The following is a 57,671-nucleotide window of genomic DNA, read 5'->3' as shown; positions in this document are numbered from 1 at the left end:
GACCGCAATTGCCACCATTTTCCACGCCGATATGGGTAAAACCCTGCTGTTTGGTACGATTCTGGCGATCCCGACCGTTATTCTGGCGGGTCCGGTGTATGCGCGTTTCCTGAAGGGCATTGATAAGCCAATCCCGGAAGGTCTGTACAGCGCAAAAACCTTCACTGAAGAAGAAATGCCAGGCTTTGGCGTCAGCGTCTGGACCTCTCTGGTTCCGGTCGTGCTGATGGCGATGCGTGCTATCGCGGAGATGATCCTGCCGAAAGGCCATGCCTTCCTGCCGGTTGCAGAGTTCCTCGGTGACCCGGTTATGGCAACGCTGATTGCCGTTCTGATTGCGATGTTCACCTTTGGTCTGAACCGTGGACGTTCGATGGATCAGATTAACGACACGCTGGTGTCCTCCATCAAGATCATCGCAATGATGCTGCTGATTATCGGCGGTGGCGGTGCGTTCAAACAGGTACTGGTGGATAGCGGCGTCGACAAATACATCGCCTCTATGATGCATGAAACCAACGTCTCTCCGCTGCTGATGGCATGGTCAATTGCCGCTGTACTGCGTATCGCACTGGGTTCTGCTACCGTGGCAGCCATCACCGCAGGTGGGATTGTGGCACCGCTGATTGCAACGACCGGCGTGAGCCCTGAGCTGATGGTTATTGCAGTAGGCTCCGGCTCCGTCATCTTCTCCCACGTGAACGATCCGGGCTTCTGGCTGTTCAAGGAATACTTCAACCTGACCATCGGCGAGACCATCAAGTCATGGTCAATGCTGGAAACCATTATTTCGGTATGCGGTCTGGTAGGATGCCTGCTGCTAAATATGGCTATCTGATGTAAAAAAGCCGGGATTTTCCCGGCTTTTTTTACTTCTTCTTCGCGGCAGCTTTTCGCCGTTTGTCCAAATCCTTAATCAGCTTGTTCACCCCACCATCGGCAAACATCGCCTCAAGCGTCGTCGTCAGCTTACGCCGCCAGTTTTTGTACTGGTCGCTGGTCCCCGGAATATTGACCGGCTCCGCCATATCCAGCCAGTCCTCCGGCTGCAGGCCCAGTAGGGCGCTGTTGCTGTCGGCGATATAGCGCTGCATACCCCGGTTGAGGATCGGCTTCATCGACATCAACGACGCCTTGTGTCCGGCGCGTTTTGGCAGACAGCCGTATTTGTGCAGCGCATCCAACAGGCCCTGCTTCGCCAGTTCACGGTCCTGATACAACCCGCGCAGCACAACTTCATCCGGGTACAGCCCCAGCGTTTTACCGAGCGTCAGATCACCGCTGTCCCAATAGCCTTTAAGCGTAGGAAGGTCATGCGTCGCCGCGACTGCCATTGATTGTTCCGGGTACGCCTGCGGCGCGCGGAAGTTCTTCTCATGGTCATTCTCAAAATAGAGCACTTTGTAGGAATACACGCCGCTGTCACGCAGCTTGCTGACAATTTCTACCGGTACAGTACCCAGGTCTTCACCAATCACCATACAGTGATGACGTTGACTTTCCAGCGCCAGAATAGAAAGCAGGTCGTCGACCGGATAATGCACGTAGGCGCCGTGATCGGCGGTTTCGCCGTAGGGGATCCACCACAAACGCAGCATCGACATTACATGGTCAATACGCAGCGCCCCGCAGTTCTGCATATTGGCACGCAGCAGCTCGATAAACGGCTCATAGGCGCGCGCGGTGATGATATGCGGATCCATCGGCGGCAGGCCCCAGTTCTGACCGAGCGGACCAAGAATATCCGGCGGTGCACCAACGGACGCTTTCAGGCAGTACAGCTCACGGTCACACCAGGTTTCCGCCCCACCTTCTGCTACGCCGACCGCCAGATCGCGGTACAACCCGATAGGCATTGCAAAGCCCTGACTGGTTTCCCAACAGGCAGCAAACTGGGTATACGCCAGCCACTGTAGCCAGAGGTAGAAATCCACTTCATCGCGGTGCTCTGCGCAGAACTGTTTCACCGCCGGTGAGTCCACCGTCCGGAAGTCTTCCGGCCACGCAGGCCAACCCCAGCGCGACTCATCTTCTTTCACCTGATATGCATGCAGCGCGTCGAACGCCGCCTGCCAGTAAAGACTTTCACCTTCCTGAGCCACAAAACGACGGAATGCCGCCATCTGCTCATCATCACGCACGGAGAACCCTTTCCATGCCAGACGTAGCGCGGTCATCTTCAGCGTGGTCACTGTGGTGTAATCCACCCACTCGGCATCGCGGGCCTGTTGCAGAGCTTGCTGCGTGGCTGGCTTCTGCCACCAGCTCTGCGCCGCTTTGCTCAGACGGAAGTCCTCTACCGCATTCACATCAATGTAGATCACGTTCAACCAACGGCGCGAAGACGGGCTATACGGGCTGGCGCTCTCCGGGTTCGCCGGATACAGCGCGTGGATCGGGTTGAGGCCAATAAACGCCCCGCCGCGTTTAGCCACTTCCGGCAGCATCGCCTTCAGATCGCCAAAATCACCAATCCCCCAATTGTTCTCTGAACGCAGGGTATAAAGCTGGACGCAGGCACCCCACAGCTTTTGCCCGGCCAGCAGCGCCTGCGGCTCATAGCAACGTTTTGGCGCGACGATGATGCGGCAATGGCTGCGCGCTTCGTCCTGAGTCAGGGTGAGCGTGTGATACCCCTCCGGCAACTTCGCCGGAAGCTGAAAAGATTTACCGCCAGTGACATGCCCTTTGTGCTGCACACCGTCTTCGGTGGTCAGCAGCCAGCTAAATTCACCACTCCCTTCAACCGTCAGCGGCATTTTTTTGCCGACGGTATACACCATCACGTTTGGCACCGGAGTCACCGCCACTTTCGTGGCGGCGGTAGTACGATGCATGGCGTCAAGCAAACGCCGTTTGGTATCGGCGCCAATAGACTGCGGTTTACCGTGGGCATTAATGTAATTGGGGCTGATCCCCGCCGCCAGCGCGGCATTATCCAGACGTTTGCCTTCCATCGCGGTTCCTTATTAGCGTTTTGCCTGCCAGATACGAGCCTGATAATCGCGGATGGAGCGATCCGAGCTGAACATGCCACAGCGTGCGGTATTCAGGATCGCCGCCCGGGTCCAGGCCTCCTGGTCACGGTACAACACATCAACCTGCTTCTGGGCTTCAACGTAGGCGGCGAAGTCGGCCATCACCAGATACGGGTCACCACCCTGCTTACCGATGCTGTGCAACATCTGATCAAAGGCGTGTTTATCACCGTTGCTGTATTTGCCGCTTTCCAGCTCTTTCAGTACCGCATCCAGCACTTTGTCTTTCTTGCGCCATTTCACCGGGTCATAGCCTTTCGCCTTCAGCGCCTTCACCTCTTCCACGGTGTGGCCAAAGATAAAGATGTTTTCATCACCCACTTTCTCGGCGATTTCGACGTTAGCCCCGTCCAGCGTGCCCACCGTTAACGCTCCGTTCAGCGCCAGCTTCATGTTGCCGGTACCAGACGCTTCTTTGCCCGCCGTCGAGATCTGCTCAGAGATATCCGCCGCCGGGATCAGCATTTCCGCCGCTGAGACACAGTAATCCGGCAGGAATACCACCTTCAACTTGTCGCCGACGTGCGGATCGTTATTAATGGTTTCCGCCACTTTGTTGATAGCAAAGATGATGTTCTTCGCCAGGTAGTAACCCGGTGCCGCTTTCGCGCCAAACAGGAATACGCGCGGGACGCGATCTGCCTGCGGGTTCTCACGAATTTCTTTGTACAACGCCAGAATATGCAGCAGATTCAGGTGCTGGCGTTTGTACTCATGCAGACGTTTGATCTGAATATCAAAGATGGCGTCGGTAGTTATCTCAATACCGGTACGCGCTTTAATAAACGCCACCAGGCGCTGTTTGTTCGCCAGCTTGATGTCGCGATACTGCTGACGGAACTTAGCGTCGTCGGCGTATTTTTCCAGGTTGATCAACTGGTCAAGATCGTTGGCCCACTCTTTCTTCAGCGATTTATCCAACAACGCAGCAAGTGCCGGGTTGCACTGTTTAATCCAGCGGCGCGGCGTAATACCGTTAGTCACGTTATGGAATTTGTTCGGCCACAGCTGGTGATATTCCGGGAACAAGTCTTTCACGACCAGATCAGAGTGCAGCGCCGCTACGCCGTTAACAGCAAAGCCGCTAACCACGCACAGGTTCGCCATGCGTACCTGCTTGTTGTGCACGACTGCCAGCTTCGCCCAAACCGCATCGTCGCCAGGCCAGGTTTTATCCACCAGCGTCTTAAAGCGGTCGTTAATCTCTTTGATGATTTGCATATGGCGCGGCAGCAGCGCTTTTATCAGTTTCTCATCCCAGCACTCCAGCGCTTCCGGCATCAGCGTATGGTTGGTATATGCGAACGTTTTGCTGGTAATCGCCCACGCGTCGTCCCAGCTCATCTGATGCTCGTCAATCAGCACGCGCAGCAGCTCAGGAATGGCGATGGTCGGGTGGGTGTCGTTCAGCTGAATGACTTCGAAATCAGCCAGTTGATGCAGCTTACGCCCTGCCAGGTGATGGCGGCGCAGAATATCGGCTACCGAACAAGCACACTGGAAGTACTGCTGCATCAGGCGCAGCTTCTTGCCCGCCGTGTGGTTATCGTTCGGGTAGAGCACTTTAGTCAGTTTTTCAGCGTCGATACCTTGCTGCTCTGCACGCAGGAAATCGCCGTCGTTGAATTTGGTCAGGTTAAACGGATGCGCGTGGCTGGCCTGCCACAGACGCAGCGGTTGCGCCACGCCGTTACGATAACCGAGCACCGGCAGATCCCAGGCCTGGCCGGTGATGATAAACCCGGGCGTCCAGTGACCTTCTTTGCTGACTTTGCCGCCAATACCGACCTGCACATCCAGCGCCTCGTTATGACGGAACCACGGATAGCTTCCGCGATGCCAGTCGTCCGGCGCTTCCATCTGTTGGCCATCAGCAAACGACTGACGGAACAGACCGTACTGGTAATTCAGGCCGTAGCCCGTCGCGGACTGGCCGACCGTTGCCATTGAGTCGAGGAAGCAGGCCGCCAGGCGTCCCAGCCCACCGTTACCCAGCGCCGGGTCGGTTTCTTCTTCCAGCAGGTCGGTCAGATTGATGTCGTGCGCTTTCAGCTCATCGCTCACTCCCTGATACCAGCCCAGGTTTAGCAGGTTGTTGCCCGTCAGGCGACCGATCAAAAACTCCATCGAAATGTAGTTAACATGGCGCTGGTTTTTAGCGGGTTTCACCGCAGGCTGGGCGCTGAGCAATTCAGCCAACGCCCCACTCACGGCCTGCCACCACTGACGTGACGTCATTTCGTGAGCCGACAGTAAACCAAAGCGCTGCCACTGACGAGTCAGGGCCGCCTGAAAGAGATCTTTGTTGAAGGTTGGCTGTGACATAGAGGTTCCAGATCCTTTAGGTAATAAACAACGTTATCGCTAGTTTGCCAGGCTCAATGTTGACCTTCCTCATCCTGGTGAGGATTAGGGAGGGAGGAGGTGCGGGGATGAGCATAAAAATGTGATCGCCGCCACTTAAAGGAGAGGGTATTGCCCGTCGTTACGCAGAATACCCACATAAAATACCTGCCAATGCGACAGGTTTTTCGCATTAACCAAACGGGACTCAGCAGACAATATCAAATAGCGGGATACGGTTGAGAAAAAATATGTAAACAGAGAAACAGTTTCTAACCTGAAATACATATAGTGATTAAGATATTTCACACGAAAGTTTTAAGTCGATCGCGAATACCCATGACAACATTACGGACAATACACGAGTCATAAAAAACGAGTGGGTATTTTCGCGACCATCAGAATAACGCCAAACCCAGTCGCCACGGCCTTTGTGGCCCCTAAGAGCAATTATTGCAATAGATGTATAGAATTGTGACATAGTGCAAATTCAGACACACAAAAAACCCGCTTAGCTTGCATAAAATGACTTTCTGGCCGACCTTATAGCTATTAATTACGAAGCGCAAAAAAAATCATTTTCCCCATTTTCACACAGTGAAGTGACTAACATATGTTGATTCCGTCTAAATTAAGTCGTCCGGTTCGTCTCGACCATACGGTGGTTCGTGAGCGCCTGTTGGCTAAACTTTCCGGCGCGAACAATTTCAGGCTCGCCCTGGTAACAAGTCCTGCTGGTTATGGAAAAACGACGCTGGTTTCACAGTGGGCGGCGGGGAAAAATGAACTGGGCTGGTTCTCACTGGATGAGGGTGATAACCAGCAGGAACGCTTTGCCAGCTATTTGATTGCCGCTATTCAACAGGCGACCGGTGGACACTGTACGACCAGTGAAGCCATGGTACAAAAACGCCAGTACGCCAGCCTGACCTCACTGTTTGCTCAGCTCTTCATTGAACTGGCAGAATGGCATCGTCCGCTGTACCTGGTGGTGGATGATTATCACTTAATCTCTAATCCGGCCATCCACGAAGCCATGCGTTTTTTCCTGCGCCACCAACCTGAGAATCTCACGCTGGTGGTGCTGTCACGTAACCTACCGCAGCTGGGTATTGCCAACCTGCGGGTACGCGATCAGCTATTGGAAATCGGCAGCCAACAGCTGGCCTTCAACCATCAGGAAGCGAAACAGTTCTTCGATCGACGTTTATCCTCCCCCATTGAAGCGGCGGAAAGCAGCCGCATGTGCGATGACGTCGCCGGGTGGGCTACCGCATTACAGCTGATCGCCCTTTCCGCACGCCAGAACAATCATTCCGCGCACCAGTCGGCACGACGCCTGGCCGGGATCAATGCCAGCCATTTATCAGATTATCTGGTCGATGAAGTGCTGGACAGCGTGGATCTCAGTACCCGCCACTTCCTGTTGAAAAGCGCCATATTACGCTCCATGAACGATGCGCTGATTGTCCGGGTGACCGGGGAAGAGAACGGCCAAATGCGGCTGGAAGAGATTGAGCGTCAGGGACTATTCCTGCAGCGGATGGACGACATCGGCGAATGGTTTAGCTATCACCCGCTGTTTGGTAACTTCTTACGCCAGCGCTGTCAGTGGGAACTGGCGGCCGAACTTCCCGAGATCCATCGCGCCGCTGCAGAAAGCTGGATGGAGCAAGGTTTCCCCAGCGAAGCCATTCACCATGCGCTGGCGGCAGGCGACGCCCATATGCTGCGAGATATCCTGCTCAATCATGCGTGGGGGTTGTTTAACCACAGCGAGCTGGCGCTGCTGGAAGAGTCATTAAAAGCGCTGCCGTGGGAAAGCCTGCTGGAAAATCCACGCCTGGTGCTGCTACAGGCCTGGCTGATGCAGAGCCAGCACCGCTACAGTGAAGTGAATACCCTGCTGGCGCGCGCTGAGCAGGAAATGAAAGGTGATATGGAGCCAACGCTGCATGCCGAATTTAATGCACTGCGTGCTCAGGTAGCAATTAACGACGGTAATCCTGACGAAGCTGAGCGTCTGGCAAAACTGGCGCTGGATGAGTTACCGATCGCCTGGTTCTACAGCCGTATCGTCGCCACCTCGGTGCACGGCGAAGTCCTGCACTGTAAGGGCGACCTGACGCGCTCGCTGTCATTAATGCAGCAAACAGAGCAAATGGCGCGTCATCATGACGTCTGGCATTACGCGTTGTGGAGTTTGATCCAACAAAGCGAAATTTTATTTGCCCAGGGCTTTTTGCAAGCCGCCTGGGAAACCCAGGAAAAAGCCTTCCAGCTGGTGAAAGAGCAGCATCTGGAACAGCTGCCTATGCATGAATTCCTGGTACGCATCCGCGCGCAGCTCCTGTGGGCCTGGGCGCGGCTGGACGAATCCGAAGCGTCTGCCCGCAGCGGCATTGAACTGCTTTCCACCTTTCAGCCGCAGCAGCAGCTACAGTGTCTGGCACTGCTGGTACAGTGTTCGCTGGCGCGAGGCGATCTGGACAATGCCCGCAGCTTGCTCAACCGTCTGGAAAACCTGCTGGGCAACGGACATTATCACAGCGACTGGATCTCCAATGCCGATAAGGTCCGCGTGATTTACTGGCAAATGGTCGGTGACAAAAATTCGGCCGCCAACTGGCTGCGTCATACGCCGAAACCGGAGTTTGCCAACAACCACTTCCTGCAAGGTCAGTGGCGTAACATTGCCCGTGCGCAGATCCTGCTCGGTGAATTTGAACCGGCAGAAATTGTGCTGGAAGAACTCAATGAAAATGCGCGCAACCTGCGCCTGATGAGCGATCTCAACCGCAACCTGTTGTTGCTGAATCAGCTGTACTGGCAGGCTGGACGCAAAAATGATGCACAGCGCGTGTTACTTGATGCACTGCAGCTGGCGAATCGTACCGGGTTTATCAGCCATTTTGTGATTGAAGGCGAAGCGATGGCGCAGCAGTTACGCCAGCTAATCCAGCTTAATACGTTACCGGAACTCGATCAGCATCGCGCCCAGCGCATTCTGCGTGAAATTAACCAACATCACCGCCACAAATTCGCCCACTTTGATGAAGGGTTCGTGGAGCGTCTGCTGACCCATCCCGAAGTCCCGGAGCTTATCCGCACCAGTCCGCTGACCCAGCGCGAATGGCAGGTGTTAGGACTGATTTATTCCGGCTACAGCAACGAGCAAATCGCCGGTGAGCTGGCCGTTGCCGCGACGACCATCAAAACGCACATCCGCAATTTGTACCAAAAACTCGGCGTGGCTCACCGCCAGGACGCGGTACAGCATGCGCAAAAACTGTTGAAGATGATGGGGTACGGGGTGTAATTAGCCCGGAGGCGTTAACGCTTACCGGGCCTGTCGCTGGCTTAGCACAACTCCAGCTGAATATGGTGGTCGGCAATCACCTGCATCACGCCCGCGGGCGGCAGGGTGTCGGTATACACGGCGTCCACCATGCTGATGCTGCCCATATTCACCATTGCATTTCGACCAAACTTCGAATGATCCACCACCAGCATTACATGCCGTGAATTCTCAATAATGGCGCGTTTGGTGCGGACTTCGTGGTAATCAAATTCCAGCAATGAACCATCGCTGTCGATACCGCTGATCCCCAAAATACCGAAATCCAGACGAAACTGTGAAATAAAGTCGAGGGTGGCTTCGCCCATAATGCCGCCATCGCGGCTACGCAGTTCGCCCCCGGCCAGAATAATGCGGAAATCTTCTTTCACCATCAGCGTATTGGCCACGTTGAGGTTGTTGGTCACAATACGCAAGTTGCTATGGTTCAGCAGCGCGTGAGCGACGGCTTCCGGCGTGGTACCAATGTCAATAAACAGCGTGGAGCCGTTCGGGATCTGCGTGGCGACCTTACGGGCAATGCGCTCTTTTTCTGCCGTCTGCGTGGCCTTACGATCATGCCAGGGGGTATTCACCGAGCTGGATGGCAACGCCGCGCCGCCGTGGTGGCGCAAAATCATGTTCTGATCGGCCAGGTCGTTAAGGTCCCGGCGAATCGTTTGTGGGCTGACGGAGAAATGCTCCACCAACTCCTCAGTGCTGACGTATCCCTGTTTTTTTACCAGTTCAATGATCGCGTCATGTCGTTGTGTTTGTTTCATTATTGTTCCCTGGAATTTTGCCGGATGGCGCTAGCGCTTATCCGGCCTACAGTTTGCTATCACAACACTCTCATTCAAGTTCGTTTTCGCACATTGAGCGTGTCTGCCAATGCCATAGCCAGACCAACGGCCAGGCCAGCCATATGTGCGCCGTTCGCCATCGACATACCAAACAGATCGAACCAACCGGCAACAATCCAAATCAAGGCAAAGAGAATCAAACCACGCTGCAGGAAAATACCGCTTTGCGGATCGCGTTCGCCGCGTAGCCACACATAGCCCATCAACGCATACACCACGCCAGACAACCCACCAAACCACGGGCCGCTGAATTTCTGCTGCACATAGCCGCTCAGCAGGGCGCTGATAACGGTAATAACGATCAGTTTTCCGCTGCCCAACCGCTTTTCTACCGCCCCGCCGAGATACCACCACCACAGCAGGTTGAAGAGGATGTGCATCAGCGAGAAGTGCATAAAAGCGTGGGTGAAATAACGCCAGAATTCAAATTTCAGCGAGGGATCGAACGGCCACGCTAACCACAGCATCACCGTTTGATCGCCCACCACATTCATGGCGATAAACACCAGCACACACGCGGCCATCACCACCCAGGTGACCGGGCCGGCGCGTTCGCGCAGCGTGGCAAGAAACGGAAAACGTTGATAGTGCAGGCCACTGTCGGTTTGGCCGGACTGCCAGCTGGCCGCCAGGTAACGCGGGTCGCCTGGGTTTTCCAGAAAACGCGCCAGCTCAGCGCGCACGCGTTCAGCCTGGGACTCATCCGCCAGCCAGACATCCGTTTGACTATGTTGCTGAATCGTCAGGATAACGCCCTGTGTCGCCATATAATCAACAAAGGCCTGCGCCACGCGGGGGTTAGCAAAAGAGGTAATCATCAACATCGTTGCTGTCGCTTCATCCACACAAAAGAGGACAGTATATCGACACTACCCGTTTCAGGCTGCATCTTTGTTATATCCGTCATACTTCACTGTCGCGTCGGGCTTACGCACCAAACGTCACTTCCGCAGGAAAATGTCGATGCCAGGCATCGAATCCACCGTCGATGCTGTACACCGCATCGTACCCCTGCTGAAGCAGATATTGTGCCGCACCTTTACTGCTGTTGCCGTGGTAACACATCACCAGCACAACGGTATCAAAATCATGGTCACGCATAAAGGAACCCAGCGTGTCGTTAGTCAGGTGAAACGCCTGTGGCGCATGGCCCATGGCATAGCTTTGCGGATCGCGGATATCCACCAGCACTGCCGTTCCGTGCAGCAGCTTCTGATGGGCTTCTTCGACATTGATACATTCAAACTGATCCATGATGTTCTCTTATTATTTCTGTGCAGGTAACCAATATTACCTGGCAGTGTACGTCGCCTGCACAGGTAAACGCCATAATGTTATATGTATCACTGTAAATTGTTTATCCGATGTTACCAATGGCGCGATTCTTTGCTATTATGCTCGATAACGAACATTAATGAGCTATAACGAAAGTGCGAGAGGCCAGCATGGAAACCAAAGATCTGATTGTGATAGGTGGAGGCATCAACGGTGCCGGTATCGCGGCAGATGCCGCTGGACGCGGTTTATCCGTGCTGATGCTGGAAGCGCAGGATTTAGCCTGTGCAACCTCCTCCGCCAGCTCCAAACTCATCCACGGTGGCCTGCGCTACCTGGAACACTACGAATTTCGTCTGGTCAGCGAAGCGCTGGCTGAACGTGAAGTCCTGTTGAAGATGGCACCGCATATCGCCTTCCCGATGCGCTTTCGTCTGCCCCATCGCCCGCACCTGCGTCCGGCCTGGATGATCCGTATTGGTCTGTTTATGTACGATCATCTGGGCAAACGCACCAGTTTACCGAGTTCCACTGGTTTGCGTTTTGGCGCAGATTCTGTGATGAAACCCGAGATTGTGCGCGGTTTCGAATATTCTGACTGTTGGGTAGACGATGCACGACTGGTTTTGGCAAATGCCCAAATGGTTGTGCGTAAAGGCGGGGAAGTATTAACCCGTACTCGCGCCACCTCCGCTCGTCGTGAAAACGGTCTGTGGATTGTCGAAGCGGAAGATATCGATACCGGCAAGAAACACACCTGGCAGGCTCGCGGCCTGGTTAACGCCACCGGTCCGTGGGTGAAAGAGTTCTTCGACGACGGTATGCACCTGCCTTCACCTTACGGTATCCGCCTGATTAAAGGCAGCCACATTGTGGTGCCGCGCGTACACACCCAGAAACAGGCATACATCCTGCAAAACGAAGATAAACGTATTGTGTTTGTCATTCCGTGGATGGATGAGTTCTCAATTATCGGCACCACCGACGTCGAATACAAAGGCGATCCTAAAGCAGTGAAAATTGACGACAGCGAAATCAATTATCTGCTGCAGGTCTACAACGCACACTTTAAGAAACAGCTGGGCCGCGAGGATATCGTCTGGACCTACTCGGGCGTACGCCCGCTGTGCGATGACGAGTCCGACTCGCCGCAGGCTATTACCCGCGATTATACGCTGGATATCCACGACGAAAACGGCAAAGCGCCGCTGCTGTCAGTCTTCGGCGGCAAGTTAACCACCTACCGTAAGCTGGCCGAGCACGCGATGGAAAAACTGTCGTCGTACTATCAGGGCATCGGTCCGGCATGGACCAAAGAGTGCATCCTGCCTGGCGGTGACATCGGCGGCGATCGCGAAGATTACGCGGCAAAACTGCGCCGTCGCTATCCGTTCCTGACCGAATCACTGGCGCGCCACTATTCGCGCACCTACGGCAGCAACACCGAGTGGATCATCGGCGAAGCGACCTCGCTTGCTGAGTTAGGCGAAGACTTCGGGCACGAGTTCTATGAGGCAGAGCTGAAGTATCTGGTCGATCACGAATGGGTACGCCGCGCCGACGATGCGCTGTGGCGCCGCACGAAAGAAGGCATGTGGCTGAACGCTGAGCAGCAGGCACGCATGACCCAGTGGCTGGCGGAGTATGTTGAAAAACACCAGCTGTCGCTGGCGTCCTGATAAAAATGCCGGATGGCGGCTGACGCCTTATCCGGCCTACAAGAGTGCATTAACGTAGGCCGGGCAAGCGAAGCGCCCCCGGCAACGAGCGCCCTGTAGGCCCGGTAAGCGTCAGCGCCACCGGGCATTTTGCCGGATGGCGGCTAACGCCTTATCCGGCCTACAGGTAGCCCTATCTCTTGTTACAACCGTACTGAATCAATATGCCAGATGTTCTCGGCGTACTCTTTGATGGTTCTGTCCGATGAGAAGTAGCCCATGTTGGCGATGTTAATCATTGCCTTGGTGGTCCACTGCTCCGGCTCGCGGTACAGTTCATCAACCTTGTCCTGACAATCGACATAGCTACGATAATCCGCCAGCACCTGATAGTGGTCACCGAAGTTGATCAGCGAATCCACCAGGTCGCGATAGCGTCCCGGCTCTTCAGGACTGAAGACCCCGCTGCCAATTTGCGTCAGCACCTGATGCAGTTCCTCATCTTTCTCGTAATACTCGCGCGGCTTGTAACCTTTGCTACGCAAGGCCTCCACCTCTTCTGCAGTATTCCCGAAGATAAAGATATTCTCCGCACCCACATGCTCCAGCATCTCGACGTTGGCTCCGTCCAGCGTACCGATGGTCAACGCACCGTTCAGCGCAAATTTCATGTTACTGGTCCCGGAGGCTTCGGTCCCGGCCAGTGAAATCTGCTCAGACAGGTCGGCGGCAGGAATGATCACCTGCGCCAGACTGACGCTGTAGTTCGGGATGAACACCACCTTCAGCTTGTCGCCAATCTGCGGATCGTTGTTGATCACTTTCGCCACATCGTTGATCAGATGGATGATGTGCTTCGCCATGTAATAGGCCGACGCGGCCTTACCGGCGAAGATATTCACGCGCGGCACCCACTCGGCGTCAGGATCGGCCTTGATGCGGTTGTAGCGGGTGATCACATGCAGCACGTTCATCAGCTGGCGTTTGTACTCATGAATACGCTTGATCTGCACATCAAACAGCGATTTCGGGTTCACCACCACGTTAAGCTGCTGGGCGATAAGCGTCGCCAGACGCTTTTTATTCTCCAGCTTTGCACGGCGTATGGCCTGGTTCACCAGAGGGTAATCACAATGCTGTTCCAGCTCGCTGAGTTGGCTGAGATCGGTTCGCCAGGTACGGCCAATGTTCTCGTCCAGCACCTCAGAAAGCGGCGGGTTGGCCAGCGCCAGCCAGCGGCGCGGCGTCACGCCGTTGGTGACGTTGCAAAAACGCGTCGGGAAGATTTTCGCAAAATCAGCAAACAGCGACTGCACCATCAGGTTGGAGTGCAGCTCAGACACGCCGTTTACTTTATGGCTGACCACCACCGCCAGCCACGCCATACGCACGCGGCGGCCGTTGGACTCATCAATGATCGAGGTACGTCCCAGCAGGCCAGTATCGTTCGGATACTGCTCCTGCAACGTCTTCAGGAAGTAGTCGTTAATCTCAAAGATGATTTGCAGATGGCGCGGCAGGATCTTGCCCAGCATATCCACCGGCCAGGTTTCCAGTGCTTCGCTCATCAGCGTGTGGTTGGTGTACGAGAACACCTGGCAGCAGACCTCAAACGCATCGTCCCAGCTAAACTTGTGCTCATCAATCAGCAGGCGCATCAGCTCAGGGATCGACAACACCGGGTGGGTATCGTTGAGGTGAATGGCGATTTTATCCGCCAGGTTGTCGTAGGTTTTGTGCAGCTGATAATGGCGGCTCAAAATATCCTGGATCGTCGAGGAGACCAGGAAGTACTCCTGCCGCAGACGCAGCTCGCGCCCGGAATAGGTGGAGTCATCCGGATACAGTACACGGGAGACGTTCTCAGAGTGGTTTTTATCTTCCACCGCCGCAAAGTAGTCGCCCTGGTTAAATTTACCGAGGTTGATTGCGCTACTGGCCTGAGCATTCCACAAGCGCAGCGTATTGGTCGCGTCAGTGTCGTAACCCGGGATAATCTGGTCGTATGCCACCGCGAGGATCTCTTCGGTCTCGACCCAGCGCATCTTCTTGCCTTCCATCTGAACACGGCCACCAAAGCGCACTTTGTAGCGCGTATTGTGGCGTTTGAACTCCCACGGGTTACCGTATTCCAGCCAGTAGTCCGGCGACTCTTTCTGTCGGCCATCAACAATATTCTGCTTGAACATGCCGTAGTCGTAGCGAATACCGTAGCCGCGGCCAGGCAGGCCTAACGTCGCCAGCGAGTCGAGGAAGCAGGCTGCCAGACGCCCGAGGCCGCCGTTACCGAGGCCGGGGTCATTTTCTTCGTCGATCAGATCTTCGAGATCCAACCCCATGCCTTCCAGCGCATTTTTGACATCGTCATAAATTCCCAACGATAACAGTGCATTGGAAAGCGTGCGGCCAATCAGAAACTCCATTGACAGGTAATAGACTTGGCGGGTTTCCTGAGATAATTGCGCACGATTAGAACGCAGCCAGCGCTCCACGAGGCGATCGCGCACCGCGAACAACGTGGCGTTCAGCCACTCATGTTTGTTGGCAATGACCGGATCTTTGCCAATCGTGAACATCAGCTTGTAGGCGATAGAATGCTTAAGAGCCTCTACGCTGAGTGTGGGCGATGCATAACTAAATGGAGCATTCATATAGGTGATTCCTGGATATCTATTTCAAGCGATAGTAAAGCTCACGGTAGGATTTCGCCGCGACTTGCCAGCTAAAATCCATGGCCATTGCCTGACGTTGTACAAACCGCCAGAGCGAAGGGCGCGACCACAACACGAAAGCACGCCGGATTGCCCGCAACAGCGACCAGGCATTACTATCTTCAAATACAAACCCACTGGCGATACCGTCCGCCAGGTTTTCCAGCGAACTGTCGGACACCGTATCAGCCAGCCCACCGGTACGCCGCACCAGCGGTAGCGTACCGTACTTCAGTCCATACAATTGTGTTAAGCCACACGGCTCAAAGCGACTGGGCACCAAAATAACGTCAGCCCCACCCATAATTCGGTGCGAGAAGGCCTCATGATAGCCAATCTGTACACCCACTTGGCCCGGATGCTCTGCCGCTGCCGCAAGGAAACCTTCTTGCAACACCGGATCGCCCGCACCAAGTAACGCTAACTGTCCGCCCTGCTCCAGTAAACCGGGCAGCGCTTCCAGCACCAGATCCAGCCCTTTCTGGCTGGTCAGGCGGCTCACGACTGCAAAAAGCGGCACTTTGTCGTTAACCTTAAGCCCCATCGCAATCTGCAGTTCACGCTTGTTCTCGGCTTTGTCTTCCAGCGAGTCACGCGTGTAGCGCGATGCCAGCAGCAGGTCCGTTTCCGGACTCCAGATGTTTTCATCAACGCCGTTCAGCACGCCGGAAAGACGTCCTTCACGATGACGCTGCTGCAACAATCCCTCCATTCCATAGGCAAATTGCGCCTCGGTGATTTCCCGCGCGTAGGTCGGGCTAACCGCCGTAATATGGTCGGCGTAGTACAACCCCGCCTTCAGGAAAGAAATCTGCCCGTTGAACTCCAGTCCATGCACATTAAAGAATGACCATGGCAATTGGATGTCATCCATATGCTTTGCATAAAACATGCCTTGATAGGCCAGGTTGTGCACGGTGAACACCGATTTCGCCGGGTGGCCGCGTGCCGCCAGATACGCCGGGGCCAGACCTGCATGCCAGTCGTGCGCATGCACCACATCCGGGCGCCAGAATGGATCAAGCCCGCAGGCCATTTCGCATCCCACCCAGCCGAGCAGCGCAAAGCGCAGGACGTTATCAGAGTAAGCAAACAGGTTGGTATCGTGATACGGGCTGCCGGGACGGTCGTAGAGGTGCGGCGCGTCAATCAGGTAAATACCGACGCCGTTGTAATGGCCGAACAGCAGCGTGATACGTCCGGCAAAGGTATCGCGCCGCGTCACGACCTGCGCATCAGGAATGCCGCGACGGATATCCGGAAACGCCGGGAGCACGACGCGGGCATCCACGCCATCGGCAATTTGCGCGGCCGGCAACGCGCCAAGAACATCTGCCAGTCCCCCGGTTTTTAACAGGGGGAACATCTCTGAACATACGTGTAAAACCTGCATTATCGCTCCTGTTTGATCTGCAGTTTGCGCAGCATTTCACGCGTGACCAGCACAATACCTTCCTCTGAACGGTAGAAACGACGTGCATCTTCTTCCGCGTTTTCACCAATCACCATGCCTTCAGGGATGACGCAGGCACGGTCAACGATACAGCGGCGTAAGCGGCATGAACGCCCGACCCACACTTCAGGTAACAACACTGCCGAATCAATGTTACAGAAAGAATTCACCCGCACCCGCGGGAACAGAACGGACTGCACCACCACCGAACCGGAAATAATACAGCCGCCAGAGACCAGCGAGTTCAGCGTCATGCCGTGGCTACCGGAGCGGTCCTGCACAAACTTCGCCGGCGGCAGTGATTCCATGTGTGTGCGAATCGGCCAGTCCTGATCGTACATATCCAGTTCCGGGGTAACCGACGCCAGATCGAGGTTAGCCTTCCAGTAGGCTTCCAGCGTCCCAACGTCGCGCCAGTACGGCTCGGATTCCGGGTCTGACTGTACGCAGGATTTAGGGAATGGATGTGCATAAGCCATGCCAGCTGCGGTAATTTTCGGGATGATATCTTTGCCAAAGTCGTGGCTGGAGTTTTCATCGAGATCATCTTCTTCAAGTAATTCATACAGATAATCGGCGTTGAAAACATAGATCCCCATACTGGCAAGCGATCGGGTCGGATCGTTTGGCATAGCCGGTGGATTCGCCGGTTTTTCCACGAATTCGATGATTTTGTCGCTGTCGTCGACGTCCATGACGCCAAAGGCGCTGGCTTCCTCAATCGGCACCGGCATACAGGCCACGGTGCAGCGTGCGCCTTTTTCGACGTGGTCGATCAGCATGCGCGAATAGTCCTGTTTGTAGATATGATCGCCCGCGAGGATCACCACATATTCCGCTTTATAGCGTCGAATGATGTCCAGGTTTTGGGTGACCGCATCTGCCGTGCCGCGATACCAATTTTCACCCTGCATTCTTTGCTGGGCAGGCAGCAGATCGACAAACTCGTTCATCTCTTCACTGAAGAACGACCAGCCGCGCTGAATATGCTGCACCAGCGTGTGGGACTGGTACTGGGTGATCACGCCAATACGGCGGATCCCGGAGTTAATGCAGTTGGATAAAGCAAAATCGATAATGCGGAACTTACCGCCAAAGTGCACGGCAGGCTTAGCACGTTTGTTGGTTAAATCTTTCAGGCGGGTACCACGACCACCGGCCAGGATTAGGGCAACAGATTTTAATGGCAGCTGGCGCGCCAACATTACACGATCGTTCTTCTCTAAACTCACCATGACTAACTCCTTTTTTATCATCTTTGGAACACACACAGTCCGTGCGCAGGTCCCTGCCAGACAGCCGTAATAACCGGATTATCCTCTCCGGCAAATGGAGGAACGGCATGCCATTCCCCTTCAGGTAAAACGATATCTGTCACCTCAAGCGTGGCGTTTATCACGATCAGAAAACGGTCTGAGAGCAGGATCTGCATCTGCCTCGGGCCGTTTTGCCACTCATCCGCACTTAAGGGTTGTGCGTATCGGTTCAGCCAACGCACATTGCCGTCGCCCTCTTCCCACCAGCGATCGTCTGTTAAGGCAGGGATCTGCTGGCGAAGATGAATCAACGCGGCGGTGAATGTGGTTAGCCCGCTGTTTGCCTGCTGCCAGTCCAGCCAGGTTAAGGCGTTATCCTGGCAGTAAGCGTTATTGTTACCGTGCTGGCTATGACCATGTTCATCTCCCGCCAGCAACATCGGTGTACCCTGAGAAAGCAGCAACGTCGTCAACAGGGCATGCATGCTGTCGCGTCGCCGTTCAATCAGGTCCAGCGTGCCGCCTAATCCTTCTTTACCATGATTGTCGCTGTAGTTATTGCTAGTGCCGTCGCGATTTTCCTCACCATTCGCTTCATTGTGCTTATTTGTGAAGCACACACAGTCACGCAGCGTAAAACCATCGTGCGCCGTCACCAGATTGACCGATGCGCTGGGTTTGCGACCAGGGTGTTTAAACATGTCGCTGGAAGCCGCAAAACGTCCGGCAAACTCCCCAAGGGGCAGATTACGCTGGAGCCAGAAGCGTCGACTTGCATCGCGGAAATGGTCATTCCACTCAGCAAACGGCGGGGGAAAATTCCCAACCTGATACCCGCCTTCACCGATATCCCACGGCTCCGCAATCAGCTTAACGCCTGAAAGCAGCGGGCAGTTTTGGATTGCGGTAAACAGCGGCGCATCCTGACGAAACGCAGGCGTACGCCCCATGACGGATGCTAAATCAAAACGAAAACCGTCCACATGGCAGGTTTCCACCCAATAGCGCAGGCATTCGCACGCATACTCCACGACACCGGGATGGCTCAGGTTGAGGGTGTTCCCACAGCCGGTCCAGTTGTAGTAATCACCATCGTCCCTGATCCAATAATAGCTACGGTTATCAATTCCGCGCAGGGAGAAGACCGGCCCTTCAAGATCCAGCTCAGCGCTGTGGTTCAAAACGATATCGAGAATGACCTCAATCCCCGCTTTGTGTAGCGCTTTGACGGCATCGCGAAACTCATCCAGCGCGTGTTCAGGTGAGCAGGCATAGGCCGGATGCAGTGCAAACATGGCTACCGGGTTGTAGCCCCAGTAGTTCGACAGCCCCAGCCGCTGCAGTCGCGGCTCGCTGGCGAAATGCACCACGGGCAGCAGTTCCAGCGCAGTAATGCCGAGACGCTTGAAATAGTCGATCATCACCGGATGACCGAGCGCTTTGTAAGTGCCACGAATCTGTTGCGGAATGTCCGGGTGCAGATACGTCAGCCCTTTAACATGCGCTTCGTAGATAACGGTATTGCCCCACGGCGTGCGCGGCGGGGCATCGTCTTCCCAGTCATAATGGTCTGACACCACCACGCTTTTCAGGGCAATCGCCGCGTTATCGTGATGATCCGGTTCGTTCATTCCACCGTGCAGCAGCGGGTTATCTTTTAACTCGCCATCAACCCGGCGCGCGCAGGGGTCAATCAGCAGTTTCGCTGGGTTAAAACGGTGTCCTTGCTGCGGCTGCCACGGACCATGTACGCGATAACCATAGCGCAAACCGGGCCGGGCATCGGCCAGATAGCCGTGCCAGACATCACCGCTACGCCCCGGCAAATCATAGCGATGCTCACAGCCTTGCTCATCGAATATGCACAGTTCGACGCGCTCGGCATGCGCCGAAAAAAGGGTGAAATTAACGCCATGGCCGTCATACGTTGCACCATGGGGGGTGGCATTGCCGGTTGCCAGTTGTGTCATCACCCCTCCCGCATCAGCCAAATCGTGGCCAGCGGCGGCAACGTCAGGCTCAGTGAATGCTGGCGACCGTGGCTGGCAATTTCATCGCTTTGTACTGCGCCGCCGTTGCCGGTATTGCTACCGTGGTAATGCATCGAGTCTGTGTTGAGGATTTCTCGCCATTTGCCCGGTTGATTGATGCCAAAGCGGTAGCCGTGGCGAGGTACCGGCGTAAAGTTGCTGGCAACGATAATTTCATTACCGGCTTTATCACGACGAACAAAAATCAGCACCGACCGTTCGTTGTCATCGACCACCAGCCATTCAAAACCATAGCCGTCAAAGTCGAGTTCATGCAGCGCTTTGTGATGACGATAAGTGTGGTTCAGGTCGCGCACCAGACGCTGTACGCCGTGATGCCAGTTATCCCCCCCCTCCAGCAGATGCCAGTCGAGGCTGGCGTCGTGGTTCCATTCACGGCCCTGGGCAAACTCATTACCCATAAACAGCAGCTTCTTACCCGGGAAGGCCCACATCCAGCCATAGTAGGCGCGCAGGTTGGCAAACTTCTGCCACGCATCGCCCGGCATGCGGTCGAGGATCGATTTTTTACCGTGCACCACTTCATCGTGTGACAGCGGCAGCACAAAGTTCTCGGTGTAGTTGTACAGCATGCCGAAGGTCAGCTTATCGTGATGGTGCTGGCGATAAACCGGGTCCAGCTTCATGTAGTCCAGCGTGTCGTGCATCCAGCCGAGGTTCCACTTGTACCAGAAACCTAAGCCGCCCATGTCCTGCGGTCTTGATACACCGGCAAAATCGGTCGACTCTTCCGCCATACTCACCGCGCCCGGTACCTGTTCGCCAAGAATACGGTTGGTATTACGCAAAAATTCGATGGCTTCGAGGTTCTCACGCCCGCCGAATTCGTTCGGGATCCACTCGCCGTCTTTGCGGCTGTAATCGCGGTAAATCATCGACGCCACGGCATCCACGCGCAGCGCGTCAATGCCAAAGCGCTCAATCCAGTACAGGGCGTTACCCACCAGATAATTACTGACTTCACGGCGACCGTAGTTGTAGATCAGCGTGTTCCAGTCCTGGTGATAGCCTTCGCGCGGGTCGCTGTGCTCATACAAGCTGGTACCGTCAAACTGAGCCAGGCCGAAGTCATCCGACGGGAAGTGACCGGGTACCCAGTCGAGGATCACGTTCAGCCCCGCCTGATGCGCGGCATTCACAAAATAGCGGAAGTCATCGCGCGTACCGAAGCGTCGGGTCGGCGCATACATGCCGGTCGGTTGGTAGCCCCAACTGCCGTCAAACGGGTGCTCGCTAATCGGCAACAGCTCAATATGGGTAAAGCCCATCCACTTCACATAGGGGATCAGTTGATCCGCCAGTTCGCGATAGCTCAGCCAGAAGTTGTTGTCCGTATGGCGACGCCACGAGCCCAGATGCACTTCGTAGATAGAGATCGGCGCATCAAACTGGTTGGCTTTTTTGCGTTCCTCCGTTTGCACCACTTTTTCGGGCAAACCGCAGATCACCGACGCCGTTTCCGGACGCATTTGCGCTTCAAAGGCATACGGGTCGGCTTTAACGCGCAAATGACCGTTGGCATCGATCATCTCGTATTTGTACAGCTGCCCCTGCTGTGCACCGGGGATAAACAGCTCCCAGATTCCGCTCTCTTTGCGCAGGCGCATCGGGTGGCGGCGACCGTCCCAGTAGTTGAACTGCCCTACTACCGAAACGCGTCGTGCGTTCGGTGCCCAGACAGAAAAACGCGTGCCGGTCACGCCGTCCATGGTATCCGCATGTGCGCCCAGCGTTTCGTACGGGCGCAGATGCGTCCCTTCGGACAACAGCCAGGCGTCCATATCCTGAATAAGCGGGCCAAAACGGTAAGGGTCATCGATCAGATTCTGCTGTCCATGCCAGACAACAGCCAGCTGATAGCGAAAGAAATTTTTACGGCGGGGAATTACAGCACAGAAAAAACCGCGAGGGTCGAGGCAATCCAGCTTGCCGACTTTGCGTCCGGTTTTTGGTTCGATCACCCACACTTCGGTGGCGTCAGGTAAAAGAGCACGGACTTCAAGTCCGGCGTCAGTTTGGTGCATACCGAGTACGGAAAAAGGATCCGCAAAATGGCCTGCAATTAGCGCATTAATCACGTCTCTATCGATACGAACGGACATGGTTGTCATCCTGTTTTATGGTGTCACCCCTTCCAACTGATTTTCGACATCAGGTAGTGACACTTTTTTTGACCTGAACGACGCAGCACAATTGTGCATCCTCTCTGCGTCGTCCCACCTTCAGGCAACAACTTAATACCTCCGGTATTAAGTCACTCTTAAAGAATAGCCAATGCTTTATCTTACTCCCGGTAAAAAATGAAACATCTGCGCTTACTCCTGTATTACGCAAAAAAAAGGGCGACTCAGCACCCAATGTTTAAACACGGTCTGTGTCTGCCGGATGGCGATATGCTTATCCGGCAGTCCCGCATTACGCCAGCTGACGCAGCATCCGGCGCAATGGTTCCGCAGCCCCCCAGAGCAGCTGATCGCCCACGGTAAAGGCTGACAGGAACTCCGGCCCCATATTCAGCTTACGCAGACGACCGACTGGCGTGGTCAACGTACCGGTAACGGCCGCTGGAGTTAACTCACGCATGGTGATATCCCGATCGTTTGGCACCACTTTCGCCCACGGATTGTGCGCGGCCAGCAGTTCTTCCACGGTCGGAATCGACACATCTTTTTTCAGTTTAATCGTGAACGCCTGGCTGTGGCAGCGCAGTGCGCCGACGCGCACGCACAGACCATCTACCGGGATCACGGAAGACGTGTTAAGAATTTTGTTGGTTTCCGCCTGCCCTTTCCACTCTTCGCGGCTCTGGCCGTTATCGAGCTGTTTGTCGATCCACGGAATCAGGCTCCCGGCCAGCGGGACGCCAAAGTTATCAACCGGCAGGGAGCCGCTACGGGACAGGGTTGTCACTTTACATTCGATATCGAGGATAGCAGAAGAAGGGGTCGCCAGTTCATCGGCCACATGGCTATACAGATGGCCCATCTGCGACAGCAGTTCACGCATATGACGCGCGCCGCCGCCGGAAGCCGCTTGGTAGGTCGCCACGGACACCCAGTCCACCAGATCGTTGGCGAACAGACCGCCGAGTGACATCAGCATCAGGCTAACGGTGCAGTTACCGCCGACAAACGTCTTGATGCCGTTGTTCAGACCATCGGTGATCACATTCTGGTTAACCGGATCGAGAATAATGATGGCATCGTCTTTCATGCGCAGTGAAGAGGCCGCGTCAATCCAGTAACCCTGCCAACCGCTTTCACGAAGCTTTGGATAGATTTCGTTGGTATAATCGCCGCCCTGACAGGTCACAATAATGTCGAGCGCCTTCAACGCATCGAGATCAAATGCATCCTGAAGCATGCCGGTGGAGGTCGCACCAAACGTCGGTGCCGCCTGCCCAAGCTGGGAAGTAGAAAAGAAAACAGGGCGAATGGCGTCGAAGTCGCGTTCTTCTACCATGCGTTGCATGAGTACAGAGCCGACCATACCGCGCCAGCCGATAAAACCAACATTTTTCATAGCGTTTTTTTCCTGCAGAGATGTGTGCTGTGTATGTACGCCATTATCCTGTGACGTATCCTTCACCATACAAAAAGCAGCCAAAGTCGCAAGTGAAATTAATCAATGATAGCGAAGCCATCAGTAATGCGACTTATCCCGCTGCGCTCGCAAGCAGAAAGTCCGCGGTAATTATCAGGGAATTTGAGTTATGAATGAAATCATTTCAGCGGCAGTTTTATTGATCCTGATTATGGATCCACTCGGAAATCTGCCCATTTTCATGTCCGTATTGAAACATACTGAACCGAAACGCCGTCGCGCAATTATGATTCGCGAGCTGTTTATTGCGCTGCTGGTGATGCTGATATTCCTGTTTGCGGGCGAGAAAATTCTGGCATTTCTTAACCTGCGCGCGGAAACCGTCTCCATCTCCGGGGGCATCATTTTGTTCCTGATCGCCATCAAGATGATTTTCCCCAGCGCCACCGGTAACAGCACCGGACTGCCCGCAGGCGAAGAGCCGTTTATCGTTCCACTGGCCATTCCGCTGGTGGCGGGCCCCACCATCCTGGCGTCGTTGATGCTGTTGTCGCATCAGTACCCGAATCAGATGGGACATCTGGTGATTGCCCTGCTGATCGCCTGGGGCGGAACTTTTGTGATTTTATTGCAGTCGTCGCTGTTCCTGCGCCTGCTGGGTGAGAAAGGGGTTAACGCGCTTGAGCGCCTGATGGGGCTGATTCTGGTGATGATGGCAACCCAGATGTTCCTCGATGGCGTACGGATGTGGATGAAGGGGTGACGCACTCATATTACGCCGGGTGGCGGCTTCGCCTGACCCGGCCTACGATGTGGATGTGTGCTCGTTTGTAGGCCCGGTAAGCGCAAGCGCCACCGGGCAACCGTTTTGAAGCTGGAGAGCATGGTATTTCAGAGAACGATTCCGTTCACGTTATGTTCATTGCTTCTCTGAGATCTCGTCACCGGTGAACGTGTTAAGGGGGCTACGCAGCCCCCTTAACAATCCCGGCTCTCCGGCAGGAAAATCGCCGCTTCGCGGTTCCCTCATCTTATTCCTTCCCGCTTCCGGGGACGGGCGCAGGTAGCGTCCATGCAAACAGCGCCCTCGCCGCGCATCCTTGCGTGTCGCCCCGGCGTTAAGGAAACGACTCAGCGATTTTCAGCCGGACCAGCCCACACCTGACCACCTGACCACCTGAGCTTTTACTTGAATACCTCTGAACAGCAAAACGGATATAGCTGAAAGCCAGAGCGCTGAAGCGACACCCTGGTCCGGCTGAAAATCGATGAAGTGTTGACGGCTGACCGGGTCTGCCCGCAGGGATGCGGGCAGAGGGGACGGCCTGCCTCGCGTTATTGCAACCGACCCTGACAGAACCGGTGCCGCATCACCTGCAAGCCAGCCTGACGGTGGAAACATTCCCCACCCGTTCTCCGCTCTTTGAGCCTGAACCCGACCAGATGGGGCGCTACTGTCAGTTATTAACGCACCTGCTGATGAGTAAAACGCTGTCTGACGAGATGGAACGCGTGGCGGGTGACTTACTGCAGGATCTGGTGGAATATTTCGCCGATACGCTAAAAGCGCCGCGCTGGCTGAAAACAGAAGAAGGGTTGGTCGTGCTATAAAAAAGCCGGGTAGCGCTTACCCGGTCTACGGTGTGGAAATGTGCTCGTTTGTAGGCCCGGTAAGCGCAAGCGCCACCGGGCAATGCCCTCAGCTCAATAGCTGGAAAGCAATCATACCGACAATTGCACCGACCGTGCCGAGGATGGTTTCCATCATCGTCCAGGTCTTCAGCGTTTGCGCTTCGGTCGCACCAGTGAACTTACCGAACAGCCAGAAACCGGCGTCATTCACGTGACTGACCACGATAGAGCCACCCGCGATACAGATAGACAGGGCCGCCATCTGCGCGCCGGAGAAGTTCAGCTGTTCAATCACCGGCATCACCAGACCGACCGCCGTTAAGCAGGCCACGGTTGCAGAACCCTGAATGATACGCACCGCCGCTGCCAGCACGAAGCAGGTGATGGCAATCGGCAGGCCCATTCCAGTTAATGCTTCACCCAGTGCCGGACCGACACCAGAATCCACCAGCACCTGCTTGAATACGCCACCAGCACCGATCACCAGCAGAATAATCCCCGCCGGTTGCAGCGCATGACCGCAGATCTCCATCACTTTGTCTTTTGGCATCCCCTGGCGAATGGCCAGGCCGTAAATCGCCACCAGGCACGCCACCAGAATCGCGGTGAACGGGTGGCCGATAAACTCGAACCATTCGTAGGTTGAAGAACCGACCGGCACAAAGCGTGCGGCGATGGTTTTCAGACCCACCAGTACCAGCGGCAGCAGGATCAGCGACAGGCTGAAGCCGAAGGACGGCATTTTGCCTTCACCCAGATGCGGCTCGGTAATGTCTTCCGGCACGTGCAGTTCAACGTAACGGCTGATAAAATTGCCCCACAGCGGCCCGGCGATAATCATGCCCGGGATCGCCGCACACAGGCCAATCAGGATCATCCAGCCAAAGTCGGCGTGCATCTGAGAAGCCAGCAGCATCGGCGCGGGCCCCGGCAGCAGAAACGCCGCCGCTGCCGCCACGCCCGCAAACAGCGGAATGACCAGCTTAACCAGGTTGGTACCGGTGTGGCGCGCCATCGAGAACGCCACGCTTATCAGCAGCACAATCGCCACTTCAAAGAACAACGGTAATGCGCAAATCAGACCGGCCAGACCAATCGCATAGTGCGCGCGGCTGTGACCAAAGGATTTCAGCATTTTGACGGCAATCTGATCGACTGCGCCCGTTTCATGCAAAATCTTACCGAACATGGCACCGAGAGCGACCACAATCGCCAGGAAGCCCAGCGTGCCCCCCATCCCTTTTTCCATGGTGGCCGCGATTTTATCGAGCGGCATACCGGAAAAGAGACCTGCACCAATAGACACCACCATCAAAGCAACGAAGGCGTGCATACGCGCCTTCATTACTAAAAACAGCAGTAATAAAACAGACCCTACTGCTGTTAAAACAAGCGTTAATGTAGTCACTACTTACTGCCTTGGTTTATAACCTCAATGGTGCTCGCTACCACACCGTCCAGTGGTTGATCGATATCCACCACCAGTACATCGCTTTCGTCCGCACCCGGCTCTTCCAGCGCATCGAACTGGGTAACCAGCATCTGCGTTTTGAAGAAGTGACCTTTGCGCGCTTTCAGGCGGCTTTCAATCACGTCGAAGTCCCCTTTCAGGTAGATGAAAGAGAGATTCGGATTGCCTTCGCGAAGCAGGTCGCGATAGTGTTTTTTCAGCGCAGAACACACGATCAGCGAGACCTTGTTGGTACGCTGCATCGCAAAGGCGGCGTCATTGAGCGCCTGTAACCACGGCTTACGGTCGTCGTCGTTCAACGGCTCACCAGCGGCCATTTTCGTGATGTTGCTGCGCGGATGGAGAAAATCGCCATCAAGAAACGCGGCCTGCAGTTGATGCGCCACTTCGCTGGCGACAGCAGATTTACCGCTGCCCGATACGCCCATCAGAACGTAAACGTGGTGATCATGATTAGTCGTGCTCAAAGCGTTGCCCCCACTGGTACAAGAATCAGGAATTGTTACGGGTAACTGTTATCGGTAACATTGTCCAGCCGGACAAATGGAGAAGCAATATCCATTCGTGCTCGAAGTGTATAAGTGTGAGCTACGTCAAACTTGTCGACTTAAATAGATCCGCCCGGTGACAAGGTGAAACCTAAATCTAACATTTTAGGTGTGACTGCTTCACCGCGGATACGCGCCAGCAGACGCTCAGCGCCAATGCTGCCCATCCGTTCACGCGGCGTGAGCACGCTCGCCAGACGCGGTTCCATCACCTGCCCGATGTCATGACCGTGGAAACCAGCAATCGCCATATCATCCGGAATTTTCAGCCCTAAGCGCTGGCATTCAAATGCCGCCCCGACCGCCAGGTCATCGTTAGTACAGAACACACCGTCCAGCTGCGGGTATTCACGCCGCGCCTGACGGATAAGCTCAATACCAGACGAATAGGAAGAAGATTGTTCCACCATCACGCTATACGGCACCAGACCGGCGTCGCGCATGGCCTGCTCGTAGCCCCTCTGTTTGATGATAGTTCGTTCATCCAGACGCGCTCCCAGATAGGCAATGTGGCGATGCCCACGCGCGATAATGGCGGCGGTCATCTGGCGGGCGGCTTCGAAGTTGTCAAAACCGACGGCGATATCAAGACACGGAGACTGGCTGTCCATCAGTTCAACCACCGGGATCCCCGCCACTTCGATCATTTTCAACGTACGCGGGGTGTGGCTGCGTTCGGTGAGGATCAGGCCATCGATATTCCACGATAGCATTGACTCCAGACGTTCCTGCTCCATCTCGGGCTTATAGCCGTAGTGCGCCAGCATGGTCTGATAACCGTGGCGGTCAGTCACGGCCTCAATGCCGCGTAACACTTCAGCAAAAACCTGGTTGGTGAGAGAGGGTAACAGCACGCCGATAGCACGACTGGTAGCATTTGAAAGGATATCAGGAGCACGATTGGGAATATAACCCAGCTCATCAAGTGCAGCGGCAATTTTGCCCCGCAGCGCCACGGAGACCTGCTCCGGGTTGCGCAAAAAGCGACTGACCGTCATTTTGGTCACGCCCACGCGGTCGGCTACATCCTGAAGTACGGGTCTTTTCTTTTTCATCGTCCTGAAGCGTTAAAAAGGGATAGATTCCCCGAGTTTACCACGGACGTGCGGATTTAATGACAAACGATGAAAAGCCGGATGGCGACGCTGTCGCGTCTTATCCGGCCTACAAGGGTTACAGCACGTTATACAGGCGGCAGGTCAAACAGTAATACTTCGCTGTCGCTGTCGGCATGAATCGAAATGGCCTGTTCATCCCAGATTGCCAGACCATCACTGGTGGACGCTTTGGTTCCGTTGATGGTGACATTGCCTTTCACGACCTGGATCCACACGCGGCGTTCCGCGGCTATCTGATGTACCGATTGCTCATCTTTGAGCAGCGCCCAGCGGTACAGCTCCATATCCTGGTAAACCTTCAGCGAACCGTCACGCGCATCCGGCGACAGCACCAGCTGTTTGCCCTGCGCGGCATCAAAACGGCGCTGCTCGTAGCGTGGCGTAATGCCGTTTTCCTGCGGAATGATCCAAATCTGATACAGGTGCAGCTTCTCGGTGTCGCTTGGGTTGTACTCCGAGTGACGGATCCCCGTCCCGGCGCTCATAATCTGGAATTCACCTGCAGGTACCTGCTCTTTATTACCCATGCTGTCCTGATGCTCCACCGCACCTTCCAGTACGTAGGTCAGGATTTCCATGTCTTTATGGGGATGCGTACCAAAGCCCTGGCCTGCGTCGATCACGTCATCGTTAATCACGCGCAGTGCCGAGAACCCCATAAAATTCGGGTCATAGTAGTTGGCAAACGAAAAGGTATGCCAGGAATCGAGCCAGCCATGATTTGCATGACCACGGTCGTTTGCTTTGCGTAAGAAGATCATTGTGTTCACCCCCAGATGTTTTCGATGGAGTCAGTGTGGACTCAATCACTCAGGGATCATAGAGGGTGAAAATTGACGCCTCTGTTCAAAAAAAATGAACAAGCCCAGAGGCGTCACTTAGCGCTATTTGGCGAGGGTTATCGTGGCAGGCGTTGCCTGTTCAAAGGCGCGCTCGAGGATCTCGAGGTTAGTAAGAACGTCAGATTCCTTGACGTAATTAGGCATACCGGTGGTCAGCGACTGATACAGCGCATCATAGATGCGGCCGTAGTCGCCCACTTCCGGTTTCATCTCTTCTTTCACCGTGATGCCATCATCGTTGACATATTCCAGCACACCCACTGAATCATCGGCGGCAAAACCGGGTTCCCCCGGCATAATATTGGCCTTCAGGCTGGTCTCCTGCTGGTCGATACCGTACTTCACAAACGAGCCTTTAGTGCCGTGAACGATAAACTTCGGATAGTCGATTTTCACCAGGTGGCTGGTTTTGACGATAGCCTTCAGGTCACCGTAGAACAGCTGCGCTTCAAAGGTATCATCAGGATTCGCTTTGTTGCGCAGGCTACGGATGTCATAGGCAACGTGGTCGGGGCGACCAAACAACGAGATAATTTGGTCCATGGTGTGTACGCCCAGCCCATAGAATGCGCCGTCCTGCGGCAGACCCGGCTGGGTTTCCACCACCGGGCGGTAGTAGTCAAAATGGCTCTCCACTTCAACAATCTCGCCCAACTTGCCGCTCTCAATCGCCTTTTTGGCAGTGAGGAAGCAGGAATCGAAGCGACGATTCTGGTACGGCGTAACGATCAGCCCCTTGCTTTGCGCCAGTTCGAACAGCGCTTTTGCCTCTGCCAGTGTTGGTGTGAACGGTTTCTCCACCAGCACGTTTTTACCCGCTTCCAGCGCACGCTTTGCGTATTCAAAGTGACTGTCTGCATGTGTGCAGACGATCACCAGCTTCACCTGCGGATCGTTTAATACCTCGTCGAGGTCGCTGGTAAAGTGGATGTGTGAATATTGCGGTGCCTGCTCTTCCGGCTTGGCGTGACGACGGAAGATATGCGCCACGTGCCAGCTGTCTTTGCGGTTGAGAACGTACGGTAAATGGTAGCGGGTGGTACTTTTACCAAACCCAATGAATGCGCAGTGTAAGGTCATGAGGCAATCCTTTTGAAGGTGATTACCTACACCATAGCGCAAAGTGGGGGGAGACTGAATCCATCCTGTCATCGTGCCGGATGCGGCGTGGCCTTATCCGGCCTACAAAAGCAGTAGCCTCAAGATCGGCCGGCGGCGTCGCGGTCAGTTTGTTCACGGCAAGCGTGCAGGGCCCGGAGCGTACTAAATGTACGTGAGGAGCACGAGCACTTCCCGGGGACAAAATGGCAAGTAAGCCAAGCTGAAACAAAACCCCAAAAAAAAAGCCAGCAAAAGCTGGCTAAAGTAATACTGGAAGCAATGTGAGCAATGTCGTGCTTTCAGGTTCTCCGTAGGGTTCCCCTGAACGCAGAGCAATAATAATCATTCTCATTCGCACTTGTCTACTTCTTTTTGCAAAAAAATGCAGTTGACGGATTTTTCTTTCTCAGCGAGTGTAAATACACAATTAACCCTGCAGGAGATAAGGAATGAGTGAGATAGTGATACGCCACGCTGAAAAGAAAGATTACGACGCCATTCGTCAAATCCATGCCCAGCCGGAGGTGTATCACAATACGCTACAGGTTCCTCATCCTTCCATGGAGATGTGGCAAGAACGGCTCGCCGAGCGCACCGGTGTCAAACAACTGGTTGCCTGCATTGATGATATTGTCGTGGGGCACTTATGCATTGAAGTCACCCAGCGCCCGCGCCGCAGTCACGTCGCTGATTTTGGGATCTGCGTAGATGCCCGCTGGCAAAATCGCGGCGTCGCCAGCGCGCTCATCCGCACCATGATCGACATGTGCGACAACTGGCTGCGCGTCGAGCGCATTGAGCTGACGGTGTTTGTCGATAATGAGCCTGCTGTGGCGGTGTACAAAAAGTATGGCTTTGAAATCGAAGGGACCGGTAAGAAATATGGCCTGCGCAACGGTGAGTACGTTGATGCGTACTTTATGGCGCGCGTGAAGTAATGGTTGGGCGAGTCATCTCGCCCTTTTTATTGAAAGGACGCATCGTGAAAAAGGTTTTATCGCTGGTTCTGCTGGCAACGATTTCCCCCGGCTACGCCACGACCGTACAAAATGTGGATTCCATCCCCAACGCCATTCAACATCCGGAAGGTAAGCAGATTTTCGCCGAGCAAATGATGGGGGCAACGCCCGCCAAAGGGTTTGGTGAACTGCCGCAAGGGTTAGAGGTGGCGCAATGGATTAGCTGGGTTGCGCCGAATGAAGACCCCAAAAACCTGATTATGACCGGTGCCAAAGCCTGGGGCAAAAACGGGAAATACATTGGCGTCGCCTGTTTTGCCGATAATCAGGCAGAGGCAGAACAAACCAGGAAACGCGCAGATAACGGCTGTCCGGAAAATTACAGCACCAGCCGCGTCAATAAATTATATCTCGGCGTTTTTTCCTGGCAGAATCAACAGTTGCAGCCGATCGCACGTTCAGAAAAACCGCTGGACCAGCTCTCAACGTGGAATGAAAACGCCGAAGCGCAGAGTGATGATGAGTCCGTCAAACCGCTGGCTTATTACACCAAACTGGATCTGGCCCCTTATCGGATCGCACCCGATACCCTGGCATTCGGGGTACGCGGCGGGTACTCAAATGCGTATTCCGGCGGCGGTGCATTTTATGAAGTGCTGGAGCTCTACGCGATTAAAGACAACAAGATAATCAACGTGTTTTCCAACCTTGTTTACCAATATCAGGATATCGCCGGGGACTGGAATCAGGACGGAACACGACAGCACGACATCAGCGAAAGTAAGTACATCCTGAAAATACGCGCGGCAAAGACCGCCGGTTTTTATGACGTAGAGCGTGTTAACCTTGAGGATAAAAGCAGTCGCATATATCGCTGGTCTGAATCACAGCAACAGTACGTTCCCTAGCTGACAGATAAGGCCTACAGCGTATAGCACGATGTAGGCCATCCACCTTAGTACCCCGCCGTTAAATCATCCACGGAGCGTGGGTCAGACGCGCCATACAGTGCGCCATCCGGCCCGACCATAATGCTCTGGGTGCTGCCCATCGCCTCTTTGAGCGCGACTTTTTGCCCTTTCTGTTCTAACAGTTTGATGGTGTCCGGGCTGAAGCCTTTCTCGATGCGCAGCTCATCCGGCAACCACTGATGATGGAAACGCGGTGCATTGGTGGCTTCGGCGACGTTCATTCCAAAATCAATGCTGTTGACCACCATTTGCAGCACAGTAGTGATAATACGACTGCCGCCAGGGCTGCCGGTAACCAGCCAGGTTTTACCGTCTTTCACTACGATGGTCGGCGACATGGACGACAGCGGGCGCTTATTCGGCCCTACCGCGTTGGCATCACCGCCCACCAGCCCGTAAACGTTCGGGACACCCGGTTTGGCAGAGAAGTCATCCATTTCGTTATTGAGCAGAATACCGGTGTTACCCGCCACAATACCGGTGCCGAAGGTGGTGTTCAGGGTATAGGTCACCGCCACGGCGTTGCCGTCTTTATCCACCACCGAGAAGTGGGTGGTTTGGTTACTTTCGTACGGGGCAAGCTTGCCCGGTTTGATCTGACTGGAGGGTTTGGCTTTATTGATATCGATCTGCTCGGCAAGCGATTTGGCATACGCTTTGTTGGTCAGCGCCTGCCACGGTACCTTCACAAAATCCGGATCGCCAAGGTATTCAGAGCGGTCGGCGTAAGCATACTTCTCCGCCTCCGCCATCACCTGCATGGCATCGGCGCTGCCAAATCCGTATTTCTTCATATCGAAGTTTTCGAGAATATTAAGGATCTGCACAATATGAATACCGCCAGAGGACGGGGGCGGCATCGAGAAGACCTGGTACCCGCGATAGTCGCCGCTAATCGGTTTACGCTCCACGGCTTTATAAGCGGCTAAATCGTCTTTGCTCATCAGCCCGCCGTTCTTCTTCATCTCCTCGGCTATCTGATCGGCAATCGCCCCTTTATAAAACGCATCCGGGCCATTCTCGGCAATCATCTCGAGGCTTTTCGCCAGGTTTTTCTGTACCAGCTTGTCGCCCTTTTTCAGCGGTTCGCCGTCTTTCCAGAAAATAGCTTTGCTGTTCTCGTGGTTGGGGATCACTTCACTGCCGTACGTTTTGAGATCGTCAGCCAGCGCATCGTTTACCACAAACCCCTCTGCCGCCAGCTTCATCGCCGGGCGTACCACTTTGTTGAGCGGCAGGGTGCCGTATTTCTCCAGCGCCAGCGAGAATCCGGCCACGGTCCCCGGCGTGCCGGAAGCCAGATGCGAGGTTAGCGATTTTTTACTGTCCGGATTGCCCTGATCGTCGAGGAACATATCACGCGTGGCGTTAGCCGGCGCCATTTCACGGAAATCGATAGCGGTCGTATTCCCGTCTTTGGTGCGCAGCAGCATAAATCCACCGCCGCCCAGGTTCCCCGCCTGGGGATGCGTCACCGCCAGTGCATACCCCACGGCCACGGCAGCATCTACCGCGTTACCCCCCTGCTTTAAGATATCTACCCCAACCTGCGTGGCCATCGCATCCACGGAGGCAACCATCCCCTGCTGCGCGCGCACGGGATGGAACACATCTTCTTCCACGCCATATGATACTGGCGGCGCAGCCGGTGCGGCAGCCGCGCTGAAACAGCTTCCTGAGAGCAGAGCAGCAATGGCTACCCGGCGTATAAACGTCGGTTTTATCATCGTTATTCTCCAGATGTACGGGGGTCTGCCCCCACTAAGCCTGGTGCATAACTCTGAAATAACCATCGTAACGACGAGAAAGGAGTAAACTAAAGAGATCCCCGAGAGGAGAAAAGCGATGAAACGACTCTTGATTTTAGCCATGCTATTGCCGTTTGCAGGCTTTGCACAGCCCATCAACACCATGAACAACCCGAATCAACCGGGTTATCAGATCCCGAGTCAGCAGCGGATGCAGACACAAATGCAATCACAGCAAATTCAGCAGAAAGGGATGCTGAACCAACAGTTGCAGACGCAGACGCGCATGCAACAGCAGCATATGGAAAATCAGATCAACACCAATTCCCAGCGCGTGCGCCAGTCTCAGCCGGGGGAGTTGAATACCAGCCAACAGCAAATGCTACCCAACAACAACGGTGGGATGCTAAACACCAACCGCAATCCGGACAGCACGCTGAATAAACAGCAGCAAATGCTGTCGGAGAAAAAGAACGGCGACATGCTTAAGCCCTCCAGCACGCCGCAGCCTAACGTGCCGTTAAAAACGATTGGGCCTTAATAGGGCTGAAAATCCGGCCCAATGACATCAATGGCATCGGTACAGATGCAATCCACCCCCCAGCGCAATAGCTCTGCCGCGCGCTGGGGACGGTTGACGGTGTACACCAGAATGCGTAACCCGGCATCACGTATCGCATCGACACGCGCTTCATCCAGCAGCGTATAGTTTAGATGAAGAGAAACGCAGCCCAGCCGCGACGTGAGTTCGCGCCAGTCGTCACGCCATTCATCAAGCAGCAGCCCGCGCGGCAGTTCCGGTGCGGCCTGCTGTGCAGCTTCAAGAGCCTCAATGTCAAAGGATGACAGCAGCGGCGGCGTCATGTCAGCCCAGAGTTCACGCGCTGCCAGCGCAACGGCTCTGCCGGTGAGTGCCTCGCTACCCGTAGTGGGTTTAATCTCAATATTGGCCATCATGCGATGCTGACGGCAGCGGTCCGCCACCTGAGAAAGCAACGGCAACGGCTCGCCTTTGAACTCGCCGCTAAACCAGCCCCCGGCATCAACGCGCAGCAGATCCTGCCAGTTCAGCTCCCCTGCGACGCCCCAGCCGTTGCTGGTGCGTTCAAGGTTGTCGTCGTGCAGTAAGAAGATCTCGCCATCTTTTGACAATTTCGCGTCAAATTCGATCATGGTATGCCCGAATCGCGCCCCCACATCGATTGCCGCCAGCGTGTTTTCCGGGGCCAGTTTACCGCCACCACGATGGGCGACAATATGGGGATAAGGCCAGTTACTCATACTCGTTGTCCTGTTTCGCCATCAAAGAGATGCATATGGTTTTCGGGCAGATGCAGCCACAGCGTGCTGCCTGCCGTCGGGCGATGCTGATGCGCCAGCCGCACCACCAGTTTCTGCTCGCCCCAGCGTCCGTGGGCCAGGTTATCCGCGCCCAGCATTTCCAGAGTGTCTAGCACCTGCGGCACGCCGCCTTCGGCCTGCGAGCTTAGCGCAATATGCTCCGGGCGGATACCCAACGTCATGTTACGCCCAATATGGCGTGAATAATCCTTGCCGAGGGGCAACATCATGCCGCTATCCAGCTCAAAATGATGGCCCGTGGCGCTGATACGCCCGTCCAGAAGGTTCATGGCCGGACTGCCGATAAAGCTCGCCACAAAGCGGCTGGCCGGTTTTTCGTACACCTCAACCGGCGTACCGATTTGCTCGGCGACGCCTTTGTTCATCACCAGTACCCGCTGGGCAAGGGTCATAGCTTCGACCTGATCGTGGGTTACGTAAAGTGAGGTGGTTTTCAGTCGCCGGTGCAGATGTTGTAACTCCAGACGCATCTGCACGCGCAGCTTGGCATCAAGGTTGGAAAGCGGCTCATCAAACAGGAATACTGCCGGTTCGCGCACAATCGCCCGTCCCATCGCCACACGCTGACGCTGGCCACCGGAAAGCTCGCGTGGGCGACGTTTGAGCAGTTCGCTCAGCTCAAGGATACGCGCGGCATCGTTCACACGCTCGGCAATGTGCGCTTTGCTCATGCCGCGAATTTTCAACCCCCAGGCCATGTTTTCTTCCACACTCATATGCGGGTAGAGCGCGTAATTCTGGAACACCATCGCAATACCGCGATCTTTCGGCTCCATCTCGGTGACGCGCTTATTTTCAATCCAGATATCGCCGCTGCTCACCCGCTCCAGTCCGGCGACCATCCGCAGCAGCGTAGACTTACCGCAGCCGGACGGCCCGACCATTACAATAAACTCCCCGTCCGCAACGTCCAGCGTCAGCGGTTTAATCACCTGGGTTTTACCGTCCCAGCTTTTGGTTACTGCCTGTAGTTTTAAACCAGCCATTTTATTTCTCACTATCGACCAGGCCACGCACAAACGCGCGCTGCATGGCTAACACGATGATTACCGGAGGGATAAGCGTTAGCAGCATAGCTGCCATCACGTGGTTCCACTGCGTCGTACCTTCACCGGTGGCGATCATGCCTTTGATACCCGCCACCGCCGTGCCCAGGTTCACGTCGGTAATAATCAACAACGGCCACAGATACTGGTTCCAGCCGTAAATAAAGGTGATGACGAACAGCGCCGCCAGATTGGTTTTTGACAGCGGCAGCACGATGTCGCGGAAAAAACGCATCGGTGATGCGCCGTCAATACGCGCCGCTTCCACCAGCTCATCTGGCAGGGTCATAAAGAACTGGCGGAACAGGAAGGTCGCGGTGGCGGATGCCATCAGCGGCAGCGTCAGACCTGCGTAGCTGTCGAGCATTTTCAGGTTGGCGATCACCTCTACCGTCGGGAAAATTCGCACCTCCACCGGCAGCATCAACGTAATAAAAATCATCCAGAAGAACAGATTACGCAGCGGAAAGCGAAACCAGACGATGGCGAATGCGGAGAGCATCGACACTGTGATTTTCCCCAGCGTAATGCTGAACGCCATGATGAAACTGTTGAGCATCATCAACCAGAATGGTGCGCTGTTCACGCCCACCCCGTTGACCCAGATAGTGTGCATGTTATCCAGCAGATGGGTTCCGGGGACCAGCGTCATCGGCGTGTCATATACCGCCTGGTTGTCCAGCGTCGCCGCCACAAACGCAACGTACAGCGGGAACAGGATCACCATGATCCCCAGAATCAGCAGGGTATGGCTGAATATTGTCAGCCAGCGACGGTTCTCAATCATTGGTAAAGCACCTTACTTTCCACATAGCGGAACTGCACCACGGTCAAAATAATAACGAGGAACATCAGCACCACCGATTGTGCAGCGGAAGACGCCAGATCCAGCCCGACAAATCCTTCACGGTAGATCTTATAAATCAGCGTGGTCGTCGCCTGCACCGGTCCGCCCGCCGTGGCGGCATCAATCACCGGGAAGGTGTCAAAGAAGGCGTAAACCAGATTCACCACCAGCAGGAAAAAACTCACCGGGGCAATCAGCGGCAACGCCAGCTTGAAGAAGCGCCGGATTGGACCCGCACCGTCAATCGCCGCGGCTTCTATCAGCGAGCGAGGAATAGACTGTAATGCGGCAAAGAAGAACAGGAAGTTGTAACTAATCTGCTTCCAGACCGAGGCAAATACCACGAGGAACATGGCCTGGCCGCTGTTTTGCGCATGATTCCAGTCATAGCCAAACTCACCGAGAAAATGCGTAATCAACCCGCGCCCTGGATTAAACAGAAAGATCCACAGCACCGCAGCGACGGCAGGGGCCACCGCGTAAGGCAGCAGCATCAGCGTCTGGTAGAAACGGCTGCCGCGCACCACGTAATTCACCAGCGCGGCAAAAAACAGCGACACCAACAGACCGCTTACCGTGACTAACGTACTGAACTTGATGGTGGTCCAGAACGAATCAAGGTAGTACGGGTCATGAAACAGCGCGACAAAATTATCCAGCCCCACGAACTGGCTGGAAAAACCAAATGGATCGACGCTTTGTAGCGAATACCACAGCGCTTCACCCGCAGGCCAGATAAAGAAAATAAGGGTGATAGCCAGCTGCGGGGCCACCAATAAATAGGGTAGCCAGCGCGAGCGGAACACCGGTCGGGATGAGGACATGACAGTTATTTTCCTGGAAGGTGCCGGATGGCGGTGCAAGCACCTTATCCGGCCTACAAACGCTGTAGGCCTGATAAGCGCAGCGCCATCAGGCACTTATACACTTAAGATTTGGTCGACTGCTCGAAGCGACGCAGTAACTGGTTGCCGCGCTCAACGGCGGTATCCAACGCTTGCTGTGGGGTTTTCTTACCGGTCCAGACGCTTTCCAGTTCCTCATCCACGATGGTGCGGATCTGCGGCATATTGCCCAAGCGCAGTCCTTTGGTGAACGGCAACGGTGGCTTGTTCAGCATTTGACGCGTGGCGGTATCCGCCCCCGGGTTCTTGTCATAGAAGCCCTGTTCGCGGGTCAGATCGTAGGCGGCGGTGGTGATCGGCAGATAGCCCGTTTTCTGGTGCCATTCAGCCGCAATTTCAGGCTTCGCCAGGAAGTTAAGGAACTGCGCTACGCCAGCGTAGGTTTCTTTGTCTTTACCCTGCATCACCCACAGGCTCGCACCGCCGATAATCGCGTTCTGCGGGGCACCCTTCACGTCGGCATCGTACGGCATCATACCGACGCCATAGTTGAATTTCGCATAGTGACGGATGTCGGCCAGAGAGCCGGAAGAAGCAGTGGTAATCGCACAGTCACCGCTGTAAAACTTCTCGGTGGATTCATCTTTGCGCCCGAAGTAGCTGAAATCACCCTTCTTGTTTAGCTCTTGCAGCAGTGCAATATGTTTCACCTGCTCCGGCTTATTAAACTCCAGCACCGCATCGGTACCGTCAAAACCATTGTTTTTAGTGGCGACCGGCAAACCGTTCCAGGCACTAAAGTTTTCAATCTGGATCCACCCCTGCCAGCCGCTGGCATAGCCGCACTTCATGCCTGCAGCCTTCAACTTCGCGGTGTACTCCGCCAGGTCCTGCCAGGTTTTTGGCGGCTGTTCAGGGTCTAAACCGGCTTTTTTGAAGGCATCTTTGTTGTAGTACAGCACCGGGGTGGAGCTGTTAAACGGCTGGGAGAGCAAATGTCCGGTTTTAGAGTCGGTGTAATAACCGGAAACCGTCGGCACAAACTGAGACTCATCAAAGTTAATTCCGGCCTCTTTGAACACTTCATAGACCGGCTTAATTGCCTTTGAGGCCATCATGGTTGCCGTCCCGACTTCGTAAACCTGCAGCAGAGCAGGCGCGTTACCGGTACGGAATGCGGCGATCCCCGCGCTCAGGCTCTGCTCATAGTTGCCTTTGTACTGCGGAACGATTTTGTAGTCGGGATTGGATTCATTAAAACGTTGCGCCAGTGAATCAACTTCTTTACCCAGTTCGCCTTCCATTGAATGCCAGAACGGGATAGTGGTGACGGCCAGTGCCTGACCTGCAAATGCCAGGCTGATTGCCAGTCCTAAAGCTGTATGTCGTAACGATTTCATCGGTTATCTCTCTTGTTGTGCCGGATGCGCGATATCACGCGTTTTATGCTCGCGGGGGTAACATGACATGCTCGAATGACAGAAAAATAACTTTTTTATTACAAAAAAAAGATAGTAAGGCGACAGAGAGATGGCAAGGCAGTGAAGGCGTAGTGACAGGAAAATGCGGGGTGGTGCACAACAAAGCCGGGTAGTGGTGATGTCTTACCCGGCCTACGGAGGGATTTTATCAGTCCAGTAAAATCAGGAAGATTGCGCGAAAATAAATTCCAGCGCCAAACCCAGGATCTGCATACCATGGATGTTTTCTTCCGGAGATATCGCCACCAGGCTTTCCAGAAACTTGAGTTGGCGTGACTGGGCGTTAATGATGCGTTTTCCCCGTAACGCAGGAAGTTTCAGCGAAGAGATGGGATAAACCACGCGACCACAGACTTCCACCGGCAGATTGCGCAGATCGACCTGCTGGAGCACTCCTACAGAGGAATGCAGCAGCGCAACTGGCGTAACGGCAAGCAACAGCGTTGCCGGCCTTAATCTCTACGCCAGCGTCGTTCGTACTCATTCTGTAAACGCTGCTGCTCCCGCCGCTCACGCTCACGCTGGATATCCGATTTTTCATCTTCCCAACTCGGGCACACCGAGCTGGTGAATACTTCGCAGGGCGAGTTGGATTGTGCTAACGGATTGGTGGTTTTTTCTTCCCAGATAGCGGGATCGCGCGGGTCGAACGTTTGCGGCTTCAATGCCTGAGCGCTGGATGAGAGCGCCAAAAACAGACTTCCAATCATCATGCAGGTGCCAGAACGTCGCATCCTTTCTCCTTGTTCATTTTATTATTGATAATTATTCTCAATAATAACATGGAGCAATAAAAAGGGGCCACATCGGCCCCTGGTCTATTTCAAGAAATATTACCCGCCCAGATAGGCGCTGCGCACCGCTTCGTTGGCCAGCAGCGCATCGCCGGTGTCCTCCAGAACCACATGACCGTTTTCCAGCACGTAGCCGCGATCGGCGAGCTTCAGCGCCTGATTGGCGTTCTGCTCGACGAGGAAGATGGTCATCCCCTGCTCACGCAGCTGTTCGATGGTGTTAAAGATCTGCTGGATGATAATCGGCGCCAGCCCCAGAGATGGTTCATCAAGCAGCAGCAGACGTGGCTGGCTCATCAGCGCGCGGCCAATCGCCAGCATCTGCTGTTCACCGCCGGACATGGTGCCCGCCCGTTGAATACGACGCTCATGCAGGCGTGGGAACAGGTCATACACCCACTTGATACGTTCCTGAAACTGGTTGCGTTCAACAAAGAAGCCACCCATTGCCAGGTTCTCTTCCACCGTCATGCGCGAAAACACGCGACGCCCTTCCGGGACAATCGCCACCGCTTCACGCATGATTTTCGCCGTCTGCCAGTCGGTGATGTCTTTACCATCAAAAACAATGCGCCCGCTGGTCGCTCGCGGATCGCCGCACAATGTGCCGAGCAGCGTGGTTTTACCCGCACCGTTGGCACCGATTAACGTCACGATCTCACCCTGATTGATATACAGACTGACGTCGTGCAGCGCCTGGATCTTTCCGTAGTGGGCGTTCACCTTGTCAAACGTTAACATCGCTTTTTCCATCTTTTGGCTCGCCCCCATTATGCTTCACCTAAATAGGCGCGGATGACATCCGGGTTATTACGAATCTGTTCCGGCGTCCCATTTGCCAGCGGCGTGCCCTGGTTCACCACATAGATACGGTCTGAAATCCCCATCACCAGCTTCATGTCATGTTCAATCAACAAGATTGAAGTGTTGTGATGATTACGCAGCTCAGCAATCAGCTCATCCAGCTCTTTAGTCTCTTTCGGGTTGAGCCCCGCGGCAGGTTCGTCGAGCATCAGGATTTCCGGCTGGGTCACCATGCAACGAGCAATCTCCAGACGACGCTGGTCACCATAGGCCAGGTTACTGGCCTGACGGTTGGCGTGTTCCAGCAGACCGATACGCTCAAGCCAGGTGGCAGCACGGTCCAGCGCTTCGCTCTGGGCACGACGGAAAGACGGGGTTTTCAGCAATCCGGAGAAGACACCGGTTTTCAGCTGTTGGTGTTGCGCCACCAGCAGGTTTTCAATCACCGTCATCTCGCGGAACAGACGCACGTGCTGGAAGGTGCGCACCACGCCCATGCGGGCAATTTGCTGGCCCGGCAGCCCTTCCAGATGCTGATCGCGCAGCTTGATCGTCCCCCCCGTCGGCTTGTAAAAACCGGTCAGACAGTTGAAAACTGTGGTTTTACCCGCACCGTTTGGCCCGATTAACGAGACAATTTCCTGCGGCCTCAGTTCCAGTTCAACGTTGTTGACCGCCAGCAGACCGCCGAAGCGCATCATCAGGCCGTTCACGGATAATAATGGCTGACTCATGCCTGCTCTCCTTCTTTCGCTTGCCCGTTTTTCAACTTCAACTGTGGACGGGTCATCGGCAGAAGCCCCTGTGGGCGCCAGATCATCATCAGTACCATCAAACCACCGAGCATCAACATGCTGTATTCATTGAAATCACGCATCAGTTCGCGTGACACCACCAGCAGGATGGCCGCCAGGATCACCGCAAACTGCGACCCCATGCCACCGAGGACTACAATCGCCAGTACGAAGGCCGATTCAGCAAAAGTGAAAGACTCCGGACTAACGAAGCCCTGACGCGCGGCGAACAGCGTGCCGGCAAAGCCGGCAAACGCGGCACTGATGGTAAAGGCGGTCAGCTTGATACGTGTTGGGTTTAAACCCAGCGAGCGGCAGGCGATTTCATCTTCACGCAAGGCTTCCCACGCGCGGCCCAGCGGCATACGCAGCAGGCGGTTTATGACAAACAGTGAGAAAACCACCAGCAGCAACGCCACCAGATAGAGGAAAATCACACGGTCAGACGGGTCATACTTCACGCCGAAGAAGTTGCTGAAGGTATCCCAGCCGCCTTCGCGGGCGCTACGGCTGAACTCGAGACCGAAGAGAGTCGGTTTCGGGATCTGGCTGATGCCGTTCGGGCCACCGGTCACTTCAGTATTGTTCAGCAACAGAATACGGACGATCTCACCAAAACCTAAGGTCACAATCGCCAGATAGTCACCGCGCAGACGCAGTACCGGGAAGCCGAGCAGGAAACCCGCTGCCGCAGAGACCAGGCCTGCCAGCGGCAGGCAGGTCCAGAAACCAAGACCGTAATAGTGGTTCAACAGCGCGAAGGTGTAAGCACCGATAGCATAAAAACCCCCGTAGCCCAGCACCAGCAGACCAGAAAGCCCCACCACTACGTTTAAGCCCAGACCGAGGATGATATAGATCATCGTCAGGGTGGCGATATCGACCGTGCCGCGTGAGACCATAAACGGCCACGCTACGGCAATCACCAGCAGCGCCACCAGGAACAGTTTTTGTTTGACGGTGGAGCCGTCAATCGCCGGCAGAATAAACTTCGGGCCGGAAACTCGCTTCATGCTGTGCTGGAAAGCCGGGCGCAGCAGCTGGAACAGAAAAACGACTCCGGTGCCGATAAACACCCACTGCCAGCGAATATCACTGGCGACATCAACGACCAGCTTGGTGCCATCCAGCTCTAACTGAACGCCCATAAAGACGCCCGCGAGGATGAAAAACATGGCGGCAGAGAGCAGCGCCATCGCAACGTGCATTGGTTTCATACTTTCTCTACCTCCGGGCGACCCAGAATACCGGTCGGCATCACCAGCAGCACGATAATCAGCAGTGCAAACGACACCACGTCTTTGTATTCCGTACTCAGATACGCAGAGGAAAGCGCTTCCGCTACACCCAGAATCAGACCGCCAATCATCGCCCCAGGGATGCTACCGATGCCACCCAGTACGGCGGCGGTAAAGGCTTTCATCCCGGCCATAAAGCCGATATACGGGTTGATAACGCCGTAGAATTGACCGAGCAGCACGCCCGCCACTGCCGCCATCGCCGCACCGATCACAAAAGTCAGCGCAATCACGCGGTCAGTGTTAATACCGAGCAGGCTGGCCATTTTCAGATCTTCTGCACAGGCGCGACACGCACGGCCCATACGCGAGTAGCGGATGAAAATCGTCAGCGCCAGCATGGCTACAAAGGTCACAACCCAGATAACCGCCTGCATGGTCGTAATGGAGGCAGAGAAGTTTTCGCTACTGCCGATGGTCCACTGGCCGTTAAACAGGCTGGGCAGCGCCACATCGCGCGAGCCTTCGGTCAGGCTGACGTAGTTTTGCAGGAAGATGGACATCCCGATGGCGGAAATCAGCGCAATCAGGCGCTTGGAGCTGCGCACGGGCCGGTATGCCACGCGTTCAATACTCCAGCCGTAGGCGCTGGCAATCACGATAGCGCCGACGAATCCGGCCGCTACCAGCAGCCAGCTGGTATCAATACCCATCATCATTAGCGCAGCGATGATCATAAAGGAGACATAGCTGCCGATCATATACACCTCGCCGTGGGCGAAGTTGATCATGCCGATAATGCCGTACACCATCGTGTAACCGATAGCGATCAGCGCGTAGGTGCTTCCCAGCGTGACGCCGTTAAACATCTGCTGTAAGAAATAGAGGAACTGCTCGGACATATGCAAACCTTTTCATACCCGCCCGGCATCACCGGGCGGTGGGATAATTATTTGGCTACCGAGGACGACCCGTCGGCGTGCCACTGGAAGACACCAAACTCAAATCCCTTTAGATCGCCTTTTTCATCCCAATTCAGCGGCCCAATCACGGTATCAGCCCCGTGTGCTTTTAAATCTTTCACCAGATCCAGCGGTTCTTTGCTGCCGCTGCGATCCAAAGCGGTTGCCAGCGACTGCACAGCGGCGTAGGTGATCCACACATATGGTCCGGTCGGATCTTTCTTGTCCGCTTTGAGCGCATCGACGATAGCCTTATTCGCCGGATCCTGGTCATAGCGTTTTGGCATGGTCACCAGCATGCCTTCGCCTGCCTCGCCCGCGATGTTGGACAGTGACGCATTACCCACGCCTTCTGGTCCCATAAACTGCGTTTTCAGGCCCACAGAGCGTGCCTGACGCAGCATTTGTCCCATTTCCGGGTAGTAGCCGCCGTAATAAACGAAGTCGATGTTTTCTTTCTTCAGACGGGCAATCAGCGCAGAAAAATCTTTTTCTCCGGCAGTGATCCCATCAAAGAAGACGATATTGGCTTTGCCCGCTTTCAGGCTGTCTTGTACCGAGCGCGCCAGTCCTTCACCGTACTGCTGCTTATCATGGAGGATGGCAATACGCTGAGGCTTAACCGTCTCAAGAATATATTTCGCCGCGGTGGGTCCCTGAGAGGAGTCCAGACCGGCCGTACGCATGATGTGCGCATAACCGCGCTGCGTCAGTTCCGGGTTGGTGGCACCCGGGGAAATCATCAGGATGCCTTCATCTTCGTAGATGTCGGATGCAGGTTGAGTCGACGATGAGCACAGGTGACCAATCACATACTGAATGCCGTCGTTAACGATTTTATTCGCCACGGCCACCGCCTGTTTTGGATCGCAGGCGTCGTCATATTCCACGCCCACCAGCTTGTCGCCTTTGATGCCACCTTTGGCATTAATATCTTTAATCGCCTGACGCGCGCCATTGAATTCCATATCGCCCCACTGCGCGACCGGACCTGACATTGCCCCGACCACAGCGACTTTGATCTCCTCCGCCATAGCCGTGTGCGACATTGCCAGTGCGATTACCCCTGCGATGATTGTCTTCGCATTCCTTTTCATTCCTGAATCCCCATTCGTGATGTTGTGTATTTATTTTGTATTTATATGGTTAAAAAGCAGACTGTGCTTTTTTTGAACTGTACTATTTTTACCAGTCTGATTAATGGTTTAGCACAGTTTTTTAAGCAAATTATCGCTAAAATCTCTATTTTTCAGTCGATTAAGAAAAGATAATATTCTGCTTTTCACTATAGATAAACAAAAAAAAGCACGTTTGTCAGCATAAAATAATGGCACAAAGAGCGGAATAAAATGCTGCATCCCAGGGTAATATCCTGCCTGTTTTTCAATGCCTAATGTTTCAAACTGTAATTATCGTTGTTATAAAATTAATCACCTGGTTATTCACATAAAAAAGAGAAAGCGTCCGGGGGAATTATTTCGGTACACTGATTTCATCTTTTGTGATTTGGACACGCTGTCAATGAAGCTGACCATCATTCGTTTAGAAAACTTTAGTGCTCAGGACAACATTGATCTGGGCAAAATCTGGCCGGAATATTCCGCCTCATCTCTACGCGTCGATGACGCTCACCGGATCTATGCTGCGCGGTTTAATGAGCGCCTGTTAGGCGCAGTACGCGTCACCCTGAGCGGTACGCAAGGCGCGCTGGATTCCTTACGCATACGCGAAATCACCCGCCGTCGCGGCGTCGGGCAGTATTTGATCGAAGAAGTGATCCGCGAAAAACCTGACGTGAGTTCATGGTGGATGGCAGATGTAGGCGTGGAAGACCGCGGCGTGATGGCCGCATTTATGCAGGCATTAGGGTTTAGCGCACAGGCGGATGGCTGGGAGAAACGGTAATAAAAAAGCCGGATGGCGCTGACGCTTATCCGGCCTATGAAGTGCTCGTTGTAGGCCCGGTAAGCAAAGCGCCACCGGACAGTTACTCACTTAGCGTCTGTAGCCGTACCGTTAGCATGCCAATCAAACACGCCGAACTCGAAGCCTTTCAGGTCACCCTTCGCATCCCATGACAGCGGCCCCATCACGGTTTCAACAGAGTTTGCTTTCAGGTATTTAGCAATTTCAGCCGGATCGTCGGAATGGTTCAGACCAGCCTGCAATGATTGCAGCGCAGCGTAGGTGGTCCACACAAACGCGCCGCTTGGATCCTGTTTCTTGGCCTTGATGGCATCCACGATCGGTTTGTTCGCCGGAACCTGATCATAGTTCTTCGGCTTGGTCACCAGTAAGCCTTCCGCAGATTCACCGGCGATGTTAGACAGCGACACGTTCGCCACCCCTTCTGGTCCCATAAACTGGGTTTTCAGGCCAGCAGCACGCGCCTGACGCAGGATCTGCCCCATTTCCGGGTGGTAGCCACCGTAGTAAACAAAGTCGATGTTATCTTTCTTCAGACGCGCCACCAGGGTGGAGAAGTCTTTCTCACCGGCGGTGATACCGTCAAAGAACACCACATCAGCATTCGCTTTCTTCAGATTGTCTTGCACAGAGCGCGCCAGACCTTCGCCGTACTGCTGCTTGTCGTGAACGATGGCAATGCGTTTCGGCTTCACTTTTTCAACAATATATTTCGCGGCGGTTGGCCCCTGATCAGAGTCCAGGCCAGTGGTACGCATCACCAGATTATAGCCACGCGCGGTCAGTTCCGGCGCGGTTGCCGCCGGGGTGATCATCAGAATGCCTTCGTCTTCATAGATATCTGACGCGGGCTGAGTAGAAGACGAGCACAGGTGACCGATAACGTATTTAATCCCGTCGTTAACCACTTTGTTGGCAACCGCTACCGCCTGTTTCGGGTCACAGGCATCGTCGTATTTCACCACGACCAGCTTGTCACCCTTCACGCCGCCTTTGGCGTTAATGTCTGCAATCGCCTGTTCTGCACCGGTAAACTCCTGGTCGCCATACTGCGCCACCGGACCCGACATCGCGCCGACGACGGCAACTTTAATATCCTTAGCAAAGGCCATATTGCTCAAAGACAGGGCGATACATCCTGCCAATAACGCTTTACCCTTCATATTCATCCTGACAATCCCCATTATTGTGGTTATTACGTGTGTTGTGATGTTGTTGTTCAGCACTTTATTTCGATTATTGGATAGCTACCCGTGCTTTAGCAGCATACTCTGCTAAAACATACCCGATTTTTATTATTTTGGAATAGCTAATTTTACATCCAGATAACAGATTCGTGTCGGTGGGAGGGGAGGAAAGGCCCGTTTGCCCGATAAGCGAAGCGCCATCAGGCAAACGTGTTGCCGGATGGCAGCGTAAACGCCTTATCCGGCCTACAAAAAACAAAACCCCCGAATTCACATTCGAGGGTTCATTGGCAATTCGCGAAAATTACGCTTCGATTGCCGCGCGGAGTTTTTTCATGGCGTTCTTTTCAAGCTGACGCACACGTTCAGCGGAAACACCGTAGCGATCGGCCAGCTCCTGCAACGTCGACTTGTTGTCTTCGTCGAGCCAACGGGCACGGATGATGTCCTGGCTACGTTCGTCCAGACCTTCCATCGCGTAAGTCAATTTGTTCGCCGCCTGCTCTTCCCAGTTATCGTCTTCAATGCCGTCAGCAAAGTTAGACGATTTGTCCTGCAGATAAAGCACCGGAGCCATCGGCTGGCTGTCGGACTCGTCGTCCGAAGACATGTCAAACGTCATGTCCTGCGCCGCCATACGGGATTCCATTTCGCGGACGTCTTTGCTGGAAACCCCCAGCTCGCGAGCGACCATTTCAACTTCATCCTGGTTAAACCAGCCCAGACGTTGTTTAGTTTTACGCAGGTTAAAGAACAGCTTACGCTGTGCTTTGGTGGTCGCGACTTTAACGATACGCCAGTTACGCAGAACGTATTCGTGGATCTCTGCTTTGATCCAGTGCACGGCGAAAGACACCAGGCGCACACCCACTTCCGGGTTGAAACGGCGCACGGCTTTCATCAGGCCGATATTACCTTCCTGAATCAGATCCGCCTGCGGCAGGCCATAGCCCGCGTAGTTACGAGCAACATGAACAACAAAGCGCAGGTGAGACAGGATCAGCGTTTTAGCTGCTTCCAGATCGCCCTGGTAATGCAGCTTTTCAGCCAGTGCCCGCTCCTCGTCAGCCGACAACATCGGCCACGCGTTTGCAGCCCGGATGTAAGATTCCAGGTTACCAACAGGGGCTAAAGCTAAATTTTGCATTTCTTTGGTCATTCAAATCCTCTCAATCTATATCATCTGGCGCGTTGAAAAATCGACAGCAACAACCATGCCAGAGCTTATGAGCAACGAGAATATCATTCAATCTTTTATCAGACAGTGATTTTATCCACAAGTTCCATGTCGTACTGTGTATACATTACGCACAAAATGTGACATCACAATGACTATGTCGGGAAGAGACAACAGGGACTCTTTCCCTGCAGAGCGAACTTCTCAGTGCAGGGAAAGATTATACCAGAGATTTTTTAATCAGGGGTAAAGTGGCGTAAATGTTGGACCGTGGCAAGCCAGGCTGCCACCCAGCCAATCATTGAGCACACCAGCAGCAGCAGCAGGCACTCGTCGAATGATAAGCCGTTGATATCAAATTTAGTTCCAAAAACCTGTGCCACTTCAGTGACCGCTGAAGACAGACGCATCACCAAAATTTCTGACAAAATCAGTGAAAGAAAAGCGCCCGAAAAGCCAAGCAGCGCTCCGCCGTAGAGGAACGGTCGCAGGATAAACCCATCCGTTGCGCCAATCAGTTTCTGTACGTTGATGGTATCGCGACGGGCAAAAATGCTCAGTCGTACGCTGTTGCCGATAACCAGGAACACCGCGGCCACCATCAGCACGCCAATCATTGCCGAAACGCGCCCCACCAGACTCGTCAACGCCGCCAGTCGCGCAAACCAGCTGTCATCCATGCGCACTTCATCAATACCATTGATTTGTGCCACCCGATCACGCAGCGTGTTCAGCGACTCCGTGCCCTGGAAATCCAGTTTTGGGATAACCACCGCCACGGCCGGCAGCGGGTTCTCTTCCAGCATATCCAGCGCACCGCCAAAACCAGACCAGTTACGGAATTCACCCAGCGCATCGTCGCGGGAAAGATAATTCACCTTCTCCACGCCCTGCTCGGCCTGCAATTGACCAACCACCCGCGCCGCCGCGTCATCATCCAGCGTTTTCTGCAAATATACGGTGATCTGCGGGGACGGATAATACTGGCTTGCCGCCTGGTTTACGTTCTTATAGACCATGTAACACACGCTCGGCAGCGTCAGGGAGATGGCGATCACCATCACCGTCAGAAACGTCGCCAGCGGCTTGCTTTTCAGGTCCTGTAACGCGCCCTGGAACGCATAGCGTACCTGCTCGTTAAAGACATTGGTTTTACGTGAGTTCGGCTTTGGTGAGGATTTTGCCCGCTTCGGCGCGTTGCGTCCCCCGTCACCTGGCGCACCGCCCGATTTACGAAAACGGTCCAGTCGCCCACCGAACTGTTTGATTTGATTAATAGCGTCACGTCTATTCATGCGCCAGGCCTCCATGCAGGTGTCCGTCGCTCAGGACCATCTGGCGATAGGAACGACGGGAGATCAGCCCAATGTCGTGCGTCGCCATTAATACCGTAACCCCGACGCGGTTGAACTCTTCGAACAGGCGTAAGATCCCCTCCGACAACGCGTCATCGAGGTTCCCGGTCGGTTCATCCGCCAGCAGTACCGCAGGTTTATTCACCACCGCACGGGCAATTCCCACACGCTGCTGCTCACCGCCGGAGAGTTGAATCGGGAAATTCTTCGCTTTGTCCAACAGCCCGACCTTGTCCAGCGCCGCTGACACGCGGCGACGAATATCGTCCCCGCTGGCACCCGCGATAATCAGCGGAATAGCCACGTTGTCAAAAACGGTCCGATCCATCAGCAGATGGTGATCCTGAAAAATCATGCCGATCTGGCGACGCAGAAACGGCACTTCACGGTTTTTCAAACGGCTGATGTCATGCCCGCTGAAGGAAATTTTCCCGGCACTGGGCCGTTCAATCCCACAGATCAGCTTCAGCAGGGTACTTTTCCCCGCACCGGAGTGGCCGGTCAGAAACGCCATCTCGCCAGGCTGCATATGGAATGTGACTCCCTGCAGCGCTTGTCTCCCACCGAGATAGGCCTTGCTGACATGTTCAAAGCGAATCATTGTTAATCCTCTCGGGCAAAAAGTGCCTCTATAAAATCGTCCGCTTTAAACGGACGTAAATCCTCGATACGTTCGCCCACACCGATGTAGCGGATAGGGATGCCAAACTGGTCGGCAACCGAGAAAATTACCCCACCTTTCGCCGTACCGTCCAGCTTGGTCAGGGTAATACCGGTCAAACCCACCGCTTCATGGAACAGTTTGGCCTGGCTTATGGCATTCTGCCCGGTACTGGCGTCAAGGGTCAGCATAATTTCATGCGGCGCATCTTCGTCGAGCTTTTTCATCACGCGAACGATTTTTTTCAATTCTTCCATCAGATGCGCTTTGTTCTGCAAGCGACCTGCGGTATCGGCAATTAACACGTCTACGTTACGCGCCTTCGCCGCCTGGATGGCATCAAAGATAACAGACGCGGAATCCGCGCCGGTATGCTGTGCAATCACCGGAATGTTGTTACGCTGGCCCCAGACCTGCAGCTGCTCGACCGCCGCCGCACGGAAGGTATCTCCCGCAGCCAACATCACCGATTTGCCCTGCTGCTCGAACTGACGTGCCAGCTTGCCGATGGTGGTGGTTTTACCCACACCGTTCACACCAACCATTAAGATAACAAACGGCGTCTTACCATCCACATTTAGCGGTTCATCAACCTTCGCCAGAATCTCGCCCATTTCATCTTTCAGCAGACCGTACAGCGCTTCAGCATCTTTAAGCTGCTTGCGGCTGGCCCCTTCCGTCAGGTTGGCGATGATCTTACGGGTGGTTTCGACCCCCACATCGGCGATCAGCAACTGCTCTTCCAGTTCCTCAAACAGATCATCGTCGATCTTTTTACCGCGGAACAGACTGATAAATCCGGAACCGAGGTTTTCTTTGGTTTTTAGCAGGCTGCGTTTCAGACGCGCAAAGAAGCCTTCTTTCGTCGGTTTCTCCTGTTCTTGTACCGTTTCTTCTTCTGCTGGCTCTTCTACAGCAGGTTCTTCTACGACAGGTTCTTCTACCGGCACAACCATGACGGCTTCTTCTACCGCTTCAGCAGCCAGCGCCTGCGCTTCCAGTTCTTCGTCGGTCAGCTGCGGTTCGTTTTCTGCTTCTTCTTCAACCGCTTCAACAATTTCAACGGTTTCCGCTTCCGCCTGCCATTCTTCTGGCGAAATTTCTTCAGTTTTTACTTCTTCCGGCAGCGGTAACTCTTCGTGTTCGATAACCGCCGTTGGCGCAGGGGCTTCAACAACCGGTTCAACCTCCGGCTGCGGTTGCTCGACCACGGGTTCCGGCTCAGGCTGCAGTTTTTCGATTTCTGCAACCTGTTCAGTGACTTCCACAACTTCAGCCGCAAAGGCCTCCGTTTCGGCTTCGCTATGGGTTTCCTGCGCGCGCGGCTGTTCCTCAACAACGGCAGATTCTTCTACAACCTGTTGTTGTTCTTCGTTTTTTAATTCTGTCTCGTTTTCCGGTGCCTGCTCTTTTTGACCAAAGCCCAGCCAGGAAAAAAAGCCACGTTTTTTCTCTTTCGCCATTTGCGACTACACTCCCCGCTGTTGCTTCATGGCACAGCGTCAACGCTATGTACATAGCAGCTAAAAAAATGATGAAATAGTCTATCACTTATACCCAATGAATTTCGAGTTACGTCAAGGCGGCAAGCGCACGAATCCCGATGAGCTTACTTTAGTAAGTGATTCGGGTGAGTAAGTGCAGCCAACGAAGAGGTCACTTGAAAGGCGACGGGTTAACTTAACTCACATCACCGCCTGGAATGACATGCTATAGGCGGATTGAGCAATAATAGAAATGAAAAAACCGAATCACTCAGGCAGCGGCCAGATCCGCATTATTGGCGGGCAATGGCGCGGCCGTAAACTCCCGGTTCCGGACAGCCCGGGTCTGCGACCCACTACTGACCGTGTCCGCGAAACGTTGTTTAACTGGCTGGCACCAATGATGGTCGATGCCCAGTGTCTGGACTGCTTTGCTGGCAGCGGTGCGCTGGGGCTGGAAGCACTCTCCCGTTATGCCGCAGGCGCAACGCTTCTGGAAATGGATCGGGCGGTGTCTCAGCAGCTACAAAAAAATCTCGTCACGCTGAAGGCCAATCACGCCCGCGTCGTCAACACCAATACGCTGGCGTTTCTGGCTCAGGCAGGGTCGCCGCATAATGTGGTGTTTGTTGATCCGCCGTTTCGTAAAGGATTACTGGAAGAAACATTAACGCTTCTGGAAACGAATGGCTGGCTGGCAAACGAGGCGTATATTTACGTTGAGAGCGAAGTCGAAAACGGCCTGCCGCCGGTTCCGGTTAACTGGTCGTTGTATCGTGAAAAAGTCGCCGGCCAGGTTGCTTATCGCCTGTATCAACGTGAAGCACGAGGAGAACACCATGCTGATTAACCTGGGACGCCTGCTGATGCTGGGCGTCTGGGCATTCTTGCTGCTCAACCTTTTTCAGCCCTTCCCGCGCCCGCTCAATATCTTCGTTAACGTGGCGCTGGTGTTTATGGTGCTGATGCACGGCATGCAGCTGGCGCTGCTAAAAAGCACCCTGCCGAAAGACGGCCCGCAGATGACCACCGGCGAGAAAGTGCGTATTTTCCTGTTCGGCGTGTTTGAGTTGCTGGTCTGGCAGAAGAAGATTAAAGATCAGTTGAAGAAGTAGCCGTGATCTTTTCGCCCGGCGGCGCGTTGCGAGCCGGGCCCACAGACTTGTAGGCCGGATAAGGCATCAGCCGCCATCCGGCAGTCGTTGGGTAAAATCAACAAAGCGCGACCCTTTGTAACTCAGCGTGCCTTTATCGCCGACCGTTAACGCATGATACTGCTGTGCATCCAGGCGAAACGTCTGCTCCATTCCCCCGCTAAGTGGCTTAAAGCTCGCTTCATAACGCATGCTGGTACCCGCTGGAGTCACTTCCTGCTGGCGCGAACGTCGGTCATTCAGCGGTTTTTCCCGCTTATTGCTCACCACAACCTGCTTTTGCACCAGCGGCGCGGCATCATTATCCGCTTTTTCCCGGCGCTGTTGGACAAAGCGAAACGACGCGGCGACAACGATTAATACAATGATAACAATGAAAAAAAGTGGTGGCTTACTCATTTTATTAACCCATCAGAAAATGCGGAAATAAGCATACCCTGCCTGTTATGGTGTTGTCATCTGGCGGTATCGACCTCTACACTGGACAGAAGAGCCGTAAGCACCCCGCTTACGAAAAAATAACGAATTCAAGGAACTAAGATGCTTTGGTCGTTTATCGCTGTTTGTCTTTCCGCATGGCTGTTCGTGGATGCGTCCTATCGTGGTCCCACCTGGCAACGCTGGGTCTTTAAACCCCTGACATTATTGCTGCTGTTGCTGCTGGCCTGGCAGGCGCCAATGTTTAATGCCATCAGCTATCTGGTGCTGGCCGGCCTGTTGGCCTCGCTGCTCGGCGATGCGCTGACGCTGTTGCCACGTCAACGCCTGCTGTACGCCGTGGGGGCGTTTTTCCTGTCGCATTTGCTCTATACCATCTATTTCGCCAGCCAAATGACGATGTCATTCTTCTGGCCTCTGCCGCTGGTGCTGCTGGTGTTGGGTGCCCTGCTGATCGCCGTGATCTGGACGCGGCTGGAAGAACTGCGCGTCGCCATCTGCACCTTTATCGGCATCACTCTGATGATGGTCTGGATGGCTGGCGAGCTGTGGTTCTTCCGCCCAACCGCCCCGGCGCTATCGGCATTTATGGGTGCCTCATTGCTGTTCATCGGCAATATTGTCTGGCTGGGTAGTCATTATCGCCGCCGCTTCCGCGCCGATAACGCCATTGCCGCCGCCTGCTACTTCGCCGGACATTTCCTGATTGTACGTTCACTGTACCTTTAAAAACGCTTGACTCTGGAGTCGACTCCAGAGTGTATCCTCCGGTTAATACGAAATGATTATCAACCGGAGGATGCCATGTCGACGCCCGATACCAATGGCAAAAAGGCCCCACAATTTTCTTCATTCAAGCTCGCGCCTGCACCGCAGAAGGTTGATGACTGCTGCAGTGAAGGCCGTTGCTCGACAGCCGCACCCTCACCCACGCCCGTATCCAATACGGTGGACGGCACGCGCTATACCTGGAAAGTCTCAGGCATGGATTGCGCCGCCTGCGCGCGTAAAGTTGAAAATGCGGTCCGCCAGGTCAGCGGCGTCAACCAGGTTCAGGTGCTGTTCGCTACCGAAAAACTGGTGGTCGATGCCGGGGCCGATATTCGCCAGAACATAGAAAACGCGGTGCAAAAAGCGGGCTATACCCTGCGCGATGAGCAAGCACCGGAAGCCGCACCCGAGTCGCGGTTTAAAGAAAATCTGCCGCTGATCACCCTCATCGTCATGATGGCGATTAGCTGGGGGCTGGAGCAGTTCAATCATCCCTTTGGTCAGATGGCGTTTATCGCCACGACGCTGGTCGGGCTGTATCCCATTGCCCGTCAGGCGCTGCGCCTGATGAAAACCGGCAGCTACTTTGCCATTGAAACGTTAATGAGCGTCGCCGCCATTGGTGCGCTGTTTATTGGTGCCACGGCGGAAGCCGCGATGGTACTGCTGCTGTTTTTAATTGGCGAACGCCTGGAAGGATGGGCTGCCAGCCGCGCCCGCAAAGGGGTCAGCGCGCTGATGGCGCTAAAACCCGAAACCGCAGTCCGCCTGCGCAATGGCGAGCGCGAAGAGGTGGCCATTAACAGCCTCCAGCCCGGCGACGTGATTGAAGTGGCTGCAGGTGGGCGCTTACCCGCCGACGGCAAACTGGTCTCCGGCTTTGCCAGCTTTGATGAAAGCGCCCTGACCGGCGAATCTATTCCTGTCGAACGCGCCACGGGCGATAAAGTCCCGGCGGGCGCCACCAGCGTTGACCGCCTTGTCACGCTGGAAGTCCTGTCTGAACCGGGCGCCAGCGCCATTGACCGCATCCTGAAGCTGATAGAGGAAGCCGAAGAACGTCGGGCCCCGATTGAGCGATTTATTGACCGCTTCAGCCGCATTTACACTCCGGCCATCATGGCGATCGCCCTGCTGGTCACTCTTGTTCCCCCACTGCTGTTTGCCGCTTCCTGGCAGGAGTGGATTTATAAAGGGCTGACGCTGCTGTTGATTGGCTGCCCGTGTGCGCTGGTGATCTCAACGCCTGCCGCAATTACCTCCGGGCTGGCGGCGGCGGCGCGGCGTGGGGCGCTGATTAAAGGCGGAGCCGCGCTGGAGCAATTAGGCAGAATCACTCATGTGGCATTCGATAAAACCGGTACCCTGACCGTGGGTAAACCGCGCGTGACGGCGATTCATCCGGCGAGCGGCATCAGCGAGTCCGAACTGCTGGCGCTGGCGGCAGCGGTTGAGCAAGGTGCCACGCACCCGCTGGCTCAGGCGATTGTCCGTGAAGCACAGACCCGTGAATTGACCATCCCGGCAGCACAAGCGCAGCGGGCGTTGGTGGGTTCGGGTATTGAAGCGCAGGTCAACGGCGAGCGGATACTGATTTGCGCAGCGGGCAAACAGCCTGCCGAAGCCTTTGCCGGACAGATTAGCGAACTGGAAAGTGCCGGGCAAACGGTGGTACTGGTGCTGCGCAACGATGCGGTGCTCGGCGTGCTGGCCTTACAGGATACACTGCGTGACGACGCCCTGACCGCCATCAACGAGCTTCATCAGTTGGGCGTAAAAGGCGTGATCCTGACCGGGGATAACCCACGTGCGGCGGCAGCAATTGCCGGTGAGTTGGGGCTGGAATTCAAAGCAGGCCTGCTACCGGAGGATAAAGTTCGGGTAGTGACCAGCCTGAACCAGCAGTCCCCGCTAGCGATGGTTGGGGACGGGATTAACGACGCGCCGGCAATGAAAGCAGCCACCATCGGCATTGCGATGGGAAGCGGCACCGACGTCGCGCTGGAAACGGCGGATGCCGCCCTGACCCATAACCGCCTGCGCGGCCTGGTGCAAATGATCCAACTGGCGCGCGCTACTCACGCCAATATTCGCCAGAACATTGCCATTGCGCTGGGTCTGAAGGGGATTTTCCTGATAACCACGCTACTGGGGATAACCGGATTGTGGCTGGCGGTGCTGGCAGATACAGGGGCAACGGTACTGGTGACTGCCAACGCGCTGCGACTGTTACGGAAAGGGTAGTGCCTGTTTCTCGCCTGATGGTGCTTCGCTTATCAGGCCGACTGGCTGTTCGTCATTCGTAGGCCGGATTAGGCGCTTGCGCCGCCATCCGGCAAACAAGCTTACTGACCTTTGCGCACTAAATAGCGGTACGGCAGAGAGTCGGTCTCTTTGGCCACCAGCTCATGTTCCATAAACGTACAAAAGCCGGGAATGTCGCGGGTTGTCGCCGGATCGTCCGCGACAATCAGCAGCGTTTCACCGGCCTGCATGCCGCGCACAGTTTTACGCACCATCATCACTGGTTCCGGGCAGCGCAGCCCTTGGGCATCAAGGGTATGGTCGGGAGAGGTAAACAAATCGCTCATCGTTGTCTCGTTCAATAAAAAACGGCGTTATTTTACGCTCTGTTGGTCAGTAAGCCAATCAGGTTAACGATTGCGTGAAAAACAACCATTGCAAAGCCCTGTTAAAGCAGTATCATGCGACCGTTTTATTGGGTTCCCTCACCCCAATTCTTGACTAAAAAGGTACAATATGACTCCGTTTACACAAACTCAGCGCGTAAAAGCGTTGTTCTGGCTATCGCTATTCCATCTGCTGGTGATCACATCCAGCAACTATCTGGTACAACTGCCGATCACCATCTTCGGTTTCCATACCACATGGGGCGCCTTTAGCTTTCCGTTTATTTTCCTCGCCACCGACCTGACCGTTCGCATTTTTGGCGCACCGCTGGCACGACGCATCATTTTTGCGGTCATGATCCCCGCGCTGTTGATCTCCTATGGGGTTTCCGCGCTGTTTTATATGGGGTCCTGGCAAGGATTTGACGCGCTGCTGCACTTTAATCTGTTTGTCGCCCGTATCGCCGCCGCCAGCTTTATGGCCTACGCACTGGGTCAAATTCTGGATGTGCACGTCTTTAACCGCCTGCGTCAAAACCGCCGCTGGTGGCTCGCACCTACCGCCTCCACGCTGTTTGGCAACATCAGCGATACGCTGGCCTTCTTCTTTATCGCCTTCTGGCGCAGCCCGGATGCCTTTATGGCCGAGCACTGGATGGAAATCGCGCTGGTCGATTACTGTTTCAAGGTGCTGATCAGTATTATTTTCTTCCTGCCGATGTACGGTGTGTTGCTGAATATGTTACTGAAAAGGCTGGCAGATAAATCCGAAATCGCGGCATTACAGACGAGTTAAA

The 57,671-nt window shown here is 54.6% G+C and carries 48 protein-coding genes and 2 pseudogenes (1 of these 50 running past the window's edge); 14 read left to right on the top strand and 36 right to left on the bottom strand.

The genetic code is table 11. The features are described 5' to 3' along the window. Positions 1–838, top strand: the 3' portion of a protein-coding gene (gntT, locus tag M2374_RS16065) for a gluconate transporter (RefSeq protein ID WP_045448464.1). 479 nt of this gene lie to the left of the window's left edge; 838 of the gene's 1,317 nt are visible here — the last part of the coding sequence; its start codon lies off the left edge, out of view; the stop codon is at positions 836–838. A gap of 31 nt (positions 839–869) precedes the next feature. On the opposite strand, the gene malQ is transcribed toward gntT, so the two are convergent. Continuing rightward, the gene (gene malQ, locus M2374_RS16060; protein WP_181688681.1) at positions 870–2,957 is read right to left on the bottom strand and encodes a 4-alpha-glucanotransferase; all 2,088 of its coding nucleotides are present in this window, start codon (positions 2,955–2,957) and stop codon (positions 870–872) included. Between the two features lie 12 nt (positions 2,958–2,969). Beyond that, a complete protein-coding gene (malP, locus tag M2374_RS16055; RefSeq protein ID WP_135911284.1) occupies positions 2,970–5,363 on the bottom strand; it encodes a maltodextrin phosphorylase in 2,394 nt (797 codons plus the stop codon). 631 nt (positions 5,364–5,994) lie between these two features. On the opposite strand from malP, the gene malT reads away from it, so the two are divergent. After that, positions 5,995–8,700: an HTH-type transcriptional regulator MalT gene (gene malT / locus M2374_RS16050; RefSeq protein WP_115257291.1), complete on the top strand. Its 2,706-nt coding sequence runs from the start codon at positions 5,995–5,997 to the stop codon at positions 8,698–8,700. A gap of 41 nt (positions 8,701–8,741) precedes the next feature. On the opposite strand, the gene M2374_RS16045 is transcribed toward malT, so the two are convergent. From M2374_RS16045 to glpE, 3 genes are all read right to left on the bottom strand, one after another. Then, a complete protein-coding gene (locus M2374_RS16045; protein WP_096759257.1) occupies positions 8,742–9,500 on the bottom strand; it encodes a DeoR/GlpR family transcriptional regulator in 759 nt (252 codons plus the stop codon). 74 nt (positions 9,501–9,574) lie between these two features. After that, positions 9,575–10,405, bottom strand: coding sequence for a rhomboid family intramembrane serine protease GlpG (gene glpG, locus M2374_RS16040; RefSeq protein WP_137362557.1), 831 nt, complete (start codon positions 10,403–10,405; stop codon positions 9,575–9,577). 103 nt (positions 10,406–10,508) lie between these two features. Continuing rightward, positions 10,509–10,835, bottom strand: coding sequence for a thiosulfate sulfurtransferase GlpE (glpE, locus tag M2374_RS16035; RefSeq protein WP_096759255.1), 327 nt, complete (start codon positions 10,833–10,835; stop codon positions 10,509–10,511). Between the two features lie 191 nt (positions 10,836–11,026). Here glpE and glpD point away from each other — a divergent pair, with 191 nt between their 5' ends. Then, a complete protein-coding gene (gene glpD / locus M2374_RS16030) occupies positions 11,027–12,535 on the top strand; it encodes a glycerol-3-phosphate dehydrogenase (RefSeq protein ID WP_096759254.1) in 1,509 nt (502 codons plus the stop codon). Between the two features lie 182 nt (positions 12,536–12,717). Here glpD and glgP read toward each other — a convergent pair whose 3' ends face one another. The 6 genes from glgP to asd form a co-directional block, all read right to left on the bottom strand. Then, the gene (gene glgP / locus M2374_RS16025; RefSeq protein ID WP_115257289.1) at positions 12,718–15,165 is read right to left on the bottom strand and encodes a glycogen phosphorylase; all 2,448 of its coding nucleotides are present in this window, start codon (positions 15,163–15,165) and stop codon (positions 12,718–12,720) included. 19 nt (positions 15,166–15,184) lie between these two features. Continuing rightward, a complete protein-coding gene (glgA, locus tag M2374_RS16020) occupies positions 15,185–16,618 on the bottom strand; it encodes a glycogen synthase GlgA (RefSeq protein ID WP_115257288.1) in 1,434 nt (477 codons plus the stop codon). Next, a complete protein-coding gene (gene glgC / locus M2374_RS16015) occupies positions 16,618–17,913 on the bottom strand; it encodes a glucose-1-phosphate adenylyltransferase (RefSeq protein ID WP_115257287.1) in 1,296 nt (431 codons plus the stop codon). The genes glgA and glgC overlap by 1 nt, the downstream gene beginning before the upstream one ends. A gap of 17 nt (positions 17,914–17,930) precedes the next feature. Further along, complete coding sequence (glgX, locus tag M2374_RS16010; RefSeq protein ID WP_117342471.1) at positions 17,931–19,904, bottom strand: glycogen debranching protein GlgX; 1,974 nt, start codon at positions 19,902–19,904, stop codon at positions 17,931–17,933. After that, a complete protein-coding gene (glgB, locus tag M2374_RS16005; protein WP_135911282.1) occupies positions 19,904–22,087 on the bottom strand; it encodes a 1,4-alpha-glucan branching enzyme in 2,184 nt (727 codons plus the stop codon). Before glgB ends, glgX begins: the two co-directional genes overlap by 1 nt. 313 nt (positions 22,088–22,400) lie before the next feature. Beyond that, on the bottom strand, positions 22,401–23,507 hold the full coding sequence (gene asd, locus M2374_RS16000) for an aspartate-semialdehyde dehydrogenase (protein WP_181688680.1): 1,107 nt from the start codon (positions 23,505–23,507) through the stop codon (positions 22,401–22,403). Between the two features lie 190 nt (positions 23,508–23,697). On the opposite strand from asd, the gene yhgN reads away from it, so the two are divergent. Both yhgN and M2374_RS15990 read left to right on the top strand, forming a co-directional pair. Next, on the top strand, positions 23,698–24,291 hold the full coding sequence (gene yhgN, locus M2374_RS15995) for an NAAT family transporter YhgN (RefSeq protein ID WP_003023480.1): 594 nt from the start codon (positions 23,698–23,700) through the stop codon (positions 24,289–24,291). 557 nt (positions 24,292–24,848) lie between these two features. Continuing rightward, a pseudogene (locus M2374_RS15990) lies at positions 24,849–25,139 on the top strand (hypothetical protein); the annotation flags it as partial. Positions 25,140–25,227: 88 nt separating this feature from the next. Here the strand turns inward: M2374_RS15990 and gntU are convergent. The 5 genes from gntU to M2374_RS15965 all read right to left on the bottom strand — a co-directional run bounded on the left by gntU (position 25,228) and on the right by M2374_RS15965 (position 30,219). Next, the gene (gene gntU, locus M2374_RS15985) at positions 25,228–26,568 is read right to left on the bottom strand and encodes a gluconate transporter (protein WP_115257284.1); all 1,341 of its coding nucleotides are present in this window, start codon (positions 26,566–26,568) and stop codon (positions 25,228–25,230) included. Beyond that, entirely contained in the window at positions 26,568–27,098 is a 531-nt protein-coding gene (gene gntK, locus M2374_RS15980; protein WP_096759246.1) for a gluconokinase, read from the bottom strand. The genes gntU and gntK overlap by 1 nt, the downstream gene beginning before the upstream one ends. Before the next feature lie 140 nt (positions 27,099–27,238). Next, a complete protein-coding gene (gene gntR / locus M2374_RS15975; protein ID WP_096759245.1) occupies positions 27,239–28,234 on the bottom strand; it encodes a gluconate operon transcriptional repressor GntR in 996 nt (331 codons plus the stop codon). Between the two features lie 128 nt (positions 28,235–28,362). Beyond that, on the bottom strand, positions 28,363–29,058 hold the full coding sequence (gene yhhW / locus M2374_RS15970) for a quercetin 2,3-dioxygenase (protein WP_115257283.1): 696 nt from the start codon (positions 29,056–29,058) through the stop codon (positions 28,363–28,365). Between the two features lie 123 nt (positions 29,059–29,181). Then, entirely contained in the window at positions 29,182–30,219 is a 1,038-nt protein-coding gene (locus M2374_RS15965) for an oxidoreductase (protein WP_181688679.1), read from the bottom strand. Between the two features lie 470 nt (positions 30,220–30,689). Here M2374_RS15965 and yhhY point away from each other — a divergent pair, with 470 nt between their 5' ends. Beyond that, a complete protein-coding gene (gene yhhY, locus M2374_RS15960; protein WP_096759242.1) occupies positions 30,690–31,178 on the top strand; it encodes an N-acetyltransferase in 489 nt (162 codons plus the stop codon). 44 nt (positions 31,179–31,222) lie between these two features. Next, entirely contained in the window at positions 31,223–32,107 is an 885-nt protein-coding gene (locus M2374_RS15955; RefSeq protein WP_135911279.1) for a hypothetical protein, read from the top strand. A 47-nt stretch (positions 32,108–32,154) separates the two neighbouring features. On the opposite strand, the gene ggt is transcribed toward M2374_RS15955, so the two are convergent. Beyond that, complete coding sequence (gene ggt, locus M2374_RS15950; protein WP_096759239.1) at positions 32,155–33,897, bottom strand: gamma-glutamyltransferase; 1,743 nt, start codon at positions 33,895–33,897, stop codon at positions 32,155–32,157. Positions 33,898–34,015: 118 nt separating this feature from the next. On the opposite strand from ggt, the gene M2374_RS15945 reads away from it, so the two are divergent. Beyond that, complete coding sequence (locus tag M2374_RS15945) at positions 34,016–34,459, top strand: DUF2756 family protein (RefSeq protein ID WP_096759238.1); 444 nt, start codon at positions 34,016–34,018, stop codon at positions 34,457–34,459. Here the strand turns inward: M2374_RS15945 and ugpQ are convergent. The 12 genes and pseudogenes from ugpQ to livK form a co-directional block, all read right to left on the bottom strand. Continuing rightward, complete coding sequence (ugpQ, locus tag M2374_RS15940) at positions 34,456–35,199, bottom strand: glycerophosphodiester phosphodiesterase (RefSeq protein ID WP_115257276.1); 744 nt, start codon at positions 35,197–35,199, stop codon at positions 34,456–34,458. The two genes, M2374_RS15945 and ugpQ, sit on opposite strands and share 4 nt — an antisense overlap. Next, positions 35,196–36,266, bottom strand: a complete 1,071-nt coding sequence (locus M2374_RS15935) for a sn-glycerol-3-phosphate import ATP-binding protein UgpC (RefSeq protein ID WP_174361254.1) — start codon at positions 36,264–36,266, stop codon at positions 35,196–35,198. The genes ugpQ and M2374_RS15935 overlap by 4 nt, the downstream gene beginning before the upstream one ends. A gap of 1 nt (position 36,267) precedes the next feature. Next, positions 36,268–37,113 carry a sn-glycerol-3-phosphate ABC transporter permease UgpE gene (ugpE, locus tag M2374_RS15930; RefSeq protein ID WP_115257274.1) on the bottom strand — a complete coding sequence of 282 codons (846 nt, stop codon included), beginning with the start codon at positions 37,111–37,113 and terminating at the stop codon, positions 36,268–36,270. Continuing rightward, the gene (gene ugpA / locus M2374_RS15925; RefSeq protein ID WP_259155270.1) at positions 37,110–37,997 is read right to left on the bottom strand and encodes a sn-glycerol-3-phosphate ABC transporter permease UgpA; all 888 of its coding nucleotides are present in this window, start codon (positions 37,995–37,997) and stop codon (positions 37,110–37,112) included. The genes ugpE and ugpA overlap by 4 nt, the downstream gene beginning before the upstream one ends. Before the next feature lie 104 nt (positions 37,998–38,101). Further along, the gene (gene ugpB, locus M2374_RS15920; RefSeq protein ID WP_096759233.1) at positions 38,102–39,418 is read right to left on the bottom strand and encodes a sn-glycerol-3-phosphate ABC transporter substrate-binding protein UgpB; all 1,317 of its coding nucleotides are present in this window, start codon (positions 39,416–39,418) and stop codon (positions 38,102–38,104) included. Positions 39,419–39,661: 243 nt separating this feature from the next. Continuing rightward, positions 39,662–39,931 (bottom strand): annotated as a pseudogene (locus M2374_RS15915) (dTDP-glucose pyrophosphorylase); the annotation flags it as partial. A gap of 20 nt (positions 39,932–39,951) precedes the next feature. Then, positions 39,952–40,233, bottom strand: coding sequence for a hypothetical protein (locus M2374_RS15910; protein ID WP_115257272.1), 282 nt, complete (start codon positions 40,231–40,233; stop codon positions 39,952–39,954). Positions 40,234–40,332: 99 nt separating this feature from the next. Then, the gene (gene livF, locus M2374_RS15905; RefSeq protein WP_096759502.1) at positions 40,333–41,046 is read right to left on the bottom strand and encodes a high-affinity branched-chain amino acid ABC transporter ATP-binding protein LivF; all 714 of its coding nucleotides are present in this window, start codon (positions 41,044–41,046) and stop codon (positions 40,333–40,335) included. Positions 41,047–41,063: 17 nt separating this feature from the next. Further along, positions 41,064–41,831, bottom strand: coding sequence for a high-affinity branched-chain amino acid ABC transporter ATP-binding protein LivG (livG, locus tag M2374_RS15900; RefSeq protein ID WP_096759231.1), 768 nt, complete (start codon positions 41,829–41,831; stop codon positions 41,064–41,066). Continuing rightward, positions 41,828–43,108 (bottom strand): branched chain amino acid ABC transporter permease LivM, encoded by a 1,281-nt coding sequence (livM, locus tag M2374_RS15895; RefSeq protein ID WP_096759230.1) that lies wholly within the window; start codon positions 43,106–43,108, stop codon positions 41,828–41,830. The genes livG and livM overlap by 4 nt, the downstream gene beginning before the upstream one ends. After that, positions 43,105–44,031 carry a high-affinity branched-chain amino acid ABC transporter permease LivH gene (gene livH, locus M2374_RS15890; protein ID WP_096759229.1) on the bottom strand — a complete coding sequence of 309 codons (927 nt, stop codon included), beginning with the start codon at positions 44,029–44,031 and terminating at the stop codon, positions 43,105–43,107. Before livH ends, livM begins: the two co-directional genes overlap by 4 nt. A 47-nt stretch (positions 44,032–44,078) precedes the next feature. Then, a complete protein-coding gene (gene livK / locus M2374_RS15885; RefSeq protein ID WP_115257271.1) occupies positions 44,079–45,188 on the bottom strand; it encodes a high-affinity branched-chain amino acid ABC transporter substrate-binding protein LivK in 1,110 nt (369 codons plus the stop codon). A 424-nt stretch (positions 45,189–45,612) separates the two neighbouring features. Between livK and panM the strand changes: the two genes are divergently transcribed. Continuing rightward, positions 45,613–45,996, top strand: coding sequence for an aspartate 1-decarboxylase autocleavage activator PanM (gene panM / locus M2374_RS15880; protein ID WP_181688678.1), 384 nt, complete (start codon positions 45,613–45,615; stop codon positions 45,994–45,996). Between the two features lie 86 nt (positions 45,997–46,082). Here panM and M2374_RS15875 read toward each other — a convergent pair whose 3' ends face one another. The 5 genes from M2374_RS15875 to ftsY form a co-directional block, all read right to left on the bottom strand. Beyond that, positions 46,083–47,186, bottom strand: coding sequence for a branched-chain amino acid ABC transporter substrate-binding protein (locus M2374_RS15875; RefSeq protein ID WP_138140553.1), 1,104 nt, complete (start codon positions 47,184–47,186; stop codon positions 46,083–46,085). Between the two features lie 322 nt (positions 47,187–47,508). Further along, a complete protein-coding gene (gene rpoH, locus M2374_RS15870) occupies positions 47,509–48,363 on the bottom strand; it encodes an RNA polymerase sigma factor RpoH (protein ID WP_096759226.1) in 855 nt (284 codons plus the stop codon). Between the two features lie 254 nt (positions 48,364–48,617). Continuing rightward, positions 48,618–49,676, bottom strand: coding sequence for a permease-like cell division protein FtsX (ftsX, locus tag M2374_RS15865; protein ID WP_096759225.1), 1,059 nt, complete (start codon positions 49,674–49,676; stop codon positions 48,618–48,620). Further along, positions 49,669–50,337, bottom strand: a complete 669-nt coding sequence (gene ftsE / locus M2374_RS15860) for a cell division ATP-binding protein FtsE (protein WP_096759224.1) — start codon at positions 50,335–50,337, stop codon at positions 49,669–49,671. Before ftsE ends, ftsX begins: the two co-directional genes overlap by 8 nt. A 2-nt stretch (positions 50,338–50,339) precedes the next feature. After that, a complete protein-coding gene (gene ftsY / locus M2374_RS15855; protein ID WP_181688677.1) occupies positions 50,340–51,860 on the bottom strand; it encodes a signal recognition particle-docking protein FtsY in 1,521 nt (506 codons plus the stop codon). Between the two features lie 274 nt (positions 51,861–52,134). Here ftsY and rsmD point away from each other — a divergent pair, with 274 nt between their 5' ends. Then, on the top strand, positions 52,135–52,731 hold the full coding sequence (gene rsmD, locus M2374_RS15850; RefSeq protein WP_096759222.1) for a 16S rRNA (guanine(966)-N(2))-methyltransferase: 597 nt from the start codon (positions 52,135–52,137) through the stop codon (positions 52,729–52,731). Next, on the top strand, positions 52,721–52,996 hold the full coding sequence (locus M2374_RS15845; RefSeq protein WP_096759221.1) for a DUF1145 family protein: 276 nt from the start codon (positions 52,721–52,723) through the stop codon (positions 52,994–52,996). Before rsmD ends, M2374_RS15845 begins: the two co-directional genes overlap by 11 nt. Positions 52,997–53,062: 66 nt before the next feature. Here M2374_RS15845 and M2374_RS15840 read toward each other — a convergent pair whose 3' ends face one another. Beyond that, positions 53,063–53,434 carry a DUF2500 domain-containing protein gene (locus tag M2374_RS15840; protein ID WP_137362568.1) on the bottom strand — a complete coding sequence of 124 codons (372 nt, stop codon included), beginning with the start codon at positions 53,432–53,434 and terminating at the stop codon, positions 53,063–53,065. A 141-nt stretch (positions 53,435–53,575) separates the two neighbouring features. Here M2374_RS15840 and M2374_RS15835 point away from each other — a divergent pair, with 141 nt between their 5' ends. Then, the gene (locus M2374_RS15835) at positions 53,576–54,202 is read left to right on the top strand and encodes a lysoplasmalogenase (RefSeq protein WP_096759219.1); all 627 of its coding nucleotides are present in this window, start codon (positions 53,576–53,578) and stop codon (positions 54,200–54,202) included. A 75-nt stretch (positions 54,203–54,277) separates the two neighbouring features. Beyond that, positions 54,278–56,488 carry a Zn(II)/Cd(II)/Pb(II) translocating P-type ATPase ZntA gene (gene zntA / locus M2374_RS15830; protein WP_181688676.1) on the top strand — a complete coding sequence of 737 codons (2,211 nt, stop codon included), beginning with the start codon at positions 54,278–54,280 and terminating at the stop codon, positions 56,486–56,488. Between the two features lie 101 nt (positions 56,489–56,589). On the opposite strand, the gene tusA is transcribed toward zntA, so the two are convergent. Next, positions 56,590–56,835 carry a sulfurtransferase TusA gene (tusA, locus tag M2374_RS15825; RefSeq protein ID WP_003827551.1) on the bottom strand — a complete coding sequence of 82 codons (246 nt, stop codon included), beginning with the start codon at positions 56,833–56,835 and terminating at the stop codon, positions 56,590–56,592. Between the two features lie 169 nt (positions 56,836–57,004). On the opposite strand from tusA, the gene M2374_RS15820 reads away from it, so the two are divergent. After that, on the top strand, positions 57,005–57,670 hold the full coding sequence (locus tag M2374_RS15820; protein WP_096759217.1) for a 7-cyano-7-deazaguanine/7-aminomethyl-7-deazaguanine transporter: 666 nt from the start codon (positions 57,005–57,007) through the stop codon (positions 57,668–57,670). Position 57,671 lies beyond the last annotated feature (1 nt).

The sequence above is a fragment of the Citrobacter sp. JUb117 genome (assembly GCF_024809055.1).
GTDB classification, from domain to species: Bacteria; Pseudomonadota; Gammaproteobacteria; order Enterobacterales; family Enterobacteriaceae; genus Citrobacter; species Citrobacter gillenii.
The sequence above is the reverse complement of the archived record's forward strand: the minus strand, read 5'-3'. Positions and strand labels throughout refer to the sequence as shown.

Bases quoted from the DNA above. Each gene is read 5' to 3' on its own strand.
- malQ (WP_181688681.1), bottom strand. From the start codon at position 2,957: ATGGAAGGCAAACGTCTGGATAATGCCGCGCTGGCGGCGGGGATCAGC.
- malP (WP_135911284.1), bottom strand. From the start codon at position 5,363: ATGTCACAGCCAACCTTCAACAAAGATCTCTTTCAGGCGGCCCTGACT.
- malT (WP_115257291.1), top strand. From the start codon at position 5,995: ATGTTGATTCCGTCTAAATTAAGTCGTCCGGTTCGTCTCGACCATACG.
- M2374_RS16045 (WP_096759257.1), bottom strand. From the start codon at position 9,500: ATGAAACAAACACAACGACATGACGCGATCATTGAACTGGTAAAAAAA.
- glpG (WP_137362557.1), bottom strand. From the start codon at position 10,405: ATGTTGATGATTACCTCTTTTGCTAACCCCCGCGTGGCGCAGGCCTTT.
- glpE (WP_096759255.1), bottom strand. From the start codon at position 10,835: ATGGATCAGTTTGAATGTATCAATGTCGAAGAAGCCCATCAGAAGCTG.
- glpD (WP_096759254.1), top strand. From the start codon at position 11,027: ATGGAAACCAAAGATCTGATTGTGATAGGTGGAGGCATCAACGGTGCC.
- glgP (WP_115257289.1), bottom strand. From the start codon at position 15,165: ATGAATGCTCCATTTAGTTATGCATCGCCCACACTCAGCGTAGAGGCT.
- glgA (WP_115257288.1), bottom strand. From the start codon at position 16,618: ATGCAGGTTTTACACGTATGTTCAGAGATGTTCCCCCTGTTAAAAACC.
- glgC (WP_115257287.1), bottom strand. From the start codon at position 17,913: ATGGTGAGTTTAGAGAAGAACGATCGTGTAATGTTGGCGCGCCAGCTG.
- glgX (WP_117342471.1), bottom strand. From the start codon at position 19,904: ATGACACAACTGGCAACCGGCAATGCCACCCCCCATGGTGCAACGTAT.
- glgB (WP_135911282.1), bottom strand. From the start codon at position 22,087: ATGTCCGTTCGTATCGATAGAGACGTGATTAATGCGCTAATTGCAGGC.
- asd (WP_181688680.1), bottom strand. From the start codon at position 23,507: ATGAAAAATGTTGGTTTTATCGGCTGGCGCGGTATGGTCGGCTCTGTA.
- yhgN (WP_003023480.1), top strand. From the start codon at position 23,698: ATGAATGAAATCATTTCAGCGGCAGTTTTATTGATCCTGATTATGGAT.
- gntR (WP_096759245.1), bottom strand. From the start codon at position 28,234: ATGAAAAAGAAAAGACCCGTACTTCAGGATGTAGCCGACCGCGTGGGC.
- yhhW (WP_115257283.1), bottom strand. From the start codon at position 29,058: ATGATCTTCTTACGCAAAGCAAACGACCGTGGTCATGCAAATCATGGC.
- M2374_RS15965 (WP_181688679.1), bottom strand. From the start codon at position 30,219: ATGACCTTACACTGCGCATTCATTGGGTTTGGTAAAAGTACCACCCGC.
- yhhY (WP_096759242.1), top strand. From the start codon at position 30,690: ATGAGTGAGATAGTGATACGCCACGCTGAAAAGAAAGATTACGACGCC.
- ggt (WP_096759239.1), bottom strand. From the start codon at position 33,897: ATGATAAAACCGACGTTTATACGCCGGGTAGCCATTGCTGCTCTGCTC.
- M2374_RS15945 (WP_096759238.1), top strand. From the start codon at position 34,016: ATGAAACGACTCTTGATTTTAGCCATGCTATTGCCGTTTGCAGGCTTT.
- ugpQ (WP_115257276.1), bottom strand. From the start codon at position 35,199: ATGAGTAACTGGCCTTATCCCCATATTGTCGCCCATCGTGGTGGCGGT.
- M2374_RS15935 (WP_174361254.1), bottom strand. From the start codon at position 36,266: ATGGCTGGTTTAAAACTACAGGCAGTAACCAAAAGCTGGGACGGTAAA.
- ugpE (WP_115257274.1), bottom strand. From the start codon at position 37,113: ATGATTGAGAACCGTCGCTGGCTGACAATATTCAGCCATACCCTGCTG.
- ugpA (WP_259155270.1), bottom strand. From the start codon at position 37,997: ATGTCCTCATCCCGACCGGTGTTCCGCTCGCGCTGGCTACCCTATTTA.
- ugpB (WP_096759233.1), bottom strand. From the start codon at position 39,418: ATGAAATCGTTACGACATACAGCTTTAGGACTGGCAATCAGCCTGGCA.
- M2374_RS15910 (WP_115257272.1), bottom strand. From the start codon at position 40,233: ATGCGACGTTCTGGCACCTGCATGATGATTGGAAGTCTGTTTTTGGCG.
- livF (WP_096759502.1), bottom strand. From the start codon at position 41,046: ATGGAAAAAGCGATGTTAACGTTTGACAAGGTGAACGCCCACTACGGA.
- livG (WP_096759231.1), bottom strand. From the start codon at position 41,831: ATGAGTCAGCCATTATTATCCGTGAACGGCCTGATGATGCGCTTCGGC.
- livM (WP_096759230.1), bottom strand. From the start codon at position 43,108: ATGAAACCAATGCACGTTGCGATGGCGCTGCTCTCTGCCGCCATGTTT.
- livH (WP_096759229.1), bottom strand. From the start codon at position 44,031: ATGTCCGAGCAGTTCCTCTATTTCTTACAGCAGATGTTTAACGGCGTC.
- livK (WP_115257271.1), bottom strand. From the start codon at position 45,188: ATGAAAAGGAATGCGAAGACAATCATCGCAGGGGTAATCGCACTGGCA.
- panM (WP_181688678.1), top strand. From the start codon at position 45,613: ATGAAGCTGACCATCATTCGTTTAGAAAACTTTAGTGCTCAGGACAAC.
- M2374_RS15875 (WP_138140553.1), bottom strand. From the start codon at position 47,186: ATGAATATGAAGGGTAAAGCGTTATTGGCAGGATGTATCGCCCTGTCT.
- rpoH (WP_096759226.1), bottom strand. From the start codon at position 48,363: ATGACCAAAGAAATGCAAAATTTAGCTTTAGCCCCTGTTGGTAACCTG.
- ftsX (WP_096759225.1), bottom strand. From the start codon at position 49,676: ATGAATAGACGTGACGCTATTAATCAAATCAAACAGTTCGGTGGGCGA.
- ftsE (WP_096759224.1), bottom strand. From the start codon at position 50,337: ATGATTCGCTTTGAACATGTCAGCAAGGCCTATCTCGGTGGGAGACAA.
- ftsY (WP_181688677.1), bottom strand. From the start codon at position 51,860: ATGGCGAAAGAGAAAAAACGTGGCTTTTTTTCCTGGCTGGGCTTTGGT.
- rsmD (WP_096759222.1), top strand. From the start codon at position 52,135: ATGAAAAAACCGAATCACTCAGGCAGCGGCCAGATCCGCATTATTGGC.
- M2374_RS15845 (WP_096759221.1), top strand. From the start codon at position 52,721: ATGCTGATTAACCTGGGACGCCTGCTGATGCTGGGCGTCTGGGCATTC.
- M2374_RS15840 (WP_137362568.1), bottom strand. From the start codon at position 53,434: ATGAGTAAGCCACCACTTTTTTTCATTGTTATCATTGTATTAATCGTT.
- M2374_RS15835 (WP_096759219.1), top strand. From the start codon at position 53,576: ATGCTTTGGTCGTTTATCGCTGTTTGTCTTTCCGCATGGCTGTTCGTG.
- zntA (WP_181688676.1), top strand. From the start codon at position 54,278: ATGTCGACGCCCGATACCAATGGCAAAAAGGCCCCACAATTTTCTTCA.
- tusA (WP_003827551.1), bottom strand. From the start codon at position 56,835: ATGAGCGATTTGTTTACCTCTCCCGACCATACCCTTGATGCCCAAGGG.
- M2374_RS15820 (WP_096759217.1), top strand. From the start codon at position 57,005: ATGACTCCGTTTACACAAACTCAGCGCGTAAAAGCGTTGTTCTGGCTA.